Source organism: Reella acinonychis, assembly GCF_052384575.1.
Taxonomy (GTDB): Bacteria; Pseudomonadota; Gammaproteobacteria; order Enterobacterales; family Pasteurellaceae; genus JBQSUQ01.
In genome coordinates, this window is sequence record NZ_JBQSUQ010000017.1 from 57,672 (window position 1) to 100,969 (window position 43,298).

General features: G+C 40.4%; 40 protein-coding genes and 1 other RNA gene. 29 read left to right on the forward strand and 12 right to left on the reverse strand.

Annotated features, from left to right (window positions below; translation table 11 throughout):
• The first annotated feature begins 66 nt into the window (after positions 1 to 66).
• The 4 genes from ACT2CV_RS08740 to ACT2CV_RS08755 all read left to right on the forward strand — a co-directional run bounded on the left by ACT2CV_RS08740 (position 67) and on the right by ACT2CV_RS08755 (position 4,578).
• Positions 67 to 786: a ribonuclease T2 family protein gene (locus ACT2CV_RS08740; RefSeq protein ID WP_464973429.1), complete on the forward strand. Its 720-nt coding sequence runs from the start codon at positions 67 to 69 to the stop codon at positions 784 to 786.
• A gap of 103 nt (positions 787 to 889) precedes the next feature.
• Entirely contained in the window at positions 890 to 2,065 is a 1,176-nt protein-coding gene (locus ACT2CV_RS08745) for a phosphoglycerate kinase (protein ID WP_464973430.1), read from the forward strand.
• A gap of 87 nt (positions 2,066 to 2,152) precedes the next feature.
• Positions 2,153 to 3,229 carry a class II fructose-bisphosphate aldolase gene (gene fbaA, locus ACT2CV_RS08750; RefSeq protein ID WP_464973431.1) on the forward strand — a complete coding sequence of 359 codons (1,077 nt, stop codon included), beginning with the start codon at positions 2,153 to 2,155 and terminating at the stop codon, positions 3,227 to 3,229.
• Positions 3,230 to 3,321: 92 nt separating this feature from the next.
• Entirely contained in the window at positions 3,322 to 4,578 is a 1,257-nt protein-coding gene (locus ACT2CV_RS08755) for an O-antigen ligase family protein (RefSeq protein ID WP_464973432.1), read from the forward strand.
• A 27-nt stretch (positions 4,579 to 4,605) separates the two neighbouring features.
• On the opposite strand, the gene ACT2CV_RS08760 is transcribed toward ACT2CV_RS08755, so the two are convergent.
• From ACT2CV_RS08760 to recO, 4 genes are read right to left on the reverse strand one after another with little or no spacing between them, the layout of a single operon-like run.
• The gene (locus tag ACT2CV_RS08760) at positions 4,606 to 4,965 is read right to left on the reverse strand and encodes a diacylglycerol kinase (RefSeq protein ID WP_464973433.1); all 360 of its coding nucleotides are present in this window, start codon (positions 4,963 to 4,965) and stop codon (positions 4,606 to 4,608) included.
• A gap of 1 nt (position 4,966) precedes the next feature.
• Complete coding sequence (relA, locus tag ACT2CV_RS08765; protein ID WP_464973434.1) at positions 4,967 to 7,186, reverse strand: GTP diphosphokinase; 2,220 nt, start codon at positions 7,184 to 7,186, stop codon at positions 4,967 to 4,969.
• Between the two features lie 9 nt (positions 7,187 to 7,195).
• Positions 7,196 to 8,509: a 23S rRNA (uracil(1939)-C(5))-methyltransferase RlmD gene (rlmD, locus tag ACT2CV_RS08770; RefSeq protein WP_464973435.1), complete on the reverse strand. Its 1,314-nt coding sequence runs from the start codon at positions 8,507 to 8,509 to the stop codon at positions 7,196 to 7,198.
• Between the two features lie 8 nt (positions 8,510 to 8,517).
• Positions 8,518 to 9,225, reverse strand: coding sequence for a DNA repair protein RecO (recO, locus tag ACT2CV_RS08775; protein ID WP_464973978.1), 708 nt, complete (start codon positions 9,223 to 9,225; stop codon positions 8,518 to 8,520).
• A 196-nt stretch (positions 9,226 to 9,421) separates the two neighbouring features.
• Between recO and ACT2CV_RS08780 the strand changes: the two genes are divergently transcribed.
• The 11 genes from ACT2CV_RS08780 (at position 9,422) to glyS (ending at position 18,321) form a co-directional block, all read left to right on the forward strand.
• Complete coding sequence (locus tag ACT2CV_RS08780; RefSeq protein WP_464973436.1) at positions 9,422 to 10,444, forward strand: YeeE/YedE thiosulfate transporter family protein; 1,023 nt, start codon at positions 9,422 to 9,424, stop codon at positions 10,442 to 10,444.
• Between the two features lie 14 nt (positions 10,445 to 10,458).
• Positions 10,459 to 10,680: a sulfurtransferase TusA family protein gene (locus ACT2CV_RS08785; protein WP_464973437.1), complete on the forward strand. Its 222-nt coding sequence runs from the start codon at positions 10,459 to 10,461 to the stop codon at positions 10,678 to 10,680.
• A gap of 114 nt (positions 10,681 to 10,794) precedes the next feature.
• A complete protein-coding gene (rsmE, locus tag ACT2CV_RS08790; RefSeq protein ID WP_464973438.1) occupies positions 10,795 to 11,526 on the forward strand; it encodes a 16S rRNA (uracil(1498)-N(3))-methyltransferase in 732 nt (243 codons plus the stop codon).
• Positions 11,527 to 11,634: 108 nt separating this feature from the next.
• Entirely contained in the window at positions 11,635 to 12,540 is a 906-nt protein-coding gene (gene glyQ / locus ACT2CV_RS08795; protein ID WP_464973979.1) for a glycine--tRNA ligase subunit alpha, read from the forward strand.
• Positions 12,541 to 12,562: 22 nt separating this feature from the next.
• Positions 12,563 to 13,252, forward strand: a complete 690-nt coding sequence (locus ACT2CV_RS08800; protein WP_464973439.1) for a DUF8095 domain-containing protein — start codon at positions 12,563 to 12,565, stop codon at positions 13,250 to 13,252.
• Positions 13,253 to 13,316: 64 nt separating this feature from the next.
• Complete coding sequence (locus ACT2CV_RS08805) at positions 13,317 to 13,970, forward strand: FABP family protein (RefSeq protein WP_464973440.1); 654 nt, start codon at positions 13,317 to 13,319, stop codon at positions 13,968 to 13,970.
• A gap of 39 nt (positions 13,971 to 14,009) precedes the next feature.
• Complete coding sequence (locus tag ACT2CV_RS08810; protein WP_464973441.1) at positions 14,010 to 14,276, forward strand: hypothetical protein; 267 nt, start codon at positions 14,010 to 14,012, stop codon at positions 14,274 to 14,276.
• A gap of 9 nt (positions 14,277 to 14,285) precedes the next feature.
• Entirely contained in the window at positions 14,286 to 14,909 is a 624-nt protein-coding gene (locus tag ACT2CV_RS08815; RefSeq protein ID WP_464973442.1) for a glutathione S-transferase N-terminal domain-containing protein, read from the forward strand.
• A 70-nt stretch (positions 14,910 to 14,979) separates the two neighbouring features.
• Positions 14,980 to 15,441, forward strand: coding sequence for a hypothetical protein (locus ACT2CV_RS08820; RefSeq protein ID WP_464973443.1), 462 nt, complete (start codon positions 14,980 to 14,982; stop codon positions 15,439 to 15,441).
• Between the two features lie 101 nt (positions 15,442 to 15,542).
• Positions 15,543 to 16,229, forward strand: a complete 687-nt coding sequence (locus ACT2CV_RS08825) for a hypothetical protein (protein WP_464973444.1) — start codon at positions 15,543 to 15,545, stop codon at positions 16,227 to 16,229.
• 25 nt (positions 16,230 to 16,254) lie between these two features.
• The gene (gene glyS / locus ACT2CV_RS08830; RefSeq protein ID WP_464973445.1) at positions 16,255 to 18,321 is read left to right on the forward strand and encodes a glycine--tRNA ligase subunit beta; all 2,067 of its coding nucleotides are present in this window, start codon (positions 16,255 to 16,257) and stop codon (positions 18,319 to 18,321) included.
• 37 nt (positions 18,322 to 18,358) lie between these two features.
• On the opposite strand, the gene pepP is transcribed toward glyS, so the two are convergent.
• Positions 18,359 to 19,690, reverse strand: a complete 1,332-nt coding sequence (pepP, locus tag ACT2CV_RS08835; protein ID WP_464973446.1) for a Xaa-Pro aminopeptidase — start codon at positions 19,688 to 19,690, stop codon at positions 18,359 to 18,361.
• A 12-nt stretch (positions 19,691 to 19,702) separates the two neighbouring features.
• Positions 19,703 to 20,245: a YecA/YgfB family protein gene (locus tag ACT2CV_RS08840; protein WP_464973447.1), complete on the reverse strand. Its 543-nt coding sequence runs from the start codon at positions 20,243 to 20,245 to the stop codon at positions 19,703 to 19,705.
• A 104-nt stretch (positions 20,246 to 20,349) separates the two neighbouring features.
• On the opposite strand from ACT2CV_RS08840, the gene ACT2CV_RS08845 reads away from it, so the two are divergent.
• The 3 genes from ACT2CV_RS08845 to ACT2CV_RS08855 all read left to right on the forward strand — a co-directional run bounded on the left by ACT2CV_RS08845 (position 20,350) and on the right by ACT2CV_RS08855 (position 21,538).
• Positions 20,350 to 20,673, forward strand: coding sequence for a cell division protein ZapA (locus ACT2CV_RS08845; protein ID WP_464973448.1), 324 nt, complete (start codon positions 20,350 to 20,352; stop codon positions 20,671 to 20,673).
• A 76-nt stretch (positions 20,674 to 20,749) separates the two neighbouring features.
• Positions 20,750 to 20,935, forward strand: a non-coding RNA gene (gene ssrS, locus ACT2CV_RS08850) — 6S RNA.
• Between the two features lie 24 nt (positions 20,936 to 20,959).
• A complete protein-coding gene (locus tag ACT2CV_RS08855) occupies positions 20,960 to 21,538 on the forward strand; it encodes a 5-formyltetrahydrofolate cyclo-ligase (RefSeq protein ID WP_464973449.1) in 579 nt (192 codons plus the stop codon).
• On the opposite strand, the gene rlmB is transcribed toward ACT2CV_RS08855, so the two are convergent.
• Entirely contained in the window at positions 21,527 to 22,267 is a 741-nt protein-coding gene (gene rlmB / locus ACT2CV_RS08860; protein WP_464973450.1) for a 23S rRNA (guanosine(2251)-2'-O)-methyltransferase RlmB, read from the reverse strand. The genes ACT2CV_RS08855 and rlmB overlap by 12 nt on opposite strands.
• A 19-nt stretch (positions 22,268 to 22,286) precedes the next feature.
• Positions 22,287 to 24,668, reverse strand: a complete 2,382-nt coding sequence (gene rnr / locus ACT2CV_RS08865) for a ribonuclease R (RefSeq protein WP_464973451.1) — start codon at positions 24,666 to 24,668, stop codon at positions 22,287 to 22,289.
• Between the two features lie 301 nt (positions 24,669 to 24,969).
• Between rnr and ACT2CV_RS08870 the strand changes: the two genes are divergently transcribed.
• The 5 genes from ACT2CV_RS08870 to napF are packed head-to-tail and all read left to right on the forward strand — an operon-like array spanning position 24,970 to position 30,083.
• Positions 24,970 to 27,393 carry a DMSO/selenate family reductase complex A subunit gene (locus ACT2CV_RS08870; protein WP_464973452.1) on the forward strand — a complete coding sequence of 808 codons (2,424 nt, stop codon included), beginning with the start codon at positions 24,970 to 24,972 and terminating at the stop codon, positions 27,391 to 27,393.
• A 10-nt stretch (positions 27,394 to 27,403) separates the two neighbouring features.
• Complete coding sequence (locus tag ACT2CV_RS08875; RefSeq protein WP_464973453.1) at positions 27,404 to 28,021, forward strand: DMSO/selenate family reductase complex B subunit; 618 nt, start codon at positions 27,404 to 27,406, stop codon at positions 28,019 to 28,021.
• A gap of 1 nt (position 28,022) precedes the next feature.
• Positions 28,023 to 28,871, forward strand: a complete 849-nt coding sequence (locus tag ACT2CV_RS08880; protein ID WP_464973454.1) for a dimethyl sulfoxide reductase anchor subunit family protein — start codon at positions 28,023 to 28,025, stop codon at positions 28,869 to 28,871.
• A gap of 58 nt (positions 28,872 to 28,929) precedes the next feature.
• Entirely contained in the window at positions 28,930 to 29,538 is a 609-nt protein-coding gene (gene dmsD, locus ACT2CV_RS08885) for a Tat proofreading chaperone DmsD (RefSeq protein ID WP_464973455.1), read from the forward strand.
• Positions 29,539 to 29,561: 23 nt separating this feature from the next.
• Positions 29,562 to 30,083: a ferredoxin-type protein NapF gene (napF, locus tag ACT2CV_RS08890; RefSeq protein WP_464973456.1), complete on the forward strand. Its 522-nt coding sequence runs from the start codon at positions 29,562 to 29,564 to the stop codon at positions 30,081 to 30,083.
• Here napF and lpxH read toward each other — a convergent pair.
• Positions 30,070 to 30,801, reverse strand: coding sequence for a UDP-2,3-diacylglucosamine diphosphatase (lpxH, locus tag ACT2CV_RS08895; protein WP_464973457.1), 732 nt, complete (start codon positions 30,799 to 30,801; stop codon positions 30,070 to 30,072). The genes napF and lpxH overlap by 14 nt on opposite strands.
• A gap of 8 nt (positions 30,802 to 30,809) precedes the next feature.
• Entirely contained in the window at positions 30,810 to 32,594 is a 1,785-nt protein-coding gene (locus ACT2CV_RS08900; RefSeq protein WP_464973458.1) for an ABC transporter ATP-binding protein/permease, read from the reverse strand.
• 171 nt (positions 32,595 to 32,765) lie between these two features.
• Between ACT2CV_RS08900 and ACT2CV_RS08905 the strand changes: the two genes are divergently transcribed.
• Positions 32,766 to 34,424, forward strand: coding sequence for a putative transporter (locus ACT2CV_RS08905; RefSeq protein WP_464973459.1), 1,659 nt, complete (start codon positions 32,766 to 32,768; stop codon positions 34,422 to 34,424).
• A gap of 95 nt (positions 34,425 to 34,519) precedes the next feature.
• Here ACT2CV_RS08905 and ACT2CV_RS08910 read toward each other — a convergent pair whose 3' ends face one another.
• Positions 34,520 to 35,440, reverse strand: coding sequence for a cation diffusion facilitator family transporter (locus ACT2CV_RS08910; protein WP_464973460.1), 921 nt, complete (start codon positions 35,438 to 35,440; stop codon positions 34,520 to 34,522).
• A gap of 219 nt (positions 35,441 to 35,659) precedes the next feature.
• Here ACT2CV_RS08910 and ACT2CV_RS08915 point away from each other — a divergent pair, with 219 nt between their 5' ends.
• Together ACT2CV_RS08915 and ACT2CV_RS08920 are read left to right on the forward strand one after the other, a co-directional pair.
• Positions 35,660 to 36,838 carry an ATP-grasp domain-containing protein gene (locus tag ACT2CV_RS08915; protein WP_464973461.1) on the forward strand — a complete coding sequence of 393 codons (1,179 nt, stop codon included), beginning with the start codon at positions 35,660 to 35,662 and terminating at the stop codon, positions 36,836 to 36,838.
• A 14-nt stretch (positions 36,839 to 36,852) separates the two neighbouring features.
• Positions 36,853 to 37,605 (forward strand): esterase family protein, encoded by a 753-nt coding sequence (locus ACT2CV_RS08920; RefSeq protein ID WP_464973462.1) that lies wholly within the window; start codon positions 36,853 to 36,855, stop codon positions 37,603 to 37,605.
• Positions 37,606 to 37,750: 145 nt separating this feature from the next.
• Here the strand turns inward: ACT2CV_RS08920 and ACT2CV_RS08925 are convergent, their stop codons facing one another.
• A complete protein-coding gene (locus ACT2CV_RS08925; RefSeq protein WP_464973463.1) occupies positions 37,751 to 38,575 on the reverse strand; it encodes an alpha/beta hydrolase in 825 nt (274 codons plus the stop codon).
• A gap of 213 nt (positions 38,576 to 38,788) precedes the next feature.
• On the opposite strand from ACT2CV_RS08925, the gene ACT2CV_RS08930 reads away from it, so the two are divergent.
• The 3 genes from ACT2CV_RS08930 to ACT2CV_RS08940 form a co-directional block, all read left to right on the forward strand.
• Complete coding sequence (locus ACT2CV_RS08930) at positions 38,789 to 39,058, forward strand: BrnT family toxin (protein ID WP_464973464.1); 270 nt, start codon at positions 38,789 to 38,791, stop codon at positions 39,056 to 39,058.
• Complete coding sequence (locus tag ACT2CV_RS08935) at positions 39,042 to 39,353, forward strand: BrnA antitoxin family protein (RefSeq protein ID WP_464973465.1); 312 nt, start codon at positions 39,042 to 39,044, stop codon at positions 39,351 to 39,353. The genes ACT2CV_RS08930 and ACT2CV_RS08935 overlap by 17 nt, the downstream gene beginning before the upstream one ends.
• A 445-nt stretch (positions 39,354 to 39,798) precedes the next feature.
• Positions 39,799 to 43,298: ESPR-type extended signal peptide-containing protein (locus ACT2CV_RS08940; protein WP_464974060.1), on the forward strand; the 3,500-nt coding region annotated here is incomplete at its 3' end.

Below are 43,298 nucleotides of genomic sequence, written 5' to 3' on the forward strand. Positions count from 1 at the left end.
ATGATCCTTGTTATAGCAGAAAGTGGGCGATTATAAAGAAATTCAGTGCAAAGTTAAAGGTTAAAAATGAAACAAAAGCAAATCATCCAATTAGCCATTGTCGCAATCGCGGTGGTATTCTCGTTTTTTACAGATTGGTTTAATGATAAACCCCAAAAGAATCCCCCTGCGAAACAAGCGGAAAAAGCACAGCATAAGCCGCAATCTAAACAAAGTGCGGTGAATTCTGACTATGATTTTATCATGCGAAATGATGCGATTGGACCAAATAAACAAGCAAAAACCGATTATTATATGTTGGCGTTATCTTGGTCGCCGGCTTTTTGTGAAACGCAACAATATCGCAACAGTGGTGATTTACCTGCTTCTGCGCAAATGCAATGTGGTGTTGAGAAAAAATATGGCTGGGTGATTCATGGTTTGTGGCCGCAAAGTGCAGTGGCAAAAAGCAGTGCCGATCATCCAAGATTTTGCCAAGGGGATTTGCCTGCGGTAGATTATCAAATGATGCAACCCTATTTAGCAGAAAGTCCAAGTTTGCATTTGCTGCAAGGAGAATGGGAAAAACATGGCGCTTGCGCTTTTGATAGTGCGGAACAGTACTTTAAAAAACAGCAAGAATTATACCGCACTTTGACCTTGCCTCAGACTGAAATGAGCAAGAAAGAGTTATTCCGTTGGGTGAAGGCTCATAATCCACAACTTAAAAATGCTTATCTTGGTGCTAGCCGAGCGGAATTGTTTATTTGTTATGATTTAAATTGGCAAGTGATGGATTGTAAATAAATCAGAATAATTTGATCTAAAGCAGTTACAAGCTACTCATATCTCGTTATAATACGGCGGATTAGGAAGAATTTTTATTTTTTAACTTTTAAGAGGAAATAGTATGTCAGTAATCAAAATGACCGACCTTGACTTAGCAGGTAAACGTGTGTTTATTCGTGCGGATTTAAACGTACCAGTAAAAGACGGTAAAGTAACCTCTGATGCGCGTATTCGTGCAACTATTCCAACGCTAAAATTAGCGCTTGAGAAAGGGGCAAAAGTGATGGTGACTTCTCACTTAGGTCGTCCTACAGAAGGTGAATTTAAACCTGAAGATTCATTACAACCTGTGGTTGATTATTTGAATAATGCGGGTTTAGGCGTGTCTGTACGTTTAGCACAAAACTATTTAGACGGCGTAGAAGTAAATGACGGTGAAATCGTTGTTTTAGAAAACGTACGTGTTAATAAAGGTGAAAAGAAAAACGATCCTGAATTAGGTAAAAAATACGCCGCACTTTGCGATGTATTTGTTATGGATGCATTTGGTACTGCGCACCGCGCGCAAGCATCAACCTATGGCGTCGCTGAATTTGCACCAGTCGCTTGTGCAGGTCCATTATTAGCCGCTGAATTAGATGCTTTAGGTAAAGCATTAAAAGAGCCACAACGTCCAATGTTAGCGATTGTTGGTGGTTCAAAAGTATCAACTAAATTAACTGTATTAGATTCACTTTCAAAAGTAGCAGACCAATTAATCGTTGGTGGTGGTATTGCAAATACCTTTATTGCAGCAGAAGGCAATAATGTAGGTAATTCTTTATACGAAGCAGATTTAATCCCTGAAGCACAACGCTTATCTAAAGTAACCAATATTCCAGTGCCAGTGGATGTTCGTGTGGGTAAAGAATTCTCTGAAACAGCTCCGGCAACAGAAAAAGCTGTAAACGAAGTCGCAGCAGATGAATCTATTTTCGATATTGGTGATAAATCAGCAGAAGAATTAGCGAAAATTATCAAATCAGCAAAAACTATTTTATGGAATGGTCCTGTTGGCGTATTTGAATTCCCGAATTTCCGTAAAGGTACTGAAGTGGTGGCAAATGCGATTGCTGAAGCAACAGCAAATGGCGCATTCTCAATTGCTGGTGGTGGCGACACTTTAGCAGCGATTGATTTATTCGGCATTGCAAACAAAATTTCTTACATTTCAACTGGTGGTGGCGCATTCTTAGAATTCGTAGAAGGTAAAGTATTACCTGCGGTAGAAATTTTAGAAAAACGCGCAAACGGTTAAGAGAGCATAATAGGTAGGTTTTAAACCTACCTTCTCCCTCATTTATTTTTAACAGTGCAAAAGCACTCAATAAGAAGGAAAAGCAAAATGGCATTATTAGATATCGTAAAACCGGGTGTTTTAACTGGTGATGATGTACAAAAAGTATTTGCATACGCGAAAGCACATAATTTCGCAATCCCAGCGGTAAACTGTGTAGGTTCAGATTCTGTGAATGCAGTACTTGAAACCGCTGCTCGTGTTAAATCACCTGTGATTATCCAATTCTCTAATGGTGGCGCGCAATTCTATGCGGGTAAAGGTATTAAACCTGCAAGTGGTACTCGTCAAGATGTTTTAGGTGCGATTGCTGGTGCAAAACACGTTCACGAATTAGCAAAAGAATATGGTGTGCCAGTCATTTTACATACTGACCACGCTGCGAAAAATTTATTACCTTGGATCGATGGTTTATTAGCAGCAAGTGAAAAACATTTTGCTGAAACAGGTCGTCCATTATTCTCATCTCATATGATCGATTTATCTGAAGAGCCAATCGAAGAAAACATGGAAATTTGTCGTGGCTATTTAGCACGTATGGACAAATTAGGCATGACTCTTGAAATCGAAATCGGTGTAACTGGTGGTGAAGAAGATGGCGTGGACAATTCTGATGTGGATGAAGCAAAACTTTATACTCAACCATCAGAAGTATTATATGTATATGACCAATTAAGCCCAGTGAGCAAGCGTTTCACTATCGCTGCTGCATTTGGTAACGTTCATGGAGTTTACAAACCAGGTAATGTGAAATTAAAACCATCTATTTTAGGTGCGTCACAAGAGTTCGTATCTAAAGAACGTGGTCTTCCAGAAAAATCATTAGACTTCGTTTTCCATGGTGGTTCAGGTTCAAGCCGCGAAGAAATTCGTGAAGCAATTGGCTACGGTGCGATTAAAATGAATATCGATACTGATACACAATGGGCTTCTTGGGATGGTATTTTACAATTCTATAAAGCAAATGAAGCTTATTTACAAGGTCAATTAGGTAACCCAACTGGTCCTGATGCACCGAATAAAAAATACTATGACCCACGTGTTTGGTTACGTAAAATGGAAGAATCTATGTCTAAACGCTTAGAGCAATCTTTCGAAGATTTAAACTGCGTAAACGTACTATAATTAGCTAAAATAAGCTAAAATAACACCGCACTTTGTCGTAAAGTGCGGTGTTTTTTCATCTACTTTTATGTGAGACGATTATGGATTCCCTCTTGAATTTTATCAAAAATAACAAAATGTTAAGCCTAACGAATTTCGCCGTAGGCTTGTTCTTTTTAACGGTGCTGATGTTTAAAGGAAGTCATAATATTGGTTTTATTTTGTTGGCAGTTATCGGCATTTGTTATGCTATTTATTATTTCCTTATTAAACGCAATACATTTGCTCTTTCAAAGCAAGATAAATGGTTGATGGCGAGTTTCGCTTTTTATGTGTTGATCTTCCTGCTTTCTGTCATCTTTAATGGTGGAAAAATGAGGGAACTGGATAATCCAAGCCGCGCTTTATTGGTATTACCTCTAATCATTTTATTTGCCAAGTTTCCTATTCGTTTTTCTATATTGTTGCATTGTATTCCAGCAGGCGCTTTTATTTCGGGCGTTGTGGCATTAATTCATCGTTTTGTGTTGAATTATTCCCAAGCCTTTCAACATCAAATGCATATTCAGGCCGGTGATATTGCCATGTCTCTTGGCCTATTTAGCTTAGCCATTGCTCTCTATTTTGCGATTAAAAAATCCAAAAAATACACCGCACTTTATTTGATCGCTTCCTTGTTTGGTGTGTTAGGCAGTGTGCTTTCGACAGCGCGTGGTGGCTGGGTGGCAATTCCGGTCATTTTGGTGTTAATTCTTTGGACATATCGCCATCAATTAGCTAAGAAATGGTTGGCTTCTGTTTCATTGGTGATGATTGGATTGATTGCTTTGGCGTTAGCTATTCCACAAACAAAAATGATGTATCGAATTAATCAAGTTGAAAGAGAAGTGCATGCATATTTTGAAAAAGGGTATGCCAATACATCTTTAGGTGCGAGATTTGATATGTGGAAGAGTGCGATTTTAATGGCACAAGAAAAGCCATTGTTAGGTTGGGGGACAGCAGGAAGCACAGAGCAACGTAAATTACAGGCGAAACAAAAATTAGTTCACCCTGTTATTGCTCGATTTACCCACGCTCATAACCAATATTTAGATGATTTATCTAAACGAGGTATTTTAGGATTAATTGCATTATTGGGGATTTTGGGTGTGCCTTTGTGCTATTTTGCTAAATCCCTTTCATCATCAAATATTGCGATAAAATTAACCGCACTTTTAGGCACAATTCATGTGGTGGCGGTTGGCTGTTATGGTTTAAGTCAAGGCTTTTTTACCCATAACTCAGGTTCCATTTTTTACTTTTTGGTAGTGATAATTTTATATGCTAGCTTGAAAAATCAATTAGTTTCTCAATTGGAACTGGATTAAAAATAGGGGATAATCTCCCCTTTTTTATTACGCAAAAATCATTAATGCCCAAACGATTGCCATATTCACTAGGGCGATAAATACTGCAGCAGAACCTTGATCTTTAGCGCGACCAGATAATTCATGGCGTTCGGTTCCAATGCGATCTACCACACATTCCACCGCACTATTTAATAATTCCGCCACTAAAACCAACAAATAAGCGCCGATCATGAATGCAATTTCAAAGCGATCGTCGCCAAGATAAAAGGCGAGGGGAATGGCAAAAATACCCATAAAGAGTTCATGGCGAAAAGCAGCTTCATTTTTCACCGCACTTTTTAAGCCTTGTAAAGAATAACGGGTTGAATTAATTAAATGGGTAAGTCCAGTTGTTTTATCTGTCATTTTATAACCTTTTCACATCAATTAGCCCATCTAGCTGAGCAAGACGAGCAAGAATTTTGTTGAGCACTTCTAACGTGTTTATTTCAAGTTCCAGTTCCACTGTGGCTAATTGACGTTTGCTATCCAATCGGCTCGAAATGCCGCTGACGTTAATTTTTTCATTGGCCAATACAGTAGTGATATCTCGTAATAAACCGTTGCGGTCTGTGGCAACAACCCGAATATTGATATGGAATTTATTGAGGCTTTGATCCCCCCAATTGGTTTCCATAATGCGTTCTGGATTGGCTTGTTGTAGTTCTTTTAACTGTTCGCAATCTGCCCGATGAATAGAAATACCGCGACCTTGCGTAATATAGCCGACAATTTGATCGCCAGGAATTGGTTGGCAACAACGTGCGATATGGTGCATTAAATTACCAACACCTTCAACAACGACATAACCTTTTTTCTCAGATTTTTGGCTAGAATTCACCGCACTTTTCTGTGCGACATGGCGTAGAATTTCTTGATCCGCTTCCTGTGCGGAAGGTTTGATTAACTTGCTTTGTAAGAAATTAATCAATTGATTTAATTTAATATCGCCGCTGCCAATACCGTTATATAAGTCATCCAGATTTTTTAAGTTATAGCGAGCTAAACCATATTGTTCTACTTGTTTTAGGCTAAAGTTGAAACGAGTGAGCTCTGCCTCTAAGGCTTCTTTTCCTGCGGGAATATTTTTATCACGATCCTGTTTTTTAAACCAAGTCATGATTTTAGAACGTGCTTTGCTGGTATGGGTGAAACCACTATTTGGGTTTAACCAATCTCGGCTAGGATTCGGGTTTTTCTGTGTAATGATTTCGAGCTGATCACCCATTTGTAACTGGTAAGTGAAAGGTACAATACGACCATCCACTTTGGCGCCAATGCAACGGTGACCTACATCACTATGGATTGCATAAGCAAAATCTAAAGGGGTTGAACCTGTAGGTAAATCAATAACTTCGCCTTTTGGTGTAAACACATAAACGCGATCATCGAAGACTTGGCTGCGTACTTCCGCCATAATTTCACTGCTGTCCGCAATATCAGCTTGCCATGCTAACAGTTTACGTAACCATGAAATTTTTTCTTCGTAAGCAGACATGGTGCCGGTAGAGCCTTCTTTGTATTTCCAATGGGCAGCCACGCCAAGTTCAGCATCATTATGCATTTTTACGGTTCGAATTTGCACCTCAATGGGTTTATCGCCTTCTCCCAAAACAACGGTATGAATGGATTGATAGCCATTAGGTTTTGGATTTGCTACATAATCATCAAATTCATCTGGCAAATGTTTAAAGTGCGTATGTACAATGCCTAAAGCGGTATAACAATCTTGCAATTTATTCACTAAAATACGAACAGCACGAATATCATAGAGATCTTCGAAATTGAGGTTCTTTTTCTGCATTTTGCGCCAAATACTGTAAATATGTTTTGGGCGCCCGTAAATTTCGACGTCTTCAATGGATTCTTGTAAATAACCTGAGAGCTGTTGTACAAATTGTTGAATATATTCTTCTCGTGCGAGACGTTTTTCATTCAGTTTTAAGGCAATAAAGCGATATTGTTCAGGCTGTAAATTACGGAAACAATAATCTTCCAGTTCCCATTTTAATTGTCCAATGCCTAAACGGTTTGCGAGAGGGGCATAAATATTACTACATTCTTGTGCGGCAATGATTTTTTCTTCTTTTGAATAGCGTTTATCAGCATCTCGTAGGAAAGTAATGCGTTCTGCTAGTTTAATGATAACGCAACGGAAATCGTCCACCATGGCCAATAACATGCGGCGGATGTTGTCAATTTGCGGATTATTATTGGATTGTAAGGTATTGAGTTGGCGAATATTATTCATCTCCAACACACCTTTGACTAATTTACTGATTTTACTGCCAAAATCTTCTTTGATTTGCTCAAGTGTTACAATTTTGGCATTCACTACTGGGAATAACATGGCGGCGAGTAAAGTATCGCCATCCATATTGAGTCCATGTAAGATCTCCACCATTTCTACGCCATCACGCAGATACCAATGACTGTTAAGAAATAACTGTTCGGCATTATCACGTGCATATTGCCACGCATCAAACAACTCTTTCTCTGTGTGTATTGGTAAATCCAGACTTGCACACCAATGTTGAATGTCAAAGTCTTTTGGATTTAAAAGATGAGATCCACGTACCGCAACCATACTTTTTCCTTATTTTTTCTCAAAAAGAGAGATACTTTCCAAATGTCCCGTATGGGGAAACATATCGATCATTGCGACTTTTTTCAGTTGGTAACCTGAATGTAATAACATGTCGGCATCACGCACTAATGTAGCGGGATTACAAGATACATAAAGGATTTTTTCTGCCTGTAATTCACATAACCCATTGATCGCAAAAGCTGCACCACTACGTGGTGGGTCTAACAAAATCTTATTGAAAGACTGCTGCGCCCATGCTTGATTTAAAAAAGGTTGATCCAAATTACCTTGATAAAATTCGACATTCAAACAAGCATTTCGTTCCGCATTTTTTTGTGCTTTTTGCACCATATTAAAAACGCCTTCAATTCCCACCGCACTTTTCACTTTTTGGCTGATCGGCAAGGTGAAATTTCCCATGCCACAGAATAAATCTAACACGCAATCGTTATTTTTCAAATCCAACCAATCCAATGCAGTTTGCACCATTTGTTTGTTAAGTGCTTCATTAACTTGAATAAAATCACGAATATCAAATTGTAATTTTAAGCCTGCAATGTCGTATTCAGGGGGCTCACCAGATAAATGTTCAATATCTTCATCATTTTGCACAAATAACATGAGTTGATGTTGTTGCGCAAATTGGAGCAATAAAGTGCGGTCAATTTCTGCTAAGTTTTGACTGTGGCGTAACAAGAAGGCAATGCCATTATCTGCCAAGGTGAGTTCCACATGACCTAACAATTTGGGCTGTGAAAATTGGCGTAGCACTTGAATTAATTCGGGCAACAACGCTTGTAATGGCGATTCAATTACATGGCATTGTTGAATGTTCACAATTTGTGAATCGCCTTTTTGTCGAAAGCCAATGTCAAGTTGTTTTGTTTTGGGATTAAAGCGAATACTGAGGCGTAAACGGCGGCGATATTGCCAAGGTTCGCCGACCAACATCGGCATGAGATTAATTTTTTCTGTCTGTAATTTTTGTAATTGCTTAAATAAGGCGTTTTGTTTGGTTTGGCGTTGTAATTCGATGGGAATATGTTGCATTTGGCAACCACCACATTGTGCATAATGTGAGCATAGTGCTTGTTGGCGTAATGGACTAGTTTGCAGGATTTTGCTTGTGGTCGCGCGTCCATATTGGCGTTTTTCTTCTAACACATTTGCCAATACTTTTTCTTGTGGCAGTGCATTTTCGACAAACCATGTTTTACCATTTAGTTTTGCCACGCCTAGCCCTTGATAATCTAAATTTGTGATATCAAGCGTTAAGTGCGGTGCTTTTTTTTGTTGTTTTGTCGGTGTGTAGAATAACGCCATAGTTTAGATTACTTCATAGAAAATTGTTGTATAAATAATTCTCGGCTTTTCAATGGTTTATCGCCTAAATAAGGTTTAAGTGCCATTCGAGTAAAACGTTTTGCCGCTTGTAGCACCTCTGGATTATCAAAAGATAACTGAGCAAAAGCCTGTAAATCTCGTCCATAAAACGTCAAATTATCTTTAATCAAAGAGGCAATAAAGCCTTTTTCTTCACGATAACGATAAGTCATATTTTCATCAACAGGTAATCCTGAACCTGCACAATGGTTAAAATCCACGCCGTAACCCAAAATTTGTAATAATTGGAACTCAAAAGTGCGTAATGCAGGTTCCACTTGTTCCGATACCGCAAGCTGCGTTAAACAATCTAAATAATATTGAAATAACAAGGGATTTGGCGCTTCCAACTCGATTACTCGGCATAATAATTCGTTGACATAAAATCCACTAAATAGTGCTACCTGCTGTAATGGCAGCGCAATGGAAGCGGGTTCTGCTTTGGTTAAGGTTTTCAGTCCGCCTTTGCCTGACCAGCGTAATAGCAGAGGGGTAAAGGGTTGTAGAATACCTTTCCACGCAGAACGTTTTGCGCGCGCGCCTTTTGCAATAACAGTTAAACGCCCCGCTTCTTCAGTGAAAAGATCCACTAACAAACTGGTTTCGCTATAAACTTTCCGGTGGAGGACAAATCCACGTTGTAGATTTTCGATGATGGCTTCTCCGCTTGCAAATTCCGTTGCTATTTTATCAGAAATTTCACCGCACTTTTAGTGCTATTTCATCATAAAGGAGTGCGAAATACTCCAATTATAGATTAATAACCAAATGAAATAAGATGGTGCTAAAAGTTATTGGCAACCTGATGTGGCTTATTTGCATAATACAGCTATTAAAGTTCAAGGAGGTTTTATGATAACAGGATTAGTTTTAGGTGTTTTATTTGGTTTTGTACTGCAGCGAGGACGTTTCTGCATTACAGGCGCTTTTCGTGATATTTATGTTACAAAAAATAATAAGATGTTTGTGGCATTATTGATCGCTATTACGTTGCAATCTATCGGCTTTTTTGGCTTAAAAGAAATTGGAGTTTTACAGGTTGAGCCGGCAGAAAACTTTGCCCCTTTAGCCGTTCTTTTTGGTGCATTTGTTTTTGGTATAGGCATTGTTTTCGCTGGCGGTTGTGCGACAGGAACTTGGTATCGAGCAGGAGAAGGATTAATTGGTAGCTGGATTGCGTTGATTTTTTATATGCTTTTCAGTGCAATGATGAGAACGGGGCCGCTTAATAGCTTCAATGCCGCATTGCATAGTGTCCAAACCGAGCAAAAAACGATTTACCAAACCTTGAATATTTCACCTTGGATTTTGGTTACTTTACTAGCTGTGATTACAGGTTTAGCAGTGTTACAACAATTGCGTAAGCCAAAATTAAAAGTTGCTACGTTAAAAGCAAAGAAAACGGGACTTGCACATCTTTTATTTGAAAAACGCTGGCACCCATTTGTGACCGCAATTTTAGTTGGCATTATTGCGATTATTGCTTGGCCGTTAAGCGTGGCAACAGGCAGAGAATTTGGTTTAGGTATTACAGGCCCTTCCGCCAATATTATGCAATATTTGGTGACTGGTGACAGTAAATTTATTAATTGGGGTGTGTTTTTAGTGTTAGGTATTTTATTGGGATCTTTTATTGCTGCTAAAGGCAGTAATGAATTTCGATTCCGCGTACCAGATGTGAGAACAATTTTATTTAGTGCCTTAGGTGGCATATTAATGGGAATTGGAGCCAGCTTGGCAGGAGGTTGCTCTATTGGAAATGGTTTGGTGGAAACCTCATTTTTCTCATGGCAAGGCTGGATTTCACTACCGATTATGATTTTAGGCACTTGGGTTGCCGCTTATTTCACGATTATTCGACCAACAAAGCGTTAAGTTTAGGAGATTTTATGCAACTGAAATTAGAAACTGCAGGATTAGTTTGCCCTTTTCCATTGATGGAGGCTAAGCAAGCCATGGATGGCTTATCTAAAGGCGATGAGCTTATTATTGAATTTGATTGCACTCAGGCGACAGAATCCATTCCCAATTGGGCGGCTGAGGAAGGCTATGAAGTAACACATTTTGAACAACTTGACGAAGCTAAATGGCAAATAATTGTTGTTAAATAACTTTCATCCCGAAAGTGCGGTGGAAAAATCCAGATTTTTTCTGAAAAGAAAAGTTGCAGATTTTCACCGCACTTTGTTTTATCATAAACATTATTTGTTTATGTGAACCACATTATGCGTATTCCAAGAATTTATCATCCCGAATCCTTACAACATCAAACCACTTGTCAATTAAGCGAAGATGCCGCAAACCATGTGGGTCGCGTATTGCGTATGCAAGCTGGCGAACAACTTGAATTGTTTGATGGCTCAAACCATATTTATTCTGCGGTGATTACGCAAGCCAGTAAGAAATCTGTTGAAGTGGCAATTCAAAATAGGCAAATAGATGATAGAGAAAGCTCGCTCAAGATTCATTTGGGGCAAGTGATTTCACGTGGCGAGCGTATGGAATTTACGATTCAAAAATCGGTGGAATTGGGTGTAAATGTGATTACGCCTTTATGGTCTGAGCGTTGTGGTGTCAAACTTGATGCAGAGCGAATGGAGAAGAAAATCCAACAATGGCAAAAGATTGCGATTGCCGCTTGTGAGCAATGTGGTCGTAATATGGTGCCAGAAATCCGCCCGATGATGAAATTGCAAGATTGGTGTGCAGAGGAGGATGAGACGTTAAAATTGAATTTACATCCTCGCGCTCAGTATTCCATTAAAGATTTACCTGACATTCCAGTGCAAGGCGTTCGATTGCTGATCGGTTCCGAAGGCGGTTTATCACCACAAGAAATTGCCTTAACAGAGCAACAAGGTTTTACTGAAGTGTTGCTTGGGCCAAGGGTTCTGCGCACAGAAACAGCCGCGTTGACAGCTATTACCGCTTTGCAGGTTTGTTTTGGTGATTTGTAGGATTATCCTAGAAAAATAAGGCGAATTGCAATGGCGGTTCGCCTTTTATATTAGGTGATTTTTTCGTATAATAGACAGATTTTCAGGCTAATGATAGAAGACAAAATGATGACAAAATTTAACATAAAAACCTTCCAAGGAATGATCCTTGCTTTACAAGATTACTGGGCAAACCAAGGCTGTGTGATTGTTCAGCCATTTGATATGGAAGTGGGGGCGGGAACTTCTCACCCAATGACTTGCTTGAAAGCCCTAGGCCCTGAGCCAATGGCGTCGGCGTATGTGCAACCATCACGCCGCCCGACAGACGGTCGCTACGGCGAAAACCCAAACCGTTTGCAACACTACTACCAATTCCAAGTAGTAATCAAACCGTCGCCAGATAACATTCAAGAACTCTATTTAGACAGCTTAAAAATGCTCGGTTTCGACCCAACCCAAAACGACATTCGTTTCGTGGAAGACAACTGGGAAAACCCAACACTAGGGGCGTGGGGCTTAGGCTGGGAAGTGTGGTTAAACGGAATGGAAGTGACCCAATTTACCTACTTCCAACAAGTCGGTGGTTTAGAATGCAAACCCGTAACAGGTGAAATCACTTACGGTTTAGAACGCTTGGCGATGTACATTCAAGGCGTGGACAGCGTGTACGATCTCGTGTGGTCAGACGGTCCATTAGGCAAAACCACTTACGGCGATGTATTCCACCAAAACGAAGTGGAGCAATCCACCTACAACTTCGAATACGCCAACACCGATTTCTTATTCTACTGTTTCGACCAATACGAAAAAGAAGCCAGCGAACTCTTAGCATTGGAAAAACCACTGCCGTTGCCAGCTTACGAACGTATTTTAAAAGCAGCACACAGCTTCAACTTGCTCGACGCACGCAAAGCGATTTCCGTCACCGAACGCCAACGCTACATCTTACGCATCCGTGCCTTAACCAAAGGCGTTGCCGAAGCGTACTACGCTAGCCGTGAAGCGTTAGGGTTCCCTGGCTGTAAGAAATAATATATCCCAAAGGAGAATTAAGATGAAAACGATGAATAAGCTCATAATCGCAATGCCATTTATATTGTCTGCTTGTGCAGACTTTTCAACTGGTTCTCCTTTTAAATGGCGTCCTTATTTAGATATCGATAATTCGATACAGTATATGGACTTTATGGAAAGGGTTTTATCAGATGAGGAAAAGGGAAAAATAAATATTTCTTATGGCTCGGCGATTCAAAAGGGCACATTTGGTGGTTTAGATACTTTTAGAACCATAGGTGATTTTTATCCACTTGTTGATCAGGATAAGTATGCCATGGGGGCTATTTTTCTTGTTGATAAAAAATCACTCAATCCTTATGCAGAACAAGATGCAAAAATATTAGCTTCTACAAAAGAATTGGATTTCTATGATTTTGGCAAAGGTCGAATTGGGCGAGCTAAGTTTTTAGCAAGTAATAAGTTATGTACTGATTTTAAATCAGCTAAAGGCGTGAAAATCAATATTGCAACTACATACTATACTGACTATGAAAATTATTATGCTAGTCAAATTAGTGCAATATTGAATACAAAAGGTATCAGCAATTTAAAATATGAACCTTATTTTAGTTTTACAAATAAAAAAATTGAGCAAGAACATAGAAATGAAGAATATAAAATTGGACGTGAAGTTGCAGAGAGAAATTTAAAAGAACGAATTGCATTATTACATTTTATTTGTAACTAGATGTTAAACATAAAAAATCATCAGTGTATAAGTCATTCAATTAACATAACAAAATGGTATAAAAATGGGCGATTATCAATATCCAAAAGACATTTATACGGAAACAGAGCCAGATGTAAACACATTGGCAAATTTGGGACCACTTGCGCCAATGGCTGGTATTTGGGAAGGTAAACGTGGTTTGGATATTAATCCAAAAGCGGAAGGTCCAGAGAAAGATCCTTACATTGAACATATTGAATTACAACCTATTGATGCACAGGCAAATGGTCCACAGTTGTTTTATGGTTTGCGTTACCACACCCGAATTGTGCAGCCAAATGAAGTGGAAACCTTCCATGATCAAGTAGGTTATTGGTTATGGGAACCTGCGACGGGCAATATTTTGTTCACATTAAGTATTCCTCGTGGGCAAACAGTGATGGCGGTCGGGAATGCAGCACCAGATGCGAAAACATTTACGGTAAAAGCGGTTAGAGGTTCATTAACAAATGGAATTATTTCAAATCCATTTATTGAACAAAATTTCCGTACGGATAGTTATGAAATCACAGTGAAAATTAACGATGACGGAACTTGGTCTTATGAGCAAAATACCGTACTCGTGGTGCCAAATTATCCAGATCCGTTTAATCATACTGACAGAAATCGCTTAACCAAAATTGCGGAACCTACACCAAATCCTACGGCGTTGGCTGCAATGAAAGAACAAAACTAATGGTTTTTTGACCGCACTTTGAGAATATAGGGAAATAAAATGACAAAACCCGTACTCTTTTTCGCTGAGCTCTGCCCCGATACCGTTCCGTTCGTGGCAGAACTCAACCGCTTAAAAGTGGAATATGAAGCGGTGGAAATTATGTCTTCAATGGCAAATTTCAAACGCTTTCTGAAATTGCGTGATCATCACCCCGCTTTTACCAACGCCAAAGCTAACGGTTATATCGGCATTCCTGCGTTGTTGCTAGCAGATGAACGAGTGATTTTGGATTTGAACGAACTCAGCACCTTATTTGCAAAATAGGAGCAAAAAATGAAACTCTGGCATTCCACCACAAGCCCGTATGTCCGCAAAGTGATGGCGGTGATTAAACATCATCAACTGGACAATCAAATTGAATTGCAAACCATTCAATCGTCGTTTGATCCGAACTCGCCCCATAACCAAGACAATCCGCTTGGGCGAGTGCCGGCGTTACAACTGGATAACGGCGACTGGCTTTACAACAGCCAAGTGATTGCGGAATATCTCGATCATCTCGGGGCGAACGGTCAGCCAGAAAAATTGCTTCTGCCACTCAATAGCCAACGTTGGAAAGTGCTACAACTGCACGCCTTAACCGATGGTATTATGGAAAACACCTTGCCTGTAATTTCTGAACGTCTGCTCCGCCCCGAAAACGAATGGTGGACAGCTCGCCATCAGCAATTAACGGAGCGAAATATCCGCAGTTTCAACGAGTTAGCGCATTCTCTTGAATCTTTCGGCGATGAACTAAATTTAGGCACGATTTCTGCCGTATGCGTGATTGATTGGTATGTAATGCGAGCGGAAAAACTTGGCGTAAATCTAAACGAAATTACACCGCACTTGGTCGATTGGGCGAAAAAAATGAATGCAAAATATCCAGCCTTGGGGGAAACACAGCCGAAGTAGTTGGCTTGCTACAAAAATGAAGAAATTTTCATCTATTTTATTTATTAGCATTCTGTTATCAGCATGTTCAATGAGTGATACAGAAATTCGTTCTTTATATGCTAAACGTTATGCTCAACCTGATGAATATGTTGCTCAATTTTCTAAAGAAATCGAGGGATTATCGGTCGAACAGCTTGCAATCAATGGAGCGAAAAAAGATAAAGCTGAAATGAATGGTAAGAAACGCATGTCATTAGGCGGTCATTTATATATTGAAGATGTCAAGGCAAGAAAACATCAAGTTATTTATGAGTATTCATTTGAGTCAATTTGGTGGAATAATTTGAATAATATTGAGAAAAGTGCTCTTCAGAATAATATGCAAAAAGATTTGATTTATCGTACTTGTTCTTTGAGGACTGTCGCATTAGCTCAAGAAAAAGGTTTAGAAGAAAGCCATCAGTATTATTATGATTACCCAAATAAATTATTCGCATTTGAATTAAAAACGAATAAGCAAATTTGTTTAGAAAATGGTTTTAAAAGATAAAATTTAATTATGGAGAAAAGACCACTAGGAGTCCACGAACGACTGCTAATAAATAAATCAAGGTCCTTGGTTAGATACAAAATTTCTCAGGAGAATAATATATGAACTTAATTAAGATTAGCTTAGCCATTGTGCCTATAGTGTTAGTATCTTCCTGTACCCAATTTGAGAGATTTAGTACAGATAAGGTTCTACCAGATACATTAGGAAATAATATATCTCGACTTAAGATAACAACAAATTTGAAGGATGTATTTATTATACCTAATAAAGATTGTATCAGTATTTCAGATAATGTTTTTTATATAAACAATACATTCCCAAAAAGAACTACTGAAGGATGGTCTATATGGTCTGGCTGGTCAAAGGCTCCCTTTGAAGAAAATAAAAAGAAAGCGGTTGGAATGCCTAGTATTTCTTTACAAGATTTAAGTGAAAAATATGGAGTGCAGTTCACAGATAAAACATATATATCAAACGAATATAAATTAGAACCAAACAAAGCTTATACTATATTTATCAAAACATTCGGGAAGACTATAAATTTATTATTTAATAATCCTGAGGATGTATATGGATTTGGTATGTATTTTACTCCAAAGGCTAACGTTGATTATCAACTAATCATACAAAGTGATGTTAGCCATTCAACACATTGGACTAGCGCTACCCAAGCTAATACAAGCTCAACTTATACTTATAGTTATAAGTTATTCGATATTACCAATAGTACTGTAAAACGAGTAGATCCAGAAATATTTGGTCGAGCGTTTGGATGCAAAAAATAAATTAATTTATTCATAGAGAACAAAAATGACAACACAAAACTTCCTAGCCGAGATCGGCACTGAAGAGCTGCCACCGAAGGCACTCAAAAAATTAGCGACTGCGTTTGCAGAGAATGTTGAATTAGAACTTAACCAAGCAGGCTTATCGTTCGAAAAAGTCGAATGGTTTGCGGCACCTCGTCGTTTGGCGGTGAAGGTGTTGGGCTTAGCGACGAGCCAGCCGAGTAAGCAGGTTGAAAAACGTGGGCCTGCGGTGTCGGCGGCGTTTGATGCCGAAGGTAAGCCGACCAAGGCAGCGGAAGGCTGGGCGAAAGGCTGTGGCATTTCCGTTGAACAGGCGGAACGCATTGCGACGGATAAAGGCGAATGGTTGGTGCATCGTGCAACGATCGAAGGGCAGCCGACCAAAAACTTGCTGAAAGATATTGTGGCGAATGCCTTGGCGAAATTGCCTATTCCAAAACCAATGCGTTGGGCAGATAAAACGGTACAGTTTATTCGCCCTGTTCACACGGTGACGATGTTGCTGGGCGATGAGTTAATTGCGGGCGAAATTTTAGGTGTAGAGAGCGGTCGCACCATTCGTGGGCATCGTTTCTTAGGCGAACGTCAATTTGAGATTACTCACGCCGATCAATATCCGCAATTGTTAGCGGAAAAAGGCTCTGTGATTGCCGACTTCAACCAACGCCGTGCAATGATCTTGGCGAAATCGCAAGAAAAAGCCACCGCATTGGGCGGTATTGCCGATATTGAAGACGATTTACTTGATGAAGTCACTTCACTCGTTGAATATCCAAATGTATTAGCAGCGAAATTTGAAGAGCGTTTCCTTGCCGTGCCTGCGGAAGCCTTAGTTTATACTATGAAAGGCGACCAAAAGTATTTCCCAATTTACGATAAAGACGGCAAATTGTTGCCGCACTTTATTTTTGTGTCGAACATCAATCCAGAAGATCCAAGCAAAATCATTGAAGGGAACGAAAAAGTGGTTCGTCCACGTTTAACCGATGCGGAATTTTTCTTCAAAACTGACTTAAAACAGCGTTTGGAAGATCAATTACCACGTTTAGAAACCGTGCTATTCCAACAACAACTTGGTACCTTGCGTGATAAAACCGCTCGTATTGAGCAACTGGCTGGCGAAATTGCCAAACAAATCGGAGCGAGTGAGACCAAAGCTAAACGTGCAGGCTTGCTGTCAAAATGCGATTTGATGACCAATATGGTGTTTGAATTTACCGACACCCAAGGCGTAATGGGAATGCACTACGCCCGCCACGATGGCGAAGACGAAGAAGTGGCTGTGGCATTGAACGAGCAATATATGCCACGTTTTGCCGGCGATGAATTGCCGAAATCCTTGGTGGCAAGCAGCGTTGCCTTAGCGGATAAATTCGACACGCTCACAGGCATTTTCGGTATCGGACAGCAGCCAAAAGGCAGTGCCGATCCGTTCGCTCTACGCCGTGCGGCACTCGGTGCGTTACGCATTATCGTAGAGAAAAATTTACCGCTTGATCTGAGCGATTTAGTGCAAAAATCTGCCATATTGTTTGGCGAGAAACTCACTAATAAAAATGTGGTTGAAGAAGTGGTGGACTTTATGCTCGGACGTTTCCGTGCGTGGTATCAAGACGAAGGAATCGCTGTGGACGTGATCCAAGCGGTCTTGGCTCGTCGTCCGACCAAGCCGTCTGATTTCGATGCCCGTGTGCGTGCTGTGTCGCATTTCCGTAGCTTAGATGCAGCGGAAGCCTTGGCGGCAGCGAACAAACGTGTGAGCAACATTCTAGCTAAAGCGGACATTGCAATTGGTGCCGTTGATCTTGCCGCTTGCGTGGAACCTGCGGAGAAATCCTTGGCGGAAAGCGTTTTAGCGTTGGAAAAAGACGTTCAGCCATTGATTGCCAACGGCGATTACACGGCGGTGTTGGATAAATTAGCTAGCCTGCGTCAGCCTGTGGATAACTTCTTCGACAACGTAATGGTGAATGCGGACGATCCGAAACTTCGCCAAAACCGTCTAGCGATTTTGAATGCGTTGCAGAACTTGTTCTTGCAAGTGGCGGATATTTCGTTGTTGCAATAATGAGAAAAAAGGCTTGGTTATCCAAGCCTTTTTTGTTTTATTGCGCCATTATTTTTTCTATATCTTCAATTTCTTTTGGGGCGGCACAGGTGAGGATTTTGTTACCGTACTCAGTAATTAAAATATTATCCTCAATTCGTACGCCAATCCCTTTGTACTGTTCCGGTACTTTGGCATTTTCTGAAATGTAAAGACCAGGTTCAACGGTTAGCACCATGCCAACTTGTAAAGTGCGGTCTCTTTTTCTCGAGTTTCGGTCTGGGTTTTGTTGCTCGTTACTGTAACTGCCCACATCATGCACATCCAGCCCAAGCCAATGTCCTAAACCATGCATATAAAATTCTCGGTGTGCATTGTTAGCAATCAATTCATCAACATCGCTTTGCAAAATGCCCAGTTTAATCAAGCCTTCCACTTTGATACGAATCACTTCATCATTAGCCTGTTGAATGGAATTGCCGGGAACGAGTAATTCAATGGCTCGTTTTTGTGCTTGTAATACAATTTCATAAATATCACGTTGTGCTTGACTAAATTTCCCATTTACAGGGAAGGTGCGGGTAATATCGCCTGCGTACATAGCAAATTCGCAACCTGCATCAATGAGCACTAAATCGCCGTCTTTTAAGGGCTGATCATTTTCATTGTAATGCAAAATACAGGCATTTTCTCCGCCAGCAATAATGCTGTTGTATGAAGGATATCTTGCACCAAAGCGGTTAAATTCATGCAAAATTTCACTTTCAATCTCATATTCGAAACGGTTTGGGCGCGTTGATTGCATGGCTTTAATATGCGCAAGGGCAGTTATTTGCCCTGCTTGTTGCATAAGACGAATTTCATTATCGGACTTAAATAAACGCATTTCGTCTAAAATTGGTCGCCAATCTAATTGTTCAAGTGAATGATCAGTTTGGGTTAATGTTTGATTAATGAGTTCATCGCCCCAAGCCTGTACTGTTTTAGCATAATAAAGTGCGGTGCAATTTGGCAAAATTTTGCTGAATTCTTCAGTGAACTTTTGAATATCGCCTGCTTGTTGCAACTGTAATTTTTGTGGCGCTTTTTCAATGCCTAAACGGCGACCATGCCAAGTTTCCATTAAGGGATCGGAAGGAAGCAGAAAAAGTGCGGTGTGATTTTGTCCATTTTTTTTAATCAGCACTAACGCCGCATTAGGTTCATTGAAACCCGTAAGATACCAAAAATAACTGTCTTGGCGAAAAGGGTAGCAGCAATCATTATTGCGTGTTTGTTCGATGGCGGAAAAAATCACAGCAACGGAATTATCTTGCATTTGCTGATACATTTTTTCGCGGCGTTCAATAAATTCTTGCGCTGGCAAGTTTGCCATATAAGCTAAGTCCATAACGCTTAATCCTTAGTGAATTGTGGGTTTCTCTGCTTTTGCTGGACGGAAATGCGTATAAAATAATGCCGCAATGGTACGCACATATTCAATGATTTCTTCTAATGCTTCCGCAAGCTCTTCTTTGTCGTCCTGTTCGTCATAACCTAATTGGCAAATGTCGTGCAAATCATCAATGGCTTCGCCAACTTCGCCTTTTTCTTTATCTAATTGAGTTTGAACTAATCCTAAGCCGAGTAGAAAGTGGTTTGCCCATTCGCAGAGTTTGTCCGCTTGGGTAAATACATCGCTGTCTTCGGGGAGCATTAATTGAAAATTGAAACCGTCAATATCCGCTAAAGTGCGGTCAATTTCCGCATAGATTTCACTGACTTCGTTGAGAAGTACGGTTGGATAGGCATGGTTATCGTTGGTGAATTGGTAAAGTAAAGGCTGCCAGCTTTGATCATCTAAACCGCCACAAATTAAGCCGGCTAAAAATCCATGTAATTCAGTGGCAGATAGGGCGATACCCGCATGATGAAGTTGTTGATTAAGTGTATCGTAATTGAGCATTGTTTTTTCCTTTAATGAAGATGAAGGAATTCTAACAGATTATTTATGACAGAAAATATTTCTCTATGGCATAATAGCGAAAAATTTGATGAATGGTGAAACGAATGGCATTAAAAAAGATTGAATTGAATTTTTTAGGGCAAGTTTTTTTACTGAATGTGCCTGAAGAGCAGCATGATGATTTGCGAGAAGCTGCGCGTCTATTGGATCTTCGTGTCAATGAAATGAAAGAGCGCATGCAAACGGTGCAAGTGGATCGTGCGGTAAATATTGTGGCATTGAATTTGAGTTTCGAACTGTTGCAAGAAAAGTACAAAAACAATGCGATGGAAAAAGTGCTACAAGATCAGATTCAGCAATTATCAAATTCATTAGAAAACATCTTAATGCGACCAACAAATCAGCAAACGGCTTACGAGATCCAATAAATGTGATCTGGCTAACGCTTTTTCGAGCAATTAGCGCTAGTCAATCTGATGGATTTAGGTTAGTATTAAGTGCAAAGATTACCTGAGATGTTCGCGAGAGGGTTACGTCCCTGAGCCGATACTTACATACTTATGAGTTGGTTCTCTGTGTTATTGGTGTGCAGGCTTAGTTTCACTAAGAAGCCTAAAAATAACTAAAACCGACTCCCTTGAACCGTCGGGTTCAAGGACCGACCACCCCCAACGGCATCTCGGGGTTCCTTTCTTAACCATTCCATTTCTATTTATGCAAAGCAATCTTTCTATCCAACAATTGCGTCAACAATTACGTCAACAAATCCGTAAAACTCGGCAAAATTTGACCGCACTTGAACAAGCACAAGCGGAAGAATGTATTACGCAACAAGCGTTAGCACTGATTGAACAACGCCAAGCCCAACATATTGCGTTGTATTTATCCTTTGATGGTGAGATTTCGACCCAATCCTTGATTGAAGCATTATGGCAATTAGGTAAAAAAGTCTATTTGCCTGTGTTACATCCTTTTTGTGCAGGGCACTTGCTGTTCTTGCATTATCGACCAGATAGCCTGTTAGTGAAAAATAAATTTGGGATTTTTGAACCGCAGTTGAACGTAAAAGATGTGTTGCCTTTGGCGAAATTGGATATGATTTTTACGCCTTTGGTGGCGTTTGATCTGCAAGGCAATCGGCTTGGCATGGGCGGCGGCTTTTATGATCGTACTTTAGCCGATTGGCAACAAAAATCCTTTGTACCAGTTGGTTTAGCGCACCAATGCCAACAAGTTGATGCGCTGCCCATTGAAAGTTGGGATATGCCTTTATTTCGAATTTTATTTGCCTAAACGTTGGCGCACAATTTCAAATAAACAAACACCTGTGGCAACGGAAACATTAAGAGAAGAAACCGATCCAGCCATTGGAATACTAATTAATTGGTCGCAACATTCACGCGTTAAACGACGCATACCATCGCCTTCTGCGCCCATCACTAACGCAATTGGACCTGTTAATTTGGCTTCAAAGAGATTTTCTGTGGCTTCCCCAGCAGTACCTACCACCCATAAATTATAATCTTGTTGCAATTCACGCAATGTACGAGCTAAATTGGTGACACGAATAAGGGGAACGACTTCAGCTGCGCCACAAGCCACTTTACGCGCAGTGGAATTGAGTTGCGCCGATTTATCTTTAGGCACGATTACTGCATCAACGCCTGCCGCATCTGCTGTACGCAAACAAGCGCCTAGATTATGGGGATCTGTAATGCCATCAAGCACTAATAATAAAGGATTAGACTGACGTTGTAGCAATTGGTCGAGATCGTTTTCATTGAGTTCTTTTGCAGCTTGTACTCGGGCAATAATACCTTGATGGACTTCGCCATTGGCTTTGTTATCAAGGGTTTGGCGATTGACAAATTGCACTGAAACACCGATAGCGTGGATTTCATTTAATAGTGGTTGTAAACGCTTATCTTCACGTCCTTTTAACGCTAATACTTCAATCATTCGCTCAGGGCTACGATCTAAAAATGATTTTACTGCGTGAATACCATAAATTTGTTCTGACATATTTATTCCTTGCTAACGACTAATTTCTCTTTTTCTTTGATGTTTTACTGGCTTTTTTCACCGCACTTTTTTCTTTCTTTTTGTGAAAAGTGCGGTCAATTTTTGCTGACTTTTCAGCTTGCTTGGCTTTGGTTTTAGCGGTTTTCCCTTGACGACGAGGTTTACGTTCGCTGGATATGAGACTAAAGTCCACCTGACGTTGCTCTAAGCTGACATTTTCTACCCGAATTCTGACTTTATCGCCCAAGCGATATAGCATACCACTATTTTCACCGATGAGGCGTTGTCCTGCAGGATCAAATTTGTAGTAATCATTGTCCAAGGTGGAAATATGAACTAAACCATCGATAAATAAATCGTCCAATCGCACAAATAATCCAAATCCCGTAACGGAAGAAATAATGCCATCAAATTCGCTGCCTACATGATCTTGCATAAATTCGCATTTGAGCCAGTCTGCGACTTCTCGGGTTGCATCATCAGCACGACGTTCGGTCATAGAACAATGATCACCCAGTTCATCAATTTCATCCAATTGGTAGTGATAGCCGCCTGTTTCGGTGGTTTTTCGTTTTGAACCTTTTTCTTTTGCTAACAAATACTTAATAGAACGATGTAAAGTTAAATCAGGGTAGCGACGAATTGGTGAAGTAAAATGTGCATATTCCGTTAACGCTAAACCAAAATGCCCAATATTATCTGCATGATAAATGGCTTGGCTAAGACTGCGTAATAACATGGTTTGGATTAATTCGTGGTCAGAACGCTGTTTGACTTGAGCTAATAACTCAGCATAGTCCGCTGTGGTTGGTTTTAAACCGCCACGCAATGATAAGCCACATTCCGCTAAGAAAGTACGGAATGAAGTTAATTTTTCTTCACTTGGGCTGGCATGAATACGGAATAGTGCGGGCTCCTGATGACGTTCCATAAAATTCGCTGCACAAATATTAGCTAAAATCATACATTCTTCAATGATTTTATGCGCTTCATTGCGTACAACTGGTTCAATGCGTTCAATTCGTCCTAATTCATTGAAAATAAATTTGCTTTCAATGGTATCAAAATCAATGGCACCACGTGCTTGGCGTGCGTCATTTAATGCTTGGTATAAGGCATAAAGTTGCTCTAAATGTGGTACTAATGATTCATAACGCTGACGTAGATGTTCATCGCCTTGTAAAATTTGCGCCACTTTATTATAGGTTAAGCGTGCGTGCGAATTCATAACGCCTTCGTAGAATTGATAGCCTTTGATTTCACCTTTAGTGGAAATCTCGATTTCGCACACCATGCACAAGCGATCGACTTGTGGATTCAGGGAACAAAGTCCATTGGATAACACTTCTGGCAGCATTGGCACAACACGATTTGGGAAATAAACCGAATTGCCTCGACTGCGTGCTTCATTATCTAATGCAGAACGTAAACGCACATAATAGCTCACATCTGCAATAGCAATCCACAAGCGCCAGCCTTGTTGTTCTTTGCGACAGAAGACTGCATCATCAAAATCACGCGCATCTTCTCCGTCAATGGTTACCAATGGAAGTTCGCGTAAATCAACGCGACCTATTTTGGCTTGTTCTGGCACTTCTTTTGTGAATTTCTTAATGGCTTTTTCTACTGCTGCTGGAAATTGATGTGGAATATCATGATTACGTAACGCAATTTCCACTTCCATGCCTTTCGCCATATTATCGCCAAGAATTTCTACAATTTCGCCAACTGGTTGGCTAAAACTTGCAGTGCGTGCTTTTAATTCCACCACCACAACTTGTCCCATTCTTGCGCCCATACGATGTTCATCAGGGATTAAAATATCTCGTCCAATACGGCTGTCATCTGGCACCACATAGCCGATCCCATTTTCTAAGAAGAAACGACCAACGAGATGTTTTTTACGGTTTTCTAACACACGAACAATACGCACTTCTTGGCGACCTTTTCGATCAAAGCCACTCAGTTGTGCTAACACAAAATCGCCATGCATAACGCGTTGCATTTGCCCGTTGGGAATGAATAAGTCTTTTTGATTGACGGTACCTTCTAATTCAAGAAAACCATAGCCATCACGATGACCAATAACAGTGCCTTTTAATAAATCAAGTTTTTCAGGCAAAGCATAGCGTTTACGCTTGGTAAAAATGAGCTGACCATCATTTTCCATGGCTCGTAAACGGCGACGAATTCCCTCTAATTGATCTTCGCCCTTTAAACCAAAAGTCGTGATGATTTCTTCTCGTCTCATTGGTGCATTATGCTCACGAATGATTTGTAACAGAAATTCTCGACTAGGAATTGGGTTGGAATATTTGCGTTTTTCTTGCTGATATTTGGGATCAAGGTGAAGCACATCGATAAGTGCGGTCTGTTTTGGCGAAGTTTTTTTACGTGCCATAAGGTGATTATTTCCTTTCAATTAAGTTGGGCACAGTTTGACACTATGGGGTAGGGAAAGCAAGAAAAGAATGTGTTTTCGCATTGTTAATCATGCTGTTTATCATAATATGAATTGTAGTTTTATTATACAAAATTTGATAAATGCTAATTATTATCAGTTATCAATTTGATTTCAATCACATTTTTGAAAAAAACTTCTTTTTATCCTTTGGAAAATTGATCTAGCTCATGATGTTTCAATATTGTAAATGCTTAAATAAGATATTTTTTATTTTATGGTCTAACCAGTGGGGGAAGTGATGGAGAAATCAATTATGAATCCTAGCTTAACAAGAAGATCTTTACTGAAAAAGACTTCTATTGGGGCAGCAGTAGCTGCGACAAATATTTCACTGCCTTTTAAAGCTTCAGCAGAAAAAAGTGCGGTGGATCTTTCTGATGAAAAAGTAGTTTGGAGTGCTTGTACCGTAAACTGCGGTAGCCGTTGTCCGTTAAGAATGCATGTGAAAGATAACAAAATTACTTATGTGGAAACGGATAATACAGGGACTGATACCTATAATGTGGATCATCAGGTACGCGCCTGTTTACGTGGTCGTTCAATGCGTCGTCGTGTGTACAATCCAGATCGTTTGAAATATCCAATGAAGCGTATTGGTAAGCGTGGAGAGGGTAAATTTAAACGCATCAGTTGGGATGAGGCATTAACGGAAATTGCCGCTTCATTACGTAAAAATATCAAGAAATATGGTAATGAGTCCATTTATTTGAACTATGGTACAGGGACTTTAGGCGGTACCATGACAAAATCGTGGCCACCGGGTGCGACCTTGATTGCTCGTTTTATGAACTGTTTGGGTGGCTATTTAAATCATTACGGTGATTATAGTACTGCACAAATTGCGGTGGGCTTAGATTACACCTATGGTGGTGGCTGGGCATTGGGTAATGGTATGGCTGATATTGAAAACAGTAAATTGGTCGTACTTTTCGGTAATAACCCAGCAGAAACCCGTATGAGTGGCGGTGGTTTAACCTATTGTATTGAGCAAGCACGTGAAAAATCCAATGCGAAATTAATTATTATTGATCCAAGATATACAGATACCGGAGCGGGTCGTGAGGATGAATGGATCCCAATTCGACCAGGTACAGATGCAGCGCTTGTTTCAGCATTAGCTTATGTGATGATTACGGAGAATTTAGTAGATCAGCCATTCTTGGACAAATATTGCGTGGGTTATGATGAGAAAACTTTACCAGCAGACGCGCCGAAAAATGGACATTACAAAGCTTATATTTTAGGTCAAGGCGATGATGGTATTGCTAAAACACCAGAATGGGCGGCGAAAATTACCGGTATTCCAGCCGATCGTATTATTAAGTTAGCGCGTGAAATTGGAACTACCAAACCGGCATTTATCTCGCAAGGTTGGGGACCGCAACGCCGTAGTAATGGTGAATTAATTTCTCGTGCCATTGCGATGTTACCAATTTTAACAGGCAATGTGGGTATTCATGGTGGTAACACAGGGGCAAGAGAAAGTGCTTACAAAATTCCATTTGTACGCATGCCAACCTTAACGAACCCTGTTAAAGCAAGCATTCCAATGTTTTTATGGACAGATGCAATTTTCCGCGCTCATGAAATGACAGCATTAACTGATGGTATTCGTGGTGTGGAAAAATTAACTGCGCCAATCAAAGTGATTTGGAATTATGCAAGTAACTGTTTGATTAATCAGCATTCTGATATTAATCGTACTCATCAAATCCTACAGGATGAAAGCCAATGTGAATTGATTGTTACCATCGATAATCATATGACGGCGACTGCAAAATACAGTGATATTTTATTGCCTGATTGTACAGCTTCAGAGCAAATGGATTTCTGTATGGACGCTTATGTGGCCAATATGAACTACATTATTTTTGCTGATCAGGTTATTACGCCTTCATTTGAATGTCGCACAATTTACGACATGATGACCGCACTTGCAGAAAAAATGGACGTGAAAGATCAATTTACTGAAGGTCGTACTCAAGAAGAATGGTTGCGTCATCTATATCAATTATCTCGTGAAAAATTGCCTGAATTGCCAACTTTTGAAGAGTTCAGAGAACAGGGTATGTTCAAGAAAGTGGATCCAAATGGTTTCTATGTGGCTTATAAAGATTTCCGTAATGACCCAGAAGCACATCCATTAAAAACACCATCAGGCAAAATTGAAATTTATTCCTCACGTCTTGCAGATATTGCGAAAAGTTGGGAATTAAAAGAAGACGAAGTCATTCATCCGTTGCCAATTCATGTAGATAGCTTTGAACATTATGGCGATAAATTAATGGAAAAATATCCGTTACAAATGACGGGTTTCCATTATAAAGCGCGTACTCACTCAACTTATGGCAATGTGGATGTAATCAAAGCGGCAAATCCACAAGAGGTATGGATCAACCCGATTGATGCAGAAAGCAGGGGAATTAAAAATGGTGATGTGATCCGTATCTTTAATGATCGTGGTGAAGTACGCATTAATGCCAAAGTGACCCCTCGAATTATTCCTGGTGTGGTGGCATTAAGTGAAGGGGCTTGGTATGCACCTGATAGCCAAGGTATTGATCATTCAGGCTGTGTGAATGTATTGACAACGCAACGTCCATCGCCTTTAGCGAAGGGTAACCCACAACATTCTAATTTAGTTCAAGTTGAAAGAGTCTAAGGAGTGAGTTATGGAACAATATGGTTTTTATTTTGATTCAGAACGCTGCACAGGCTGTAAAACTTGCGAATTAGCCTGTAAAGATTACAAAGATTTAGGCACCGAAGTCAATTTCCGTCGTATTTATGAATATAGCGGTGGTAATTGGATTCAAGATAAGCAAGGTTGCTGGAACCAAAATGTATTCGCTTATTACATGTCGATTTCTTGTAACCATTGTGATGATCCTGCTTGTGCTAAAGTTTGTCCAACAGGGGCAATGCACAAAAATGCAGATGGTTTCGTGATTGTGAATGAAGAAACCTGTATTGGTTGTCGCTATTGCCACATGGCCTGCCCTTATGATGCGCCACAATATGACGCGGCAAAAGGGCATATGACCAAATGCGATGGTTGCTATTCTCGCGTCAAAGAGGGCAAAAAACCAATTTGTGTGGATGCATGTCCTTTACGTGCGTTAGATTTTGCACCTATTGCTGAATTACGTGCTAAATATGGTAATGAAGCAGCAATTGCACCTTTACCGCCTGCAGATTTAACGCAACCAAATTTAGTGGTAAAAGCAAATAAAAATGCGCGCCCAAGTGGTGATACGTCTGGTTTCTTAGCTAATCCAAGAGAGGTGTAAAATGAACGGATTACACGAATTACCCCTAATCATTTTTACCGTATTAAGCCAATCTGTTGTGGGGGCATTTTTACTCTTTACCCTCACATTATGTTCGGCACAAGATAAGCACTATCGTGCTTATGTACACAAAGCCATGTTTGTTTTACTGCTATTGCAAGGTGTTGCATTTGTGGCGTCAATTACCCATTTAGGTTCACCGTTACGAGCGTTTAATTCCCTTAATCGTATTGGCGAGTCCATGATGAGTAATGAAATTGCTTCTGGTGCCTTATTTTTCGCTTTAGCAGGTTTGTATTGGTTAATTGCAATTACAGGGAAAATGCCAAAAGCATTGGGTAATTTATGGTTAATTTTAACCGCACTTGTTGGCTTAGCCTTTATGTTCTTTATGAACCAAACCTATCATATCGCCACAGTGCCAACCTGGAATACGGTATTTACCTCTTGGAACTTCTATTTAACAGTGGTTATTGCGGGTTTTGCTTTAGGCTATGCGTTGTTACAAAGTGATCGCCCTGATGCGAGAATTTTAAAATGGGTGCCAACTGCGGTGGGAATTGGCTTATTATTAGCTGCTGTTGTTGCGATTTACCAAGGTTTTAGTTTCGGTCACATCATTACTTCTGCGCAAAAAGCCAACGCTTTAGTACCAGATTTTGCGGTATTAACTGCGATCCGCGTGCTTTGCATTGGTCTTGGTGTTGCGTTATTATTTTGGGCATTACGCAAACCAACAGGTGCTATCAGCAAAGTGCTTGCAGTATTATTGATTTTTGGTGCTGAATTTATCGGTCGTAGTTTATTCTATGCTTTACATATGACCGCCGGTACAGCCATTGGTGCATAACCGCATGATTTAATTGTTTGGGCGTATTCTATACGCCCTTTTCATTCGAGTAGTAATTATGACAAATCAGCCGTCTTACGATTGGATTTCAACTTCAGGGCGTTTGCTTGGCGCGCTATTTTATTATGAACCTTCTTCAACACAACTTTCACCAATTTTCCAATTTTTCCAACAAGCTGATTGGCAACAAGATTGGGAAACGGAAGTTTCAGGGGAGATCATTGAAAAGATCGCTCATGGTATCCATTCTCCTGAAATTGAAGCAGAATATCAAGCCTTGTTTATTGGTCCCAATAATTTAATCGCGCCGCCTTGGGGATCGGTGTATTTAGATCCTGAAAGTGTTGTATTTGGTGAATCACTTATTGAATTGCGCCAGTTCTTACAACAACATCAATTGAGCTTTACTTCAGATAATAATGAGCCAGAAGATCATATTGGTTTAATGCTGATGTTTGCTGCTTACCTCGCTGAAAATCAGCCAGATTTGCTTGCTGAATTTATGCAAAAGCACCTTATGACTTGGGTTGAACGCTATTTAGAATTAATGGCGAATCAGCAACAGTCCTTGTTTTATCAAGGCATTGCTCAGCTTACGCAATTGACATTGCAAGGTTGGCAGCAATATTTAGGCGTGAAAACGGAAAAAGTGCGGTTATATTTTTAATCGTTTTTGCCAAGGGCATGGTTATGCAAAAAGATGAACGCTATTATCAAGCTTATTTATCCCATCACCAGATTTCAAGGCGAGGGTTATTTCGAGGCTTGTTGGGCAGTACGGAAAAAGCATTGCAAAAAACGCAATTGCGTACAGCCATACGTCCACCTTTTGCTGCGGAAGAAAATCTGTTTCTAACAGCTTGTGATGGCTGTGGTGATTGTGTAAAGGCTTGCGATCTCGGCTTAATTCAAATAGAACAAAATAAGGCGATATTGGATTTGTCTTATGCTAGCTGTACGCTATGTGGCGATTGTGCCAAAAGCTGCACTCGCTATGCTTTACATCCTTCCTTTAAGGCTGATACTGAACAGCGCCCTGTTTTCACTTCAAACTGTGTACAACACAGCCAACAAGTTTGTACCGATTGTCAGCAAGCCTGCCCACAACAAGCGATTTCGCCAACATTGTTGGTCAACTCAGAATTATGTAACGGTTGCGGTGAATGTCGATTGGCTTGTTTTGCCTCTGCGATTCAGCTTAATTTAAATTAGGCGAGAGAGATAAATTCAAAAATTGGTAACCCTGTTCATCCACTTGTAAAATCGAGGACGTTTCCCCCCAATCGCCTAGCACGATCCGCTCAAAGTGCGGTGCCATTTGATGAATATTTTGTCGATGAGTATGCCCATGAATTAAACGTGTTACGCCAAATTTTTGCATGGTTTGCAAGGTGAAATCAGGATTTACGTCCATAATTTGTTGCGGTTTGTGTTTTTTGTCTGCACGACTTTTATTGCGAATGTTCTGTGCGATTTTTAACCGCACTTTTAATGGCAAATGTAGAAATAGCCATTGTCGCCATTTTTGATGCACTTTGCGGCGATATTGTTGATATTTATGATCATCGATGCAAAGGGTGTCGCCATGGCAAATTAAGGTTGGCGTACCATATAAATCAATTACTTCATAATCATTTAATAATTGCAAACCACAGCTTTGGGCAAATTGTTGACCTAATAAAAAATCACGGTTACCACAAATAAAGTAACAAGGAATTCCCTGTGCAGTGATTTGATGAATTAGCTCTTTCACAAGGCGAACAAGTACGGAATCTTCATCATCGCCGATCCAAAAATCAAATAAATCGCCAAGAATATATAAACGCTCTGCTTGTGGCGCAATATGTTGGATAAAATCCACAAAAAGTGCGGTTAAATCTGGGCGATTTTCACTGAGGTGTAAATCGGCGATGAATAGGGTTTTAGCCATAATATCCTTTACTGTAATTGCCAAGTTTGTGTGCTAGGGTCGATCAGCAATTGTTGTTGGTGGTGTACGTTTAATGTAGAACGATGTCCCACACTAATAATCGTTGTATTCGGTAATTTTTGTTTGAGCAAGCGATACATCGCATCCTCTAAACCTTCATCCATGCTTGCTGTCGCTTCATCTAAAAACGCCACTTGTGGTTGAATAATCAACAAGCGTGCAAAAGCCAAGCGTTGCTGTTCGCCTAAAGAAAGCACTCTTGTCCAGTCATTTTCTTGCTCTAATTTATCACTGAGATGACCTAATTGCACTAAACGCATAGTTTCAGCTGCTTGCTGCAAATCTAAATCCTGTGGTGCCAGTTCTGGATAGAATAAGGCGTCAATTAAACGCCCTTGAGGCAGATAAGGTTTTTGCGGTAAAAAGAGTGCATTCTGTTGTGGACGCTCAATTTCCCCTTGTGCATAAGACCACAAGCCTGCAGCTGTGCGCAATAAGGTCGTTTTGCCCGATCCTGAAGGGCCTTTGATCAACAAGGAACTACCCTGTGGTAAGTTTAAATTGAGATTGCGAATGAGGAGTTCACCTGTTGGTTTACAAATAGAAACTTGCTTAAATTGCACCGCACTTTGATGCGATTGTAATGAAAGTTGAGGGCTTGGTGTGGCTTGTTCAATGGCACTATGAAAGCCAGTTAAACGATCTAAAACCGCACGATAGCTAGCAAATTCATCATAGGCATTACGGAAATAAGAGAGTGCGTTTTGTACGCGTCCAAAAGCCTGTGCAGTTTGAATTAAATCCCCTAGCTGAATTTGTTTGCTGAAGAAACGACTTGCTTGAATAATAAATGGAAAGACCACTGAAATTTGGGTCATGATTAAGTTAAAACCCGATAATTTCAATGTCATATGGACCATTTTCCATACATTATCAATCACTTGATCAAATTGTTTCATTAGACCTGAACGTTCCATTTTTTCGCCGCGGAAGAAAGCAATGCTTTCCGCATATTCTTTGATACGAATTAAGGAATAACGATAGTTCGCGTTTAATCTTTCGTTGGCGAAGTTTAATTTGATTAATGGACGACCAATGCGGAAGGCAAAAATACTGGTGATTAACACGTAAATAAAGACTAAAAAGACCATCGCATGTGGAATGGTTACAGATCCGATAGTCATAGGGCCTGCTAGTTTCCATAAGATTTGGGTGAAAGCCACAATGGATACCACCGAAGAAATCACACCAGTAGCAAAACTTAAGGACGCACTCACATAGGATTGCACATCTTGTTGAATACGTTGGTCTGGGTTATCTAATTGATTATACACATATTGGGTTTTGTAATAAGCTTGATGTTGTAGCCATTTATCCACCATATTTTCATTGAGCCACGTACGCCATTGAATAGTAAAACGTTGGCTTAAATAATAAGTGAGCAATGCATTACTAATATGTATTGTAGCTAAAATTGAAAAGACCACCATTTGCACCCAGAAAATATTTTCATGCATATTCTGCAATGCGTCATACATGGCTTTGTACCATTCAGAGAAAAGAATATCTAAGCGAACGGCGAGTAAATTAAAAAACACGATAACGACAAAATAAAGCAGTGGTTTCAAACTCTGTTTTGGTGAAATGTAACCTTTAGCGAGGAACCAAAATTGTTCGCCCCATTTGGTTGTTTTAACTAAAAACCAAACAACTGCGGTGAATAATACCGCAGTTATTGCGAGGGTTTTTAAGATCCAAATAAATGAGGTCAACAGCTCTTGTGCATAATTCATAATTCATTCAGTTAATTTTTTATTAAAACTTTTAATTATTTTTCAGTAAATACTGTAATTAAGCAAGAAAAAATGTGATGAAAATCAAACTTTATTATATTAACTATTTTCAGTTATATTGCTTGGATTATAATTTATATCGGTTAAATTTTATCTTTTTAAGGAGGCTTTATGTCTGAAATAGCCATCACCATAGGGATTTTGTCCTTGGTGGCTGTCGTTGGCCTGTGGATTGGGCATTGGAAGATCAAGGGCGTCGGTCTTGGCATTGGCGGTGTATTATTTGGGGGGATCATAGTTGCTCATTTTACGCATCAAAATGGTTTGCATCTTGATAAACATACACTTCATTTTGTGCAAGAATTCGGTTTGATTTTGTTTGTATATACTATTGGTATTCAGGTCGGCCCGGGTTTCTTTGCTTCTTTGCGTCAGTCAGGGTTAAAACTTAATGCGTTTGCCGCATTAAATGTATTTCTTGCCGCTTTAATCGTCGTTTTAATTTATAAAATGGGCGATGTGCCTCTTGATGTAATTTTAGGTGTGTATTCTGGTGCAGTAACCAATACGCCATCTTTAGGTGCAGGGCAACAAATTCTGTCTGAACTCGGTATGAAAAATATTACCGAAACCATGGGTATGTCTTATGCGGTGGCTTATCCTTTTGGTATTTGCGGTATTTTATTAAGTATGTGGCTAATCCGTTTATTTTTTAAAGTAAAAGTGGATGATGAAGCAGCGAACTTTAATAAGAAAAGTGGTAAAGACAAAGAAACCTTACAAAAAATTGACTTACGCGTAAACAACCCTAATTTAGACGGCATTGAACTGAAAGAGATTCCTGGTTTTGAAACAGGCGATGTACTTTGTACCCGTTTAATTCGTGGCGAAAATATCAGCGTACCTAAAGGCGATACGGAAATTTATTTGGGTGATTTACTTCATTTAATTGGTGAACAAACTGCATTGAATAAGGTCCGTTTGGTAATTGGTGAAGCTGTCAATGTTGAACCGTCAACGATTAAAGGCAACTTGCGTTCGGAACGTGTGGTAATTACCAACGAAAAAGTATTAGGTAAAAGTATCCGCACTTTAGCCTTCCACCAAAAATATGGCGTAGTGATTTCTCGTTTAAATCGTGCGGGGGTGGAATTGGTACCAACTGCAAGTACGACTTTACAATTCGGGGACGTTGTTCATGTTGTTGGTAGTGCAGAGGTTATGGATAAAGTGATTTCTGTGCTAGGCAATATGCAATCGAAATTACAACAAGTGCAGATGCTGCCTGTCTTTATTGGTATTGGCTTAGGGGTGTTATTAGGCTCTATTCCGTTCCATATCCCTGGTTTCCCTGTACCATTAAAATTAGGTCTAGCTGGTGGTCCATTAGTGGTGGCATTAATTTTGGCGCGTATTGGTTCTATCGGCAAACTTTATTGGTTCATGCCACCAAGTGCTAACTTAGCTTTGCGTGAAATTGGTATTGTCCTTTTCCTTTCTGTTGTGGGGTTAAAATCTGGTGGCAATTTCGTTGAAACCTTAGTCAACGGAAATGGTTTAGAATGGATGGGATACGGTATTTTAATTACTTTTATTCCATTGATGGTGGTCGGTATTATCGCCCGCATGTACGCGAAGATGAACTATCTTTCTTTATGTGGTTTACTCGCCGGTTCTATGACTGATCCCCCAGCCTTAGCCTTTGCAAATGCGATTAAAGAGGATAGTGGGGCTTCTCCATTGGCTTATGCGACAGTGTATCCTTTAACCATGTTCTTAAGGATTATTTCGCCGCAACTACTCGCCATTTTGTTGTGGACCATAGGCTAAAAATTCAGTTAAATTTAACCGCACTTTATTGGTATAAAGTGCGGTTTTTTTATCGTATTTTTATAAGTCTATCCAAGTTTTATTTTGCCAGTTTTCTACTGTTCTTCATGCGTATTAATCGCTAAATTCTCAATTTGAATGGTGACATGTTCAATTTGATATTCCTGTCTTAGCATTTTGCAAATGGCTTCAACAATTTCATAATCATTCACATTTTGATATTCATTGAGTAGCACATGAAATGACAAACTGTAAGAATTTTCCCCGATTGACCATAAATGAAATTCATGAATTTCGTTCACATGTTCAATGGCTAAAATGGATTGATGAATTTTATTTAGATCCAGTGTATCAGGCACCGCTTCCATTAAAATGAAAAAGGCTTTTTTACAGATTTTATAACCGCCAGCAAACAGAATAGCGCTGATGATCAAACTGATGATGGCATCAATTTCAATAATACCTGTGTAGTAAATTAAAATTGCGGCAGCAATCACTCCCACAGAATTGAGCAAGTCGCCAATAAAATGCCATAGCGCACTTTTGATATTAAGATTATTTTCTGCTTTTAAACTCCGCATTAAAATAACAGTGAGCACAATATTAATTAATAAACCAATGCAAGCGATAACTAACATGGAAGTAAAATCAATATCCACAGGATTAATTAAGCGTGAAATTCCCTCAATAGCAACCCCAATGGCGATAATAATTAACGCCAAACCATTAAGAAAAGCGGCGATAATTTCAAAGCGTTCATAGCCATAAGTAAATTTTTCATTTGGCTCTTTGGCTGCGTAATAAATAGCTATCATACTTAAAAGTAGCGCGACAACATCAGAAAACATATGGAAAGAGTCTGAAATAAGCGCAAGGGATTGGCTAAATATTCCCCCTAACAATTCCACCAAAGCAAAAAACAAAGTCAAACCAAGGGAAAGCCATAAGGTTTTTTTACTGGTTTCTTGCTGTTTATGATGTTTTAAATGATGATAATTAAAAGTGATCGGTTTCATATTGTCCCCCACAAAGTCTAAATTTGTTGTTCATTGTAGTGGAGACGCGCATCAAAATAAACCTCTTTAAACCAGACGATCTTTTCATAGTCTTTGAAAGTGCGGTGCATTTTTTACAAGTTTTCTTTTATTATGACGCAAACGATTAAATTTGATAGCCAAACGCATGAAACTAACATAGAATCAGTTTATAGTCCTTTTATTAATGGAGATACGCCTATGTCTATGCCAAAGAATTTTGTGATGATTTCACCGCACTTTCCAACCAATTTTGAGCCTTTTGCGGCTCGGTTGAAAGCGCAGGGGTTCAATACCCTCGGCATTGCCGACACCCCTTATGAGCAGTTAAGCGAAGGCTTACGCAATTCTCTGACTGAATATTATCGTGTGGATAATATGGAAGATTATGAGCAAGTTTATCGTGCAGTAGGTTATTTCGCTCATAAGTATGGACGCATTGATCGCATTGAGTCGCACAATGAATATTGGTTGGAACTGGATGCGAAATTACGCACCGATTTCAACGTGTTCGGCTATAAAAACGACGATATGTTGTCGATCAAAACCAAAGCCCAAATGAAAGAAGTGTTCCGCAAAGCAGGGCTGAAAGTGGCGAAAGGACGTGTGTTTGGCGATGACAAAGACGCTCAAAAATTAGTCGAAGAGTTGAAATTCCCTGTGATCATCAAGCCAAACTCTGGCGTAGGGGCAAGTGATACTTACAAAGTGAAAACCCAAGAAGATTTGGAACAGTTCTTTGCTAATCGCAACCCAAGCACTGAATACATTATGGAAGAATTCATCGAAGGCGACATCATCACCTTTGACGGCTTAGCTGATCACGACGGCAATATCGTGTTCTACGCAGGCCTGGAATATTCCGAAGCGGTAATCGACACCGTCAGCCAAGACAACGATATGTACTACTATGTGCCACGCGAAATTTCGCCAAAATTGGTGGAATTGGGCAAAGAGTGCGTCAAAGCTTTCAAAGTGCGTGAACGTTTCTTCCACTTTGAATTTTTCCGCGTGAAAAAAACCGGCGAAATTATGCCGCTTGAAATCAACTGCCGTCCACCAGGTGGCTTAACCATTGATATGTGGAACTACGCCAATGATTTTGATGTGTTTAATGAATACGCCAACATCGTGCGTGAAAACAAGTTCTACACCAACATCACGCACCCGTGGAACGTGGTTTATATCTCTCGCAAAGCCAACAAAAACTACGCTAATACAACTCAAGCTATTTGGGAAAAATTTGGCTCGAATATTATCAGTATTCAAAGCGTGCCGGGAGTATTTGCGAAAATTATGGGCGAAGAAGGCATTTTGGCTCGTACCGAAACCTTGGAGCAAATGCGTGAAATTGTACAGTTTGCTCAACAAAAACAATAAGGAATTAAGAGATTATGCATTTTGAAAGACGTAGCCACTGGAGTGGCGAATTAGGGCGTGAAATGTACTTCAATGTATATGGTCACGCAGGCAAACCTGTGATTGTGTTTCCTTCTTCTGGTGGTGACCAAAACGAATATGCGAATTTTGGCATGATTGATGCTTGTCGTTCGTTTATTGAACGAGGGTTAATCAAATTTTACACCCCAGATTCTTACGACAAAGAATCTTGGCTAGCAGAATGGAAATCAAGTCATGATATGGCGCAAGCACATAATGCTTACGACCGCTACATTGTGCATGAATTAGTGCCATTAATTCGCCATGAATCACAATGGAATGGCACCATGATGGCAACAGGTTGCAGTATGGGCGCATTCCATGCGGTCAATTTCGCCTTACGCCATCCTGATTTATTTGATATTACCATTGCACTCAGTGGCGTATATGATGCACGTTTCTTTACAGGCGAATTTTATGGCGATCAAGCGGTGTATTTCAATTCACCGGTTGATTACCTATGGGCGCAAGATGATGACTGGTTCTTAAATCGCTATCGCCAAAATCACTTTGTGGTTGCTGTTGGTCAAGGCGCGTGGGAAGAACAACACATCAGCGCAACGCATCAGCTAAAACAAGCCTTTGAAGCCAAAAGCATTGAAGGCTGGTTCGATTTTTGGGGACATGATGTGGATCACGACTGGCCTTGGTGGAAAGTACAAATGCCTTACTTCTTAACCAAATTAGAAGAACAGGGGATTATTTGATTGTTACATGTAGGGACGCTACGCTGGCGTCCGAATAAAATGGCATTCAATGTAAAGTTAATCTCCTAGGACGCGAGCGTCGCGTCCCTACTTATTGGGAGCAATCTTTCTGACAAAAGTGCGGTGAATTTCACCGCACTTTTTGCTATTTCCCCATTAATGCAAAGCGTAGAAATTCCACAAAATGATTTGCCCAATGGGCTTCGTGGTGGGTTTCGTTTGCCATAATTTTTAAACGAATATGATCTAATGGGTGTCTAGTGCGGATTAAGGCTTGATAATAACGCAAAGTGCTATCAATATAGGTTTGATTCATATTAGAAATATATTGTGCGTCGATATCATCGCCCTCATTGGTACCCACTTGGATAAACACGCGGTTTTGATAATGGAGCGGATGATGGTGCAGAAAATCCAAAAATGCACCTTCGCTAAACCAAGAGGCAAGGGAAAATACGCCTAAATGCCCAAAAATATGTGGATAGGCAGCGCCCATATAAGCGGTAATAATGCCGCCCATTGAACTGCCTGCAAGTAGCGTATTTTCTCGCTGAGGCAAGGTGCGATAATGTTGATCCACAAAAGGTTTTACTTTATTAACTACCCAATCGCCATAGAGCATCCCCTTTCCACCCACAGGGCGCGCAATACTATGTTGCCCCACTTCTGTTTGCCAAGGTGCATATTCATCAATGCGATTTACTGTTGCATTATCAATGCCCACAATAATCAGTTTTGGAAATTCTTGATGTTCTTTAATAGTGGGAATAATTTTCCACGAATGTCCCGAATAAGATTCTCGACTATAAAAAATATTCTGTCCGTCGTGCATATACAACACAGGATAACGTTGCCAGCTGTCTTTATGATAATCCTTTGGCAACAACACGCGAATACGGCGGTGTTCGTTATAATAAGGCACATAGAGGAAGTGTTCTTCCATTTTTAAAAAATAGTTTATTGGTTTCATTGCGAATCAATTTTTCTGTCATTTTATTGAATAACGCGCATTGTCGCGTATTTAACTTGAACGAGCAAGTTTGTGAGACCTTTTTGTTGATTTTTGTTTATTCGCAATTTCCCTTCAACCCCAAAACTGCGGTGAATTTCACCGCGGTTTTATCCTTGACAATGCTTATTTTGTATCTACAATATGATTATGTGATACATATAACAAGTTGTTATGCGAATTGACTACGACCCAATAAAAAATCAACGTAATATTGAGCAGCGAGAGCTTTCTTTTGAGTTAGCTAGGGATCTGGATTGGGAGGAGGCGCTTATTTGGCAAGATACGCGGAAAGATTATCCAGAGCCTCGATTCTGTACACTTGCTTTACTAAATAAACGATTGCACGCACTTTGTTTTACCCCCATTAAAGACGGTATTCGGGTTATCAGTTTTCGCAAGGCGAATGCAAGGGAGATAAAATATTATGAAAGTCATAAATAATGTAGATTATGATGATGTAGAAAATGTGCCTTTTACGGATGAAGAACTAGGACAATTTCGTCCATTGGCGGAAGTTATGCCGCCTGATTTTGTCGCTATGGTGCTTAATAACCAGCAGGAGCGAGCTAAACTGGGCAAAGTTCGCAAGCCACGAGGCAAGCAACGTAAGCCAACGAAAGAGGCTGTTAATCTCCGATTATCGCCTGAAGTTTTGGCGGCTTTTCGCGCGACAGGCAAGGGCTGGCAAACTCGTATTAATGATGTTTTACTCAAACATATTCAAACCACAATGTAGCAAGATGAGATCAATATATTCATCATCCCCTAAACCACAAAAACTGCGGTGAATTTCACCGCGTTTTTTTGTTATGAGCTATTTAAGTAGGGACACCACGCTGGTGTCCGTAAAATAAGGTTCAAAACAGATCGCAATATCAGGTTGTAAAGGTATGATTTAATTATGCTTATGCTTATGCTTATGCTTATGCTTATGCTTATGCTTATGCTTATGCTTATGCTTATGCCGAAATTTACCCTTTAAATTTGCTGAAACTTTGCAATAAATTTACAAAAAAAGTGTGGACTTTATGCGTGTGGGGGGGGATAATAAGCCGTCTATTTTATTAGACAAATAGGCAATAAGAAAATATTTTTTTATTTATGGAGTGCTGTTGGTTCATTGGATGAAAATTTGATGGATTTTAACCGCACTTTATTATTTTAAAGCTAATGGAAATCTTATGAATAAAATATTTAAAGTGATTTGGAATTACGCCACGCAAACTTGGGTGGCAGTGTCAGAATTGCAGCGAGCAAAAGGTAAAACCAAGTCGGTGGCAACTGCAGCAGTGGTTGTTTCAGCGGCGTTGGGCGTGTTGAGTTTAGAGGCTTCGGCTGTTAGTGGTGTCTATCAAGGAATTAGAGAATCTGGTACGGATATTGCTGTCGGTTCAAATACACAGACTAATGGCGGTGGTGACTCCACAGCATTCGGGAATGGTGCGAGAGCCTATGCTGGAAATGGTAACTTAGGCGCTACAGCAATTGGGGCGAAAGCACAAGCTTTGGAAGCTAGCACAACTGCTGTTGGTCATTATGCATACGCAGATAAAAACGGTGCGTCTGCCTTTGGGCGAAATTCTCGGGCAACAGGACGTGAATCTGTGGCAATAGGTTCTAATACTAAAGCTGAACTAGATTTCTCTACTGCACTTGGTAACAGAGCAACAGCAAACCAAGCAGCAACAGCGGTGGGGACAGAATCAAAAGCAACTGGAGTGAATTCTGCAGCTGTTGGTGCTGGTTCTATGGCAGCAGGAAGTGTATCAAGTGCATTCGGTCAGGCTTCTACTGCATTAGGAGAAGGCTCTATTGCTATAGGTTCAAACGCAAACGCTGCCAATAATACCTTTACGGTGGCGATTGGTACTCGTACTAATTCCACAGGTTTGGGTTCATCCGCATTAGGTCCTCAATCTAATGCTTTAGGAGACCGTTCAACTGCTGTGGGGCTTGATTCAAATGCAAGTGCGGAACGTGCAACTGCAGTAGGTTCTGCTGCAAAAGCAGATGGAGTACGAGCAACAGCAGTGGGTTCTGCTGCCTATGCAAATGGTACATCATCATTTGCTGCTGGTCAGGGGGCTCGCACTTCAAATAGAGACACCATTGCTATAGGCCATGATTCTAATGCTTCAAATGAATTTGCCACTTCGGTAGGTTCATATTCAGTAGCTTCAGGTGTAGATTCGTCAGCTTTCGGTCGTAATGCAAAAGCGCTTAGTACTTCTTCAACGGCGATTGGGGTTTATACTGAAGCAAATGGGGAAAATTCAACCGCACTTGGTCGTGATGCCAAAGCATTGAACAGATCAGCAACGGCAGTTGGTGGATATTCAAAAGCTCAAGCAGAAAGCTCCGTGGCTATGGGTGATCGTGCAATAACTGCAACGGGGGCAACAGATGCTATATCTATTGGTACACAAGCAACTTCATCAGCAGTACAAGCTGTTGCAATTGGTAAAAATACCAATGTCGCAACAGGTGCAGATGAGGGTATTGCTATTGGTAATAGCGCAAGTGTAACAGGACAATACGGAACGGCAATCGGGGGCAATGCAAATGCTTCTGCAAAAAATGCTAGTGCGTTTGGTGGTGGTTCGAATGCTTCAGCGGAGTCAACCTTAGCAGTGGGGTCACGTGCTAAAGCCTTACAAGCGGGTGCAGTGGCTTTGGGTGTGGATGCTTCTGCAGACCATGCAAATAGTGTGGCATTAGGTAACGCTTCGCGGACTAAACCTCAAGAGCGCAACTTTAATGCGACAGTCAATGGCGTGGAATATGCTTCTCAAGCAAATCCTTTTGCGGGTAATAACCCAGTTGGTGTTGTGTCTGTTGGCGGTCAACTTCCAGATGGTACTGTAGCAACGCGCCAATTAGTAAATGTGGCAGCAGGTAAAATTTCTGGTGATTCAACCGACGCAATCAATGGTTCACAACTTTTCGCTGTTATGCGTGATGCGAAGTGGATGGTAACTTCGGGTCAAACAGGAAGTGGTGAAAACTCAGGTTCTACTACTGAAGATGTGAAATTAGGCGATACATTGAAGTTTATCGCTGGAAATAATATCAAGATTGCTCAAACTATAGAAAACTTCACTATTTCTGCGAAGAAAACTCTTGTAGAAACAGATACTGCTGATGTAGTGACTGTCACTAACACAGAAAATGCAAACACCAACGTTATTACATCGAAAGTAAATATCAAAACAGGCGATGTAAATGGGGATCAAACCACAGGTGATATTACCAAAGCTGCTGACGGTGTAGTTACTGCTCAAGATTTAGTTGAAGCATTGAAAAAATCAGGTTTCCGTCCGAAAGTAAATAGTTCTTATGGTAGTGTGATTAATCCAGGTGGCGAACTGCTATTTATTAATGGTAATGGCACTACTGCTCGTATTACTGCTCAGAATCAAATTACTTTTGATGTGAACAAAAGCAGTTTAACAATGAATGGCGGTAAAGTAGGTAGTTTCACTGCTGGTGATTTCTTCCCTACTGCATCAGAAGTTGCTAATGCGATTAATAATTCGTATTGGAAAATTAACCGTACAGGTAATGGTTCAGGGGATGATGTTAGTAACATTAAACCGAATGACCAAGTAACTTTGAATGGTGGTACGGGAATTCAAATTATCAAAAATGGTAATACATTTACGTTCCAAATCGATCCTACTACTTTGCCTAAAGGACCAAAAGGTGATCCAGGTGCGAAAGGTGATAAAGGTGATACAGGTGCGCAAGGTGCCCCAGGTACTCCAGGTCGTGATGGTGTAGATGGTGTAAGCCCAACTGCGAACGTGGTTACAAACCCGAACGGCACACATACCATTACAATTACAGATAAAACTGGCACAACTAGCGCGCTTGTAACAAATGGTGCGAAAGGTGACAAAGGTGATACAGGTGCGCAAGGTGCCCCAGGTACTCCAGGCCGTGATGGTGCAAATGGTACCAATGGAGAAACTCCACAAATTGGTCCTAACGGTAACTGGACAATCGGTGGTAACGATACTAATGTTCCTGCCACAGGTCCAAAAGGTGATAAAGGTGACACCGGTGCGCAAGGTACCCCAGGCCGTGATGGTACAAATGGCACTCCAGGTGCAGATGGTAAAACTCCAACTATTGATCCAGCAACAGGTAACTGGACAATCGATGGTGTGAATACTAATGTTCCAGCCACAGGTCCGAAAGGTGATAAAGGTGACACCGGTGCGCAAGGTACCCCAGGCCGTGATGGTGCAAATGGTACCAATGGAGAAACTCCACAAATTGGTCCTAACGGAAACTGGACAATCGGTGGTAACGATACTAATGTTCCTGCAACTGGTCCAAAAGGTGATAAAGGTGATACGCCAACTGTTGATCCTGCGACAGGTAACTGGACAGTAGGTGGCACAGATACTAACGTTCCAGCTACAGGACCTAAAGGTGACAAAGGTGACACCGGTGCGCAAGGTACCCCAGGTCGTGATGGTACAAACGGCACTCCAGGTGCAGATGGTAAAACTCCAACTATTGACCCAGTGACAGGTAACTGGACAATTGATGGTGTGAATACTAATGTTCCAGCCACAGGTCCGAAAGGAGATAAAGGTGATACACCAACTGTTGATCCTGCGACAGGTAACTGGACAGTAGGTGGCACAGATACTAACGTTCCAGCTACAGGACC

Bases quoted from the DNA above. Each gene is read 5' to 3' on its own strand.
- ACT2CV_RS08780 (WP_464973436.1), top strand. From the start codon at position 9,422: ATGATAACAGGATTAGTTTTAGGTGTTTTATTTGGTTTTGTACTGCAG.
- glyQ (WP_464973979.1), top strand. From the start codon at position 11,635: ATGACAAAATTTAACATAAAAACCTTCCAAGGAATGATCCTTGCTTTA.
- ACT2CV_RS08915 (WP_464973461.1), top strand. From the start codon at position 35,660: ATGTCTATGCCAAAGAATTTTGTGATGATTTCACCGCACTTTCCAACC.
- dmsD (WP_464973455.1), top strand. From the start codon at position 28,930: ATGACAAATCAGCCGTCTTACGATTGGATTTCAACTTCAGGGCGTTTG.
- ACT2CV_RS08905 (WP_464973459.1), top strand. From the start codon at position 32,766: ATGTCTGAAATAGCCATCACCATAGGGATTTTGTCCTTGGTGGCTGTC.
- ACT2CV_RS08760 (WP_464973433.1), bottom strand. From the start codon at position 4,965: ATGACAGATAAAACAACTGGACTTACCCATTTAATTAATTCAACCCGT.
- glyS (WP_464973445.1), top strand. From the start codon at position 16,255: ATGACAACACAAAACTTCCTAGCCGAGATCGGCACTGAAGAGCTGCCA.
- ACT2CV_RS08925 (WP_464973463.1), bottom strand. From the start codon at position 38,575: ATGAAACCAATAAACTATTTTTTAAAAATGGAAGAACACTTCCTCTAT.
- ACT2CV_RS08785 (WP_464973437.1), top strand. From the start codon at position 10,459: ATGCAACTGAAATTAGAAACTGCAGGATTAGTTTGCCCTTTTCCATTG.
- relA (WP_464973434.1), bottom strand. From the start codon at position 7,186: ATGGTTGCGGTACGTGGATCTCATCTTTTAAATCCAAAAGACTTTGAC.
- ACT2CV_RS08930 (WP_464973464.1), top strand. From the start codon at position 38,789: ATGCGAATTGACTACGACCCAATAAAAAATCAACGTAATATTGAGCAG.
- rsmE (WP_464973438.1), top strand. From the start codon at position 10,795: ATGCGTATTCCAAGAATTTATCATCCCGAATCCTTACAACATCAAACC.
- ACT2CV_RS08820 (WP_464973443.1), top strand. From the start codon at position 14,980: ATGAGTGATACAGAAATTCGTTCTTTATATGCTAAACGTTATGCTCAA.
- ACT2CV_RS08800 (WP_464973439.1), top strand. From the start codon at position 12,563: ATGAAAACGATGAATAAGCTCATAATCGCAATGCCATTTATATTGTCT.
- ACT2CV_RS08810 (WP_464973441.1), top strand. From the start codon at position 14,010: ATGACAAAACCCGTACTCTTTTTCGCTGAGCTCTGCCCCGATACCGTT.
- ACT2CV_RS08880 (WP_464973454.1), top strand. From the start codon at position 28,023: ATGAACGGATTACACGAATTACCCCTAATCATTTTTACCGTATTAAGC.
- ACT2CV_RS08845 (WP_464973448.1), top strand. From the start codon at position 20,350: ATGGCATTAAAAAAGATTGAATTGAATTTTTTAGGGCAAGTTTTTTTA.
- ACT2CV_RS08825 (WP_464973444.1), top strand. From the start codon at position 15,543: ATGAACTTAATTAAGATTAGCTTAGCCATTGTGCCTATAGTGTTAGTA.
- ACT2CV_RS08840 (WP_464973447.1), bottom strand. From the start codon at position 20,245: ATGCTCAATTACGATACACTTAATCAACAACTTCATCATGCGGGTATC.
- ACT2CV_RS08920 (WP_464973462.1), top strand. From the start codon at position 36,853: ATGCATTTTGAAAGACGTAGCCACTGGAGTGGCGAATTAGGGCGTGAA.
- fbaA (WP_464973431.1), top strand. From the start codon at position 2,153: ATGGCATTATTAGATATCGTAAAACCGGGTGTTTTAACTGGTGATGAT.
- ACT2CV_RS08870 (WP_464973452.1), top strand. From the start codon at position 24,970: ATGGAGAAATCAATTATGAATCCTAGCTTAACAAGAAGATCTTTACTG.
- ACT2CV_RS08740 (WP_464973429.1), top strand. From the start codon at position 67: ATGAAACAAAAGCAAATCATCCAATTAGCCATTGTCGCAATCGCGGTG.
- rlmD (WP_464973435.1), bottom strand. From the start codon at position 8,509: ATGGCGTTATTCTACACACCGACAAAACAACAAAAAAAAGCACCGCAC.
- ACT2CV_RS08900 (WP_464973458.1), bottom strand. From the start codon at position 32,594: ATGAATTATGCACAAGAGCTGTTGACCTCATTTATTTGGATCTTAAAA.
- rnr (WP_464973451.1), bottom strand. From the start codon at position 24,668: ATGGCACGTAAAAAAACTTCGCCAAAACAGACCGCACTTATCGATGTG.
- ACT2CV_RS08935 (WP_464973465.1), top strand. From the start codon at position 39,042: ATGAAAGTCATAAATAATGTAGATTATGATGATGTAGAAAATGTGCCT.
- ACT2CV_RS08745 (WP_464973430.1), top strand. From the start codon at position 890: ATGTCAGTAATCAAAATGACCGACCTTGACTTAGCAGGTAAACGTGTG.
- ACT2CV_RS08815 (WP_464973442.1), top strand. From the start codon at position 14,286: ATGAAACTCTGGCATTCCACCACAAGCCCGTATGTCCGCAAAGTGATG.
- napF (WP_464973456.1), top strand. From the start codon at position 29,562: ATGCAAAAAGATGAACGCTATTATCAAGCTTATTTATCCCATCACCAG.
- ACT2CV_RS08855 (WP_464973449.1), top strand. From the start codon at position 20,960: ATGCAAAGCAATCTTTCTATCCAACAATTGCGTCAACAATTACGTCAA.
- ACT2CV_RS08910 (WP_464973460.1), bottom strand. From the start codon at position 35,440: ATGAAACCGATCACTTTTAATTATCATCATTTAAAACATCATAAACAG.
- ACT2CV_RS08875 (WP_464973453.1), top strand. From the start codon at position 27,404: ATGGAACAATATGGTTTTTATTTTGATTCAGAACGCTGCACAGGCTGT.
- rlmB (WP_464973450.1), bottom strand. From the start codon at position 22,267: ATGTCAGAACAAATTTATGGTATTCACGCAGTAAAATCATTTTTAGAT.
- ACT2CV_RS08805 (WP_464973440.1), top strand. From the start codon at position 13,317: ATGGGCGATTATCAATATCCAAAAGACATTTATACGGAAACAGAGCCA.
- lpxH (WP_464973457.1), bottom strand. From the start codon at position 30,801: ATGGCTAAAACCCTATTCATCGCCGATTTACACCTCAGTGAAAATCGC.
- pepP (WP_464973446.1), bottom strand. From the start codon at position 19,690: ATGGACTTAGCTTATATGGCAAACTTGCCAGCGCAAGAATTTATTGAA.